The organism is Kitasatospora sp. NPDC001225, assembly GCF_053597855.1.
Map to the genome: position 1 here is coordinate 1 of NZ_JBSFJC010000052.1, position 57,671 is coordinate 57,671.

Consider the following 57,671-nt stretch of genomic DNA (forward strand, 5'->3'; position numbering starts at 1 on the left):
GTGCCGGCGTCCGTTCCGACGGACGCCGGCACCGTCGTGTGCGCGGGTCCGTACGCGGGTCCGCGGGTGGGTCCGTACGCGGCTTCGCAGGTGGGTCCGTGCGTGGCGAGCGCCAGCGGGAGGGGACGGAACCCCCGTCCCACCAGCGCGTATTGACCGGGCCGCCGATCGCTCCGAATAATCGGCGGGACCGGGCACGGCGGTACGCCGCGCCGCGGTACACCGCATCGGGGGAGCGACCGTGATCGAACAGCCTCAGCACACCGGACTCGCCGCACTCGCGGAGGAGTTCTTCGACGCCGAGAACACCCACAACCCGTTCGACGCGACCCTCAGCGGGGTCGAGGGCTACGCCCACCTGGTGCCCGACCCGTCCCGCGTGGCCGCGCACCGCCACCGCGAGGCCCTGCTGGGCTTCACCGCCCGGCTGGCCGCGGTCCCGCTGGACTCGCTGGCCGGCGAGGACCGGATCACCCACCGGGTGCTCGCCCGGCTGCTCGCCAACGGCATCGGCCAGATCACCCACGGGCTGGCCGAGTTCAGCGTCTCGGCGACCATCGTCGCCCCGCAGAACGAGGCCTTCACCGCGCTCGCCATGACCTCGATCGACCAGGAGGGCGCCGACGCCTACCTGGAACGCCTCGCCGCGCTGCCCGACTACTTCGACGCCGTCCTGCGCCGCACCCTGGACGCCGCCGCCGAGGGCCGCCACCCGCTGCGCAGCGGGGTCGACGCCGCCGTCGCCCAGCTGGAGGCCCACCTGGCGACCGCCCCGGCCGAGGACAAGCTGCTGCGGCCGCTGGCCGGCCGCCCGGAGTCCGAGCGCGCCCTGGCGATCGTGCGCGACGCCGTCCGCCCCGCGGTGGCCCGCTTCCTGGCCGGGCTGGCCCAGCGGCTGGCACCGGGCGCCCGGCCGGACGACAAGCCCGGGGTCTGCCACGTGCCGGGCGGCGCCGAGGGCTACGCGGACGCCGTCGCCCGCTTCACCCGGCCCGGGCTCACCCCGGAGGAGGTGCACCGGATCGGTCTGGAGGCCGTCGCGGCGCTGCGCGAGGAGTTCGCCGAGCTGGGCGGCAAGGTGCTGGGCATCACCGACCCGGCCGCCGTGCTGACCGCGCTGCGCGAGGACCGCTCGCTGCGCTTCGGCAGCGCGGCCGAGATCGTCGCCCTGGCGGACGGCGCCCTGGACCGGGCCCGCCGCGCCGCCCCGGACTGGTTCCGCCCGTACCCGATCGCCGACTGCGTGACCAGGGAGATCGACCCGATCGAGGCGGAGACCGCGCCGCTGGCCTACTACCAGCCGCCGGGCCCGGGCGGACTGCCCGGCACCCACTGGATCAACACGCTGCGCCCGGAGACCCGGTTCAGCTACGAGTACGAGGCGATCGCCTTCCACGAGAGCGTTCCCGGCCACCACCTCCAGCTCGCCGTCGCGCAGACCCTGCACCACCTGCCGCGGTTCCGGCGGAACCCGAGCGGCCAGCTGACCGCCCACGTCGAGGGCTGGGGCCTGTACACCGAGCGGCTCGCGGACGAGATGGGGCTGTACGGCTCGGAGCTGTCCCGGTTCGGGATGCTCTCGCTGGACGCGATGCGGGCGGTCCGGCTGGTGGTGGACACCGGGATGCACCACTACGGCTGGTCCCGGGAGCGGGCGAAGGCCTACATGCGGGCCAACACCGCGACCCCCGAGGCCAACGTCCGCAACGAGATCGACCGCTACATCGCCTGGCCGGGCCAGGCCACCGCCTACCTGATCGGCCGCCGGGAGATCGTGCGGCACCGCGAGCGGGCCGAGGCGGCGCTCGGCGCCCGGTTCGACGTCCGGGAGTTCCACCACCGGCTGATCGGGCACGGCAGCCTGCCGCTGGGGGTGCTGGAGGAGCTGGTGACGGACTGGATCGCGGAGCAGTAGGCCGCAGGCCCTCCGGCCGGGCTCAACGGCCCAGCACCGCACCGCCGTTGAGCCCGATCACCTGACCGGTCAGGTACCCGGCGGCCGGCGAGGCCAGGTAGGCGACCGCCTCGGCCACGTCGGCCGGGGTGCCCGCCCGGCCGACCAGGGTGTCGGCCACCTTCCGCGCGTGGAACTCCTCGCTCCAGCCCGCCCCGAAGATCTCGGTGGACTCGACGTACCCGGGCGCGAGCACGTTCACCGTGATCCCGTCCGGCCCCAACTGCCGCGCCAGGCCGAAGGCCCAGCCGTGCAGCGCGGCCTTGGCCGCGGCGTACGAGCCCGCCGAGTGCGGGCCCGCGCCGCCGCGCTGGGCCGCGGCCGAACTGATCACCACCAGCCGGCCGCCGGGCCGCCGCAGCGCGTCCTGGAGCGCGGTGGTCAGCAGCACGGCGGTGAGCAGATTGCCGTCCAGGTCCCGCCGCCAGGCGGCGGCCAGCGCGGCCAGACCGTCATCGGCGGGCGGGGTGACGATCGCGCCCGCGTTGTTCACCAGCACGTCCACCGGCCCGAGCCCGGCGATCCGGGCCGCCGCCGCCTCGACCGCCGCCGGGTCGGTCAGATCGGCCGCCACCGGCACGACGCGCCCCGGTCCGGCGGTCCGCTCGATCTCCTCCCGGGCCTGCTCCAGCACCGCCGCCCGGCGGCCGAGGACCACCACCCGGTGCCCGTCCCGGACCAGCCGCGCCGCGATCGCCCGGCCGATCCCGGTCCCGCCGCCGGACACCACCGCGAGCCGCTCCACCGTCGTCACTCCGCCCCCCTCGGGCTTCGGCCCGTACGCGCCGGGCACTGCTCGGCAGACCCCCGGTCACCTGGCGGTACCGGGGGCCTGGTCGTCCACGTCATGATCAAACCGCCGAGTGCCTTCGCCCCCGGCCCCGGCCCCGGCGGACCGCTCCGGAGCCCGGCGCCGGCGGCGCGCTCGTCCGGACCGGTCAGACCACCGGCGGGACGACCGGCAGGTTGCGCTTGTGCTCGGTGCGGCGGTAGTGGCCGAGGACGGTGCGGAAGACCTCCTCGCTGACCGGCATGCCCTCCAGGAAGTCGTCCAGGGCGTCGTAGCTGACACCGAGGGCGTCCTCGTCGGGGCGGCCGGGGGCGAGGTCCTCCAGGTCGGCGGTCGGGACCTTCTTGACCAGCTCGGCGGGCGCGCCCAGCGCCTCGGCGACCGCCCGCACCTGGCGCTTGGTGAGGCCGGACAGCGGCATCACGTCGGCCGCGCCGTCCCCGAACTTGGTGAAGAAGCCGACCGCGGCCTCGGCCGCGTGGTCGGTGCCGACGACCAGCCCGCCCTTGGCGCCCGCCGCCGCGTACTGGACCACCATCCGCTGGCGGGCCTTGACGTTGCCGCCGACGAAGTCCTCGTGGCCGTGGTCGCCGTAGGTCAGGCCGGCCGCCTTCAGGGCGGCGAGCGCGCCGTCGGTGGCGGGCTTGACGTCGACGGTCAGCACCTCGTCGGCGCGGATGAAGCCGAGCGCGAGCTGGGCGTCCGCCTCGTCCGCCTGGACGCCGTACGGCAGCCGCATGGCGGTGAAGGTCACCTGGTGCCCCTCGGCCCGCAGCCGCTCGACGGCGAGCTGGCACAGGCGCCCGGCGGTGGTGGAGTCGACGCCGCCGCTGATGCCGAGCACCAGGCTGCGCGCGCCGGTGGCCCGCACCTGGCCGACCAGGAACTCCACCCGCCGCTCGGCCTCCTTCGCGGGGTCCGGCACGGGGACGACCCCGAGGGCACGGGCGATCTCCCGCTGGACGTCGGCGGGCAGGGGCTCGGTCATTCCGACTCCTCGGGACGGTGGGTACGTGACGCGATCACGAGGATACGACCACCCACGACGCGGCCGTCACGGGCGGGGGGCCTCCCCCGGTTCCGCCTGCGCGTCCGTGTCCGCCGGTGCCGCCTGCGCACCCGCCTCCGCCGGTGCCCCCGACCCGTCCGCGTCCGCTCCTTCGGGCCCGTCCGGCTTCCGCAGCGAGACCGGCCGCTCCGGCCCCGGCGCCGGGTGCGACAGGATGTCGAGCACCACCCGGCCGTCCACCGTCTCCTGGGCGACCAGCAGCGCCGCCAGCTCGTCCAGGTGGTGCCGGTGGTCGGTGAGCAGGGCGACGGCCCGCCGCTCGGCGCCGCGCAGCAGGCGGGCCACCGCCTCGTCCACGGCGCGCTGGGTCTGCTCGGAGTACGGGCGGCGCAGCAGGTCCTCGGGGTTGTCGCCGAGGTAGTGCGGGGTGCCGCTGGAGTAGCCGACCGGGCCGAGTTCCGGGGAGAGGCCGAACTCGCGGACCATCCGGGTGGCGACCGAGGTGGCGTTGGCGAGGTCGTTCGCGGCGCCGGTGGAGCCCTCGCCGAAGACCACCAGCTCCGCCGCCCGGCCGCCGAGCTGGACGGTGATCAGGTCGACCAGGTAGGCCTCGCTGTACAAGTGCCGTTCGGCCTCGGGCAGCTGCTCGGTGGCACCGAGGGCGACGCCGGCCGGGAGGATCGTCACCTTGGCGACCGGGTCGGCGTGCTCGCACAGCGCGGCGACCAGCGCGTGTCCGGACTCGTGCACGGCGACGGCGTGCCGCTCGTCGGGCAGCAGCGCGTTGGAGGACTCCCGGCGGCCGAGCAGCACCCGGTCGCGGGCGGTGTCGAGGTCGTCGGCGGTGAGGGTGGCCCGGTCGGCGCGCACGGCGTTGATGGCGGCCTCGTTGACCAGGTTGGCGAGGTCGGCGCCGGAGAAGCCGGGGGTGCCGCGGGCGAGCCGCCCGAGGTCGACGTCCGGGGCCAGGGTCTTGCCGCGGGCGTGCACGGCGAGGATGGCGGCCCGCTCGGCCTGGTTGGGCAGCGGGACGGTGACCTGCCGGTCGAAGCGGCCGGGGCGCAGCAGGGCCGGGTCGAGGGCGTCCGGGCGGTTGGTGGCGGCGATGACGACGATGCCGGTGCTCTGGTCGAAGCCGTCCATCTCGGCGAGCAGCTGGTTCAGGGTCTGCTCGCGCTCGTCGTTGCCGCCGAGCCGGGTGCCGCCCGCCCGGCGGCCGCCGACGGCGTCGATCTCGTCGATGAAGATGATCGACGGCGCGCGCTTGCGGGCCTCGTCGAAGAGGTCGCGGACCCGGGAGGCGCCGACGCCGACGAACATTTCCACGAAGCCGGAGCCGGTCACCGAGAGGAAGGGCACCGAGGCCTCGCCGGCGACCGCCCGGGCGAGCAGGGTCTTGCCGGTGCCGGGCGGCCCGACCATGATCACCCCGCGCGGCCCCTTGGCCCCGGCGGCGGCGTACCGCTCCGGGCTGCGCAGGAAGTCGACCACCTCGCTGACCTCCTGCTTCACCCCCTCGTACCCCGCCACGTCGGCGAACCCGGTGTCCGGCCGCTCCGCCTCGATGATCTTGGCCCGGGACCGTCCGATGGCGCTCAGACCGCCGCCCAGCGAACGGGCGGCCATCCGGCCGGACCAGAGGAAGAGCCCGCCGAAGATCAGCAGCGGCAGGAACAGCAGCAGGGAGGACCAGATCGAGCCGCCGCCGCTGCTCCGGCTGCCGGTGACGGTCACGTGGTGGTCGGATAGCGCGCTGCTGAGCTGGGAGGTGTCCAGGGCGGTCGGGATCTGGCTGCTGAAGCGGGTGCCGTCCTTGAGCGTGCCGCTCACCGCGCCGGTGTCGCTGACGTCCACGGTCTGCACCTGGCCGGCGTCGACCCGGTTCACGAAGTCGGTGTAGCCGTAGCGGGTGCCGGGCTTGCCGGGGTTGGAGAAGAGCACCAGCAGGAGCAGCGTCACCAGTACGGCGACGGGCAGCAGCCAGCGGCGCCACGAGGGCGGCGGGGGCTTGGCCGGGCCGCCGGGGCCGGGGCGCTGGTTCCGGCCCGGGCCCGGGCCCTGGCCCCGTGGTTGGCCCCAGCCCTGCCTCGGGCCGGGGTCGGGGCCGGAGCCCGGCGGGGTCGTGGGGTGACGGGCGACGCGCAGCCGGATTCGTGCGATCATCCACGCTCACCGCCTCTCGGGGGGCCGGACAGCCTCCGCCCCTCCATGGTCGGACTCTCCGCGCCCGGACGGGAGCCTGAAGGGGGTGGCAGCGGTCCACTCGGGGGAGAACGACCCGCTCGGCGCCACGTGCCCGCAGCGCCGGATCGGGCTCGGGAGGCGGGAACGGGCGTCGGGCACGGCGTCGGACTCGGGAGGCGGACTCGGGCAGGCCGAAGGCCGGTCCGGTACGTGGGGTCGCGCCGTCGCGAACGGTTTGCGGAGGCCTACCGGGCGCTTCCACCGCACCCGGCGAAGCCCGTCGTCCGGCCGCTCCTTCGGCTGCCCCTCCGGGCGCTCCTCCGGGCGCGCTCAAGGGTCCTCGGGCCGTACGGAGTTGGCGATCGAGCCGCCCGCCAGGACGATTCGCGACCTAGAGTAGCCGCATGGTCAACGAGGAACTGCCAGCGCCGCACAAGACGCCCGAGGCCGCCGTGGAACCCCGGGCCGGGGACAGCGACCGGGAGGCGGTGGCCGAGCAGTTGCGGGTCGCCGCCGGCGACGGCCGCATCGACCTCGGGGAACTGGAGGAGCGGCTCGACCGCACCTACGCCGCGCGGACGTACGGCGAACTCGACATCCTGGTGGCCGACCTCGGCGGCCGGCCGGAGGCCCGGGAGGCGTCCGCGGCGGAGGAGGTCCTCACGCTCCGGCCCCGGATGAACAACATGGTGCAGAGCGGCCGCTGGTCCGTGCCCCGTCGGATCGTCGCGGAAACCAAGATCTCGCTGCTCACGGTCGACTTCACCGAGGCCGTGTGCCCCCACCGGGAGATCACGGTCGAGGCCTCGACCGGCATGGGCCACATCCGGCTGGTCGTCCCGCGCGGCTGGGGCGTACGGATCGACCCGTCGAGCACCAACACCGGAAACATCGTCAACAAGGCGGCCGAGCAGGCGGAGCCGGGCGCCCCGGTGCTGACCGTGATCGGCCACCCCCGGTCGGGGCCGATCAGGATCAAGCAGCGCCGCCGGGGCTGACGGGCCGCAGTCCGGGCCCGCGGCAGTCCTCCGTGCGGGCACGCCCGATGCGGGCTCGGCGAGGGCTCAGTGCGGGCTCGGCGCGGCCTCCGCCGGGGCGGGTCAGGAGAAGTCGAGCGCGTCCGTCCGGGTCCGCTTGAGCTCGAAGAACTTCGGGTACCCGGCCAGCAGCCGCACACCGTCGAAGACCCGTACGGCGTCCTCGCCGCGCGGGATGGCGCTCAGCACCGGGCCGAAGAAGGCGACGCCGTCCACGTGGATGGTCGGCGTCCCGACCTCCTCGCCGACCGGGTCCATGCCCTCGTGGTGGCTCTTGCGCAGGGCCTCGTCGTACTCCGTGCTGTTCGCCGCCTCGGCCAGCTCCTCCGGCAGGCCCGCCGCCGCCAACGCCTCCCGGATGACGGCGTCGTCGGCGGCCCGGTCCTGGTCGTGCAGCCGGGTGCCGAGCTCGGTGTACAGCTCGCGCAGCACCTGCGGGCCGTGCTGCTCGGCGGCGGCGATGCAGACCCGCACGGGGCCCCAGCCGGTGGTCATCAGGCGCTGGTAGCGCTCGGGCAGGTCGGTGCGGCCCTCGTTGAGGACGGACAGGCTCATCACCCGGAAGTTCAGGTCGAGTTCGCGCTGCTTCTCGACTTCCAGGATCCACCGGGAGGTTATCCAGGCGAAGGGGCAGACGGGGTCGAAGTAGAAGTCGACCTTGACGGTGTCGTTCCTGACGGTGTCGTCGCCGGCCCGGTGGCCGTTGCCGGGGTACCGGTCGGGAAGCCGGGCGGCGAGCTGGTCGAGGTGGTGCTGGGCGGGCGCGGTGTTCGTCACGTCGTTGGTCACGCTGAGAAGACTAGTGACAGAGTGGCCCACTCTCCAGGGCCAATCGATGGCCGTTCCAGTGGGCCACTTTCACTCCCGGCCGTCCGTCCCTGCACGCCCTGCGCGCCCGGCACGGCCCGCACGCCCTGCACGCCCCGCACGCCCCGCCGACCGCTCAGCCGCAGGTCGTCCCGTCCGCCGGCACCGTCCCGTCCAGCAGGTAGGCGTCCACGGTCTGCTTCAGGCACGGGTTGCCGGTGTTGTAGCCGCCGTGCCCCTCGCCCTGCAGCGTGACGGTGACGCCGACGCCCGCGCCGAGCTGCTGCGCCATCGTACGGGCGCCCTCCACCGGGGTGGCCGGATCGCCGGTGGTGCCGACCACCAGGATCGGGGCGGCCCCCGGCGCGGACACCTCCGGGTGGGCGGCCTTGCCGGGGACGGGCCAACCGGTGCAGGCGGTCAGTCCCCAGGCGGTGTAGGACCCGAACACCGGGGAGGCGGCCTGGAACTGCGGCAGCTGCTGCTGCACGTCCTGGTCCGAGTAGCGCTGCCGGGCGTCCACGCAACTGATCGCCCGGTTCGCGGCGTTCAGGTTGCTGTAGTGCCCCTGCGCGTCGCGCCCGTTCAGCGCGTCGGAGAGCTGGAGCAGCGTGTCGCCGGTCCCCTGGTCCATCGCCTGGGTGAGCCCGGCGGCCAGCACGGGCCAGGTCTCCTGGCTGTACAGGGCGCCCGCGATGCCGGTGATCGCCAGGCTCTCGGTGAGCTGCCGCCCCTGGGTGGTCGGCAGCGGCGACTGCGCCAGCTTCTGCACCAGGGCGGTGACCTTCGCGGTGCCCTCGTCGCCGCCCGCGCCGGTCGGGCAGGCGGCCCCGACCTGGGCGGCGCAGGCCTTCATGAAGTCGTCGAGGGCGAGTTGGAAGCCCTGGGCCTGGCCGAGCGCGGCCTGCTGCGGGTCCTTGGTGGGGTCGACCACCGAGTCCAGCACCATCCGGCCGACCTGCTGCGGGAACAAGTGCGCGTAGACGCCGCCGAGCTGGGTGCCGTAGCTGATGCCGAAGTAGGAGAGCTTCGGGTCGCCCAGCACCTGCCGCATCAGGTCCATGTCGCGCGCGGCGCTCTCGGTGTCCACGTACGGCAGCACCGCGCCGGAGTTGTGCTCGCAGGCGGCGACGAAGCGGGCGTTGCCGTCGTCCAGGGCCTTCACCGCGTCGGGGGTGTCGGGGGTGCTGTCGGCGGCGGTGGCGGCGTCCATCGCCCGGTCGTCCAGGCACGTCACCCCGTCGCTGGCGCCGACCCCGCGCGGGTCGAAACTCACCAGGTCGTAGCGGGAGTTGAGGGAGGAGTAGGTCGCGGCCAGGGCCGGCAGGGTGGCCACGCCGGAGGCACCGGGGCCGCCGAAGTTGAACAGCAGCGAGCCGATCCGGTGCTGCTCGTCCTTGGCCCGGCTGCGGATCAGCGCGAGACCGATCGTCGTGCCGTCCGGTTTGCCGTGGTCCAGCGGGGTCTTGAGGGTGGCGCACTGCCAGTCGGCGGCGGGCGCGGTGCCGTCGCCCTGGGCGCCGGTGGGGGCGGGGCAGGCGTGCCAGTCCAGCTGTTGGGCGGCCAGTCCGGTGGCGGCCGCGGTGGCGGTGCCGGTCGCTGCCGCCGTCCCGGTGGTCGGGGAGGTCGGGGAGGTCGGCGCGGGCTCGGCGGCGGAGGAGCCGTCGCCCTGGCAGCCGATGGCCGCGGTGAGCAGCAGGACGGTCAGGCCGAGCGCTCCGGCGCCGCGGACGACGGTGTGCATGGGGCGGGTCCACCTCTCGGTCGGCCGGGCACCCCGGCGCGCGGTCTCGGGCCTGCCGGACACCCCGGCGCACGGCGGGAGGGCTCACGGCGGGACGGCCTACGCCTGGCGGGCCTGCGTGCGCGCGGCACTCGGTTCGCCGACGCACCACAGACCCTAGGGGCCGGGGACCGCCGATGCCCTGCGGAGACCCCCGGACGGGGGGCGTGCGCCGAACCGACTGCCACCGGCCGAACGGGTGCCGGGCCGGTGGGCCGACGGGCTCCGGCTGACGGGCCGACGGGCTCGGACTGACGGGCTCGGCCCGGCTGCGGGGCCTCTCCGCGGCGGCGGGGCACGTCGCTCTCCGCCCCCGGGCCCTGTCGCCGCCCTGTCTCGACCCTGCCGATCGGCAGGGTCGAGACAGGAACGGCGCAGCAGGAACCTCCCGATCGGCACATGTGCGACGGACCGGCGGCACGCAAGGATGACGGCCATCGGAGCCCCGCCGATGGGGCCCGGGAAGGAGCCTCCCGTGACCGCCCTGACTCTGTCGTCCCTGTCCCCGCTGTTCCCGTTCCTGCCCTTCCTCTTCCGCTTCCTCTTCCTCTTCCTGCTGTTTCGCCGGCGCACCGCCTCAGTACAACGCCATGCCCGGGGTTCCCCGCACCGCGTACGCCGGCAGGCGCAGCCCACCGAAGGCGTCCCGGGGCAGGCTCAGTCCGAAGCGCCGCTCGACGGCGCCGAGGGTGCGGCGGCGGGCGGCCCCGTCGGGCTCCCGACCGGGGTCGCAGGAGGTCACGCCGTCGGCCTCCAGGACTCCGGCGGCGACGAGGTCCGGCACCAGCAGGTCCGGCTCCTGGCCCCAGCGCCAGCGCTCCTCGCCGAGGCCGAAGCCGCACAGCACGGCACCGTCCCGGGCGTAGTCCAGCAGGGCCGGCCGCCGCTCCGGCATCGGGCGGAAGTGCACCACCTCGGCTCCATCGCGCGCTATCTCGGTGAGCAGCTCACCGCCGGTGGAGTCGCCGTACTCGATCGCGAACGACCAGCCGGCGCACGCGCCGACCCGGATCACGCCGTCGCCGTCGTCGCCGGGGCGGTAGACGTCGATGTCCAGGTCCCGGATCTCGGTGTCACTGATCGGCTCGGTCGCGGTGGCCGGGTCGGCACCCATCCGGTGGGCGAGCTCCGCGGGCGTGATCCCCCGGGCGAAGACGACGCCGCCGACCTCACCGTCCGTGCCGGGCCCACCCATTGACGACCGGCTGGCGCCCGGTCGGCCGGTACTCGGCCGACCGATCTCCAGGAGCCACTGGATACCGTCGCCGTCCTGCCCCACTCCCCCGTGCGTGCCGTCGGTCATGCCGCCCTCCCCTCGCGCGCGGCCTGCGGTGACCGGGCGCGCCCGTGGGCACCCTAACCGACCCGGCCGACACCCGGCCGCCGGTCGCCGGATCGCCGCCCGAACCAGCCGCGCCCGGATCGCCAACCACCCCTGATCAATCGGAAGGAGACCGATCCGAAGCCGAACTCACCTGGCACCCTTCGCCGTTCACCCGGAAGAGGCGGCACACGCCCCGCCCCCGCCACTCACCGGGACGCGGCCGGTACCTTCTTGCCCACCGCCTCGAACAGCAGCTTCGCGGCCACCGTCGCCCCGTCGGTGCGGATACCGCCGGCCACTGCCTCCGCCCGTACCCGGGTCTCGGACGCCAGGGCCGTGGCGAGCGCGGCGGAGAGCGAGTCGACGGTCGGCGTGCGGTCGAGATGGGCCGCGCCGATGCCCAACTCGGCCACCCGGCCGGCCCAGTACGGCTGGTCGGCGATCCGGGGCACGACCACCTGGGGCGCGCCCGCCATGGCCGCGGTCGTCGTGGTGCCCGCACCACCGTGGTGGACGACGGCGGCCACCCGGCGGAACAGGGCCTGCTGGTTCACCTCGCCGACGACGTGGCAGTCCTCGTGCTCGTCGACCGCGGCGAGCCCGGCCCAGCCGTGGGCCAGGAGCACCCGGCGTCCGTGCGCGCGGCCCGCTTCGACGGCCACCCTCGCGATGTCCTCCGGGGCGTGCGCGGCCATGCTGCCGAAGCCGACGTACACGGGCGGTTCACCGGCGGCCAGGAACGCCTCCAGGTCGGCCGGGAGCGGCCGGTCGTCGGGCAGGATCCACGCGCCGGTCTGCACCACGTCGAGTTCCGTCCTGCCCTCCGACGGGCACAGCGTCGGGTCCGCCGCCAGCCACGGCCGTCCGGTGAGGACGTGGTCGCGGACGTTCTCCACCGGCGGCAGGCCGATCGCCGCCCGGTGGCTGTTGAGCGCGTCCCCGTACAGCGCGTTCACCCGCTGGGCGTCCTGCTCCCAGAGCTTCCGGTAGTCGGTCTCGTCGTCCGGGGACGGCGTGCCCGGCCGCCGGCCGGGCCGGGAGTGCCGCGAGGGCAGTCCGAGGATGTGGAAGCAGGCCAACACGTAGGGCAGGCCGAGCTTCTCGGCGACGTCCCGCGCACCGGCCGGCATCAGGCCGGTCGCCAGCACCACGTCACAGCCCTCGGCCGCGGCGGTCAGCGTCTCGAACCGCACGGCGACCAGCTCACGGGCGAGCCGGAACGCGTCCTCCGCCGTCGGCGGCTTCGGGCCGGCCACCACCGACCGCACCGACGGACCGAACGGCACCAGCGGCACCCCCGCCCGCCCCAGCACCGCCGCGAACTCCTCGTCCGGCGGCGCGCACACCCGCACCTCCACACCGAACCCCCGCAGCACCACCGCCAGCCCCGCCAGCGGCTCGACATCCCCGCGCGACCCCCAGGTCGTCATCAACACGCGCATTTCACGACTCCCGTTTCCGCAGGTCATGGCCTTACGGCCGGGATTCTGCGCCATGCCGGGGGCCTTGCCGCAAGCCCGGGGGCACGGTATAGCTTGAAAGTGGCAAGGGGATTCACTCTCCTCGCCTTTTTCTTTGGCCGCCCGGTCCCACCCACTCCCCCGAACCGGCCACACCGGAGCAATCCCCACCCGAAACCCGCCGCCTACCACGCGCCGCTCACTCCGAACCACCACCACCGAGCAGCCCGCTGCGAGCCACCGCCCCCTACCGCGTGGCCGCATACCCCCCGTGGTGTCAACTCCGGAACACCCACCGCAGTCACCGTCACGAAGCGCCCACTCCGGGCCCCCGCCATCGGCCGCTTCCCCAGACCTCACACGCCCGGGCCGTCCGCACAGGGGCCACCCGCCCGGTCAGCCCATCCCAACACGCCTGTTCCAGACGGCCCCATACTCGACCCGCCCACCCAGGACCCCGCCCCCGGGACCCCGGAACTCACCCCAGCCACACACACCCAGCTCTTCCCCACCGGCGTGCCGAGGCGCCCACAGCAGACCTCCTGACCAGGGCAGCCCACCCCAACACGCCTGTCCTGGACGAGCCTGCGTTCCTGGCGGCTCCTCAGCCGGGCCGCCCAGCCCCGGGCCCCGTCCCGGAGACGCCGGACCCCCGGCCGGTCGGTCGTCGCGCAAAACGGCGGCCCCGCGTACGACCCGCCGCCGCCACCGTGCCCACCGGCAGCACCAGGTCCACCCCGCCCGGCCCAGCCACAGAACCACCCACGCCCCAGCGCAGACCTCACTCGCCGCCAGCGACGAACCGACTGTCCGACCCACGACCAACCGCTCGGCCCCAGGGCCAGCCACCACGGTCAGGTCACCCACCAACCCGGCCAGCCTGGCCACCGAGCCGGCGGAAACACCACCGCACCCCCACTCCCACCCGCCCGGCGGCGGGACAGCCGATCCATGGCCAGCAGCCCCGACTGGCGTCACCCCCGCCAACGACGCATCGGCACCGCATCCAGGACCGCCACCACCTCGCCCACCGGCAGCGCAACGTCCGCCCCGACCAGCGCGACCACAGAACCACCCACGCCCCAGCGCGAACCTCACTCGCCGCCAGCGACAGCACCGAACCGACTGCCCCCAACCGCCCGGCTCAGGGCCGACCGCAAACAGTGCAGACCCGGCCCCCGAGCCGGCGGAATCACCACCCAACCCGCCCCGCGGCAGCGCAGCCGGGCCACGACCAGCAGCCCCGACCGGCGTCACACCCACCAACGACGCATCAGCACGGCGTGCTGAACCACCACCGCCGTCACCATGCCCACCCACAGCGCGAGGTCCACCCTGGTCGGTCGGCCAACCGACGCGGAAACGGCGGCCCGGCGTACAGATCCGCCACCACCACGCCTACTGGAAGCGCGCGGTCTCCCCCGCCCGGCCCAGCCACAGAACCGCCCACGCCCCAGCGCGAACCTCACTCGCCGCCCGCGACAGGCACCGAATCGGCTGCCCGACCCACGACCAACCGCCCGGCCCACAGCTGGCCGCCACGGGCAGGTCACCCACCAACCCGGCCGCCCGGCCGCCCGGGCGGTGGAAGCACTCCCACCCGCCCTGCGGCGCGCACGCGGCCGGACCGGCGTCACCCCCGCCGGCGAGGCATCAGCACGGCGTACAGGACCGCCGCCACCACCATGCCGACCGGCAGCGCGACGTCCGCCCCGGCCAGGGCGGCCAGTGGGCCGGTGTAGAGGGTGTCCACGCCGAGGGCTGCGGCTGTGACGCCGCCCGTGAGGGCGATGGCGCCGGCGGGGTTGACGCCGGCGCGGTACCAGAAGGGGCTGCCGGGGCGTTCGTCGCCGAGGGCGCGGCCGTCGTAGCGGTTGCGGCGGAGCAGGATGTCGGTGGCGTAGACGGCGGTGCTGGGGCCGAGGAGGACGACGGTCAGCTGGAGCACGTTGCTGACGGTGTCGAGGAAGTTGGAGACCAGGAGGGCGTACAGCGTGAGCGAGACGGCGACCGCGCCGTCGAGCAGCACGCTGCGGGTGCGGCGGATGCGGATGCCGACGGCTTGGAGGGCGAGGCCCGCGCTGTAGGCGGTGAGGGCGTTGACCGCGATGGTGCCGACCACCAGGGAGAGCAGGAAGACCGGGTTGAACCAGCCGGGCAGGATCTGCCGGAGGGCGGCCTGCGGGTCGGTCATGTCGACGGCGGTGGCGCCGAGCACGCCGAGGCCGCCGACCACCACGCTGGGCAGGAAGCCGCCGAGGGCGGTCCAGCCGAGGACGGCGCGCGGGGCGGTGGTCGCGGGCAGGTAGCGGGAGAAGTCCGCGCTGGTGGTGTAGGAGAGCGGGCCGGAGGCGATCAGGGTGACGCCGGCCAGGACGGGCGCCCAGAGTCGGCCGCCGGTGAGGGGTTCGGGCTGGGTCCAGCCGGGGTCGGCGTGGGTGACGATCGCGTAGCCGACCACGGCGAAGGCGGCGGTGAGGGCGAGGGTGATCGGCAGGTAGAGCCGGACGATCAGGGCGTGCCCGTAGACGCTGATGGTGAGGGTGAGTACGACGATCACGATCACGATGGCGATCTTGATCGGGGTGGTCGGGGTGATCCCCGCCTCCTCGGCGAGCGAGAAGGCGGCGACGGCGGCCGCGGCGAGGTTCAGCGCGAAGTAGCAGACGGAGATCATCCAGCCGGTGACCGCGTTGTTCACCCGGTTGCCCCGGATGCCGTACATGGCGCGGGTGATCACCTCGCTGGGCGCGCCGGCGGCCGGTCCGGAGACCGCGAGCAGGCCGGTGCCCAGCCAGAACAGGTTACCGAGGACGACCACGGCGAAGGCCTGCCAGAGGCCGAGGCCGCTCAGGACCAGGGCGCCGCCGACCACCAGGTTGAGGTAGTTGACGCTGGCGGCCGCCCAGACGGGGAACAGTTCGCGGGCGCGACCGCGTCGCTCGGTCTCGGGGATGTGGTCGATGCCGTGGACCTCGACCCGGCCGCCCGGTTCCCGCTGGGGCGGGGCGGCGGGGTGCGCCGGGTGGTCCGGGTGGTCCGGCGAGGTGTGGGGGTGGTCCGGGAGCGTGGACGTCATGCGGGGGCCCTCCGTGGGGGTGTCGTGCCCACCTGCTTGCTTATTGGTCGCACACTCAATAGCATCCGCCCCATGACGTCAAGCGTTCAGCGCAAAAGGGTTCGCAAGTCCCCCGAGGACCGCCGGGCGGAGATCGTCGGCGCCGCTGCCGAGGTCGCCCTCACCGAGGGCCTGGAGTGCATCACCCTGCGCCGGATCGCCGACCAACTGGACGTCCGCCCCGGCCTGATCAGCCACTACTTCCCCGCCGTGGAGGACCTCGTCGCCGAGGCCTTCGGCAGCGCCGCCACCGCCGAACTGGAGGCGCTGCTGCCCGCCGACCCGCGGGACGGGTCCCCGTTGCGGCACCTGGCCCGCTTCTTCGCCCGCACCACCGGCCCGTCCTACGACGACGTGAGCCGGCTCTGGCTCAACGCCCGCCACCTCAGCCGCTACCGCCCCGTCCTGCGCGACCGCGTGCTCGACCAGGAGGCGGACTGGCGCGGCCGGCTCGGCGACGTCATCGCCGCCGGGGTCGAGCAGGGCGAATTCCGTACCACCGACCCGGTGTTGACGGCCGTCCACATCCTCGTCGTGATCGACGGCCTGGCCGTCCACGCCAACACCGGCCTGCGCAAGGACCCGTACGCCGCCACCCGGCTCGCCGCCGCCACCGCCGAACGCGAACTGGGCCTGACCGACGGCGCACTGGCCTCTGCGGACCCTGCGGACGCACCGGAGACCCCCGCCCCCGAACAGCCCTGACCACCGCCCCAGCCCCCGACCCCCTCAGCTCCCTCAACCCCCTCAAGCCCCGCCGACACCACGCCCCCACCCCGAAGCACCACTGGAGTCGAAGTGCGCACCTCCCTGGTCCTCCTCTCCGCCCGTCTGCTCGACCCCGCCTCCGGCGGCTTCCTCCCGCAGACCGCCCTCGCCGTCGTGGACGGCCGGATCGCCGCCCTCGGCGACGACCGCACCGTCCGCGAACTCACCGACCCCGCGACCACGGTGATCGACCTCAAGGGCGCCGTGGTCACCCCTGGCCTGGTGGACGGCCACCTGCACCCGGTCACCGGCGCCGAGCTCACCCAGGGCCTGGACCTCTCCGGCTGCACCGACCTGGCCGGCGTCCGCGCCGCCCTCGCCACCGAGGCCGGACGCCTCGCCCCCGGCGCCTGGCTGCACGCCTGGGGCCTGGACCCGAACGTCTTCGGTGACCGCCCGGTGGAGTCCGCCGCCCTCGAGCCCGTCCTGGACGGCGTTCCGGCGCTGCTCCAGCTCTTCGACGCCCACTCCATGCTCGCCAGCCCGCGCGCCCTGGAGCTGGCCGGCGTGGACGGCCCGCGCCGCTTCGACCAGGCCGCCGAGGTGGTCTGCGACGCCGACGGCCGCCCCACCGGCCTGCTGCTGGAGGACGCCGCCTGCGAGCTGGTCGAGCGCGCCGCCCCGCAGCCCACCCGCGCCGAGCGCCGCGCCCGCCTGGCCGCCGCGCTGCGCGCCATGGCCGCCGCCGGCCTCACCGGCGGCCACGCGATGGACGCCAACGGCGACAGCCTCGACCTCTACACCGAGCTGGACGAGGCCGGCGAGTTGCCGCTGCGGCTGCGCGTCGCCCCCTGGTGCCAGCCCGGTGTGGACGCGGACGGCCTGCGGGCGCTGATCGGGCAGCAGGGCCGGGGCGGTCGGCTCTGGCGGGTGGACGGCGTGAAGCTGTTCATGGACGGCACGATCGACAACGGCACGGCCTGGCTGGAGCGCCCGGACTGCCACGGCGAGTCCACCCACGCCTTCTGGCCGGATCCGGCGCACTACACCCGCGTCGTCCGGGAGCTGCACCAGGCCGGGGTGCCGACCGCCACCCACGCGATCGGCGACGCCGCCGTACGGCACGCCCTGGACTCGATCGGGCCGGCGGCGGACGGGGGGACGACGCACGGGGGGTCCCCCGTCCGCCACCGGATCGAGCACATCGAGACCGTTCCGGACGCGGTGGTCCGGCGCTTCGCCGAGCTGGGCGTGGTCGCCTCCATGCAGCCCACCCACTGCTGCGACTTCACCCGGGCCGACCACACCGACAACTGGTCCCGCCGCCTCGGCGAGGAGCGGGCCGACCGCGCGTGGCGCTGCCGGGACCTCTGGGACGCGGGCGCCACGGTCGTCCTCGGTTCGGACTGGCCGATCGCCCCCTACCCGCCGCTGGGCGTCATGGCGGGCGCCCGCCACCGCCGTCCCACCCGCGACCTGAGCCAGGCCCCGCACAACCCCGGCCAGGCGCTCACCGCCCTGGAGGCCCTGCTGGCGATGACCGCCAACGCCGCCCACGCGGCCGGCGAGGAGCAGCTGGCGGGCCGGATCACCGTCGGCCACCGCGCGGACCTCACCGTGTTCGCCGCCGACCCGCTCACCACCCCGGCCACCGAACTGGCGGACCTCCCCGTCCTGTTGACCGTCCTGGACGGCCGACCGACCCACCGCTCCGCCACGCTCTGAACCCGCACCCGGCACCGGCCCCGGCACACCCCCGCGCACGGGTGTGCCGGGGCCGCCCGGGGGTTATCCCCCTGGTCGATCCGGCGGCACTCCTCAGCGCGCCGAAGCCCCCCGGTGATCGACTATTCATTGACCGGCACGTTCGCCGGCGAACCACTCGAACCACCGCGGCCGTTCCGACAGGTTGACGGTTCGACGAATTTGAGGAGCCCCCGAAGTGACCGTACGCAGCGAGATGCACGGCAAGCCCATCGGTCGACGCGCCCTGCTGGCCGCCACGGCGGCCGTCGCGACCACCGCCCTGCTCGCCCCAGCGGCACACGCGGACCAGCCCGGCACCGACAAGGTGACGAACAGTCAGATATCCACCGTGGTCCGCGAACTGAACGGTCTCGCCCACCCGTTGCGGTCCACCGAGCCCGGGGGCCGGACCACCGACCTGCGTCCGCTGGGCGCGATGATCGGCGACGCCAAGGTGGTGGGGCTCGGCGAGGCCACGCACGGCGCCCACGAGTTCTTCACCATGAAGCAGCGGGTCCTGCGCTACCTGGTCGAGGAGAAGGGCTTCACCGCCTTCGCCCTGGAGACGAGTTGGTCCTCCGGTCTGCGGATCGACGACTACGTCCAGGGCCGCACCGGCGGCGACGCCCGACAGCTGGTCAAGGAGACGATGGGCAGGTCCCCGTGGGAGCGCCAGGAGTTCGCCGACCTGATCGACTGGATGCGCGACCACAACCGCGAACACCCGCAGCACCCGGTCCACTTCGTCGGCGACGACCTGGACTTCCCCGCCATCGGCGACCAGCTCTTCGACCGGGTGACCTCCTACGTCCGCGAGGCCGCCCCCGCGTCGCTGCCGCGCCTGGAGCAGCTGTACGCCGGGCTGCGCCCGTTCGACGACGCCATCGGCTACATCACCACGCGCCCGCTCGCCGAGCGGCGGCAGAACGCCGCCGTGGCGCAGCAGACCCTGGAGCTGGTCACCGCGGCCAGGGGCGAGGGCGGCGAGGCGTACGACTGGGCGGTGCAGAACGCCCGGAGCATCGCCCAGACCTTCACCTTCACCGCCATGAACCTCGAGGACAACAGCGAGGTGGCCGCGATGCAGAACCTCCGCGACCGCGCCATGACCGACAACACCCTCTGGTGGCAGCGCCGCACCGGCGGGAAGGTGCTGCTGTCCGCGCACAACGGCCACGTCGGCTACCAGAGCAGCGACCCCGAGCTCTACCCCAAGACCCAGGGCTCGTACCTGCGCGACGCCCTCGGCGCGGACTACCTCGCCGTCGGCTTCACCTTCGACCGCGGCTCCTTCCTCACCAAGGACGACCCGTTCGCCGCCGCCTGGAAGCCGGTCACCGTTCCGCCGGCCACCGCGGACATGAACGAGTACCCCCTCGACCGGGTCCGCTACCGCGACTACTACGTCGACCTGCGCTCCGCCCCGCCGGCCACCCGGTCCTGGCTGAACACCGCCCGCCCGACCTACGACGCCGGGACGGAGTTCCGCAGCGACCCGCTGCCGCGCCTCGCGATCGGCACCGCCTACGACGCCCTGGTCCACCTCCACGAGACCAGCGCGGCCCGCACCCTCTGAGCATCGTCGCCGGAGCGCCTCTCCGTCGGCACGGGCCGCACAAGGCGCGGCCGCACGGTCGACGGGGAGGCGCCCGCCGACCGCACCACCGACGGGGAGGCCCTCGCCGGCCGCGGGACGCCCGTCAGCCCGTGAACCGCCCGTCCCGCGCCACCACCCGGCCCGCGCGGACCACCAGTTCACGCGCCGGCAGGTCGATCACCACCTGCGGCAGGCACTCGCCCGTCACCAGCATGAAGTCGGCGGGCGAGCCCGGCTCCAGGGTCACGGCCGGCAGGTCCAGCAGTTCGGCGCCGCCGTCGGCCGCCAGGGCGAAGCAGTCGGCGAGCTGCTCGTCGGTGCGGGCGTCGGTGGTCCAGCCGAGCAGGTGGGCGCGGTGCAGCGGGTCGGCGTTGCCGTACGGGCTCCACGAGTCGCGCACGCCGTCCGAGCCGAGCCCGACCCGCACCCCGTGCGCCCGCAGCTCGCGGAACGGCAGCACCTGGTGGGCCGAGGGCGCCACGGTGGTGAGGCCGACGCCGGACTCGGCCAGTTCGGCGGCGAGGTCGGCGAGCGAGGCGCCCGCCAGCTCCGGGACGCAGAAGGCGTGGCTGACGACCACCCGCCCGGCCAGTCCGGCCGCCCTGGTCCGCGCGGCGATCTCGCGCAGCGGGCCGAGGCCGCGCTCGCCCCGGTCGTGCAGGTGGATGTCGAGGCGCAGTCCGTGCTGCTCGGCCAGGCCGAACAGCAGCTCCAGCTGGGCGGGCCCCTCGCCGTCCGGGCCCTCGGCCGGGACGGCGTCGAAGCCGGCCGGGTCGATCCCGCCGATGGCGTCGACCAGCCCGCTGGCCGCCGCCTCCGCGAGCAGCGCGCCCGCGCCGGGCGTCCGCCGGACCCCGTGCTGCGGGAAGGCCACCAGCTGGACGTCCAGCGCGCCGGCCAGCCGCTCGCGCGCCTCGGCGAGCCCGGTCACCCCGGCCAGCCCGTACGCGGGCGCCACGTCCACGTGGGCCCGCACGGCGCGGGTGCCGCGTGTCACGGCGTGGCTCAGCAGCCGGTGGGCACGCTCGGCGAGCGGGGTGCGCTGGTGCCGGTGGAGGTCGACGTCGCCCTGCACGTACTCGGGCAGCGAGCCGGCCGGGCGCCGGCTGTACCAGGGCTCACCCCAGGCCGTCTTGTCCGGGTGGATGTGCGCGTCCACCAGGGTGGGCAGCGCGATCCGGCCGCCGCCCTCGACCACCTCCGGCACCGCCCCGGCCGGCACCCGCTCGGCCAGCAGGCCGTCCACGACGATCAGGTCGACGGCCCGGTCGGCACCGTACGGGCGGACGTCCCGGAAGACGGTGACGGAAGGCGTGGTCATGGGCTGCTCTCTCTCGCTCTGGTTCCGCGGCTCGCTCTGGATCCCCGGCTCGCTCTGGATCCCCGGGTGGTCCTGCCCCCTGGACGGAATGTGCCCGACAGGCAAAACGTCCTACCTTTCATTCAACAGTCTGTTTATCATCTCCGGGTCCCCGTCCCTCGTCCGGAGTAGCTCACGCATGTCCACACCACCGCCCGCCGCCACGCCCGGACGGCACCCGCTGCACGCCCTGCGGGCCACCGTCTTCGCCATCGGCGCCCTGCTCCTGCTGGTCGGGGTGGGAGTACTGCTCGACCAGCCACTGCTGATCCCGCCCCTGGCCGCCAGCGCCGCACTGGTGCACGGCGCGCCCGGGCTGCCGATCTCGCAGCCGCGCAACCTGGTCGGCGGGCACCTGATGTCGGCCCTGATCGGCTTCGCCACCCTCGCCGTCACCGGCAGCACCACCTGGGGCGCGGCCGTCGCCGCCGGGCTCTCGCTCGGCGCGATGATGCTCACCCACCTCTCGCACTCCCCGGCCGCGGCCACCGCCGTGATCGTGGTCCTGCAGGCGCCGCACCCCGTGCCCTTCCTCCCGCTGCTCGTCCTGGCCACCGGGCTGCTGGTCGTGATCGGCCTGCTGCCCGGCCGGATCGGCGGGCACCCGGTCCGCTACCCCGTGTCCTGGTGACGGCCGCGCCGTACTGACCGGCTCTCCACTCTCCCGCCGAACGCCGACGGCCGGGTCATCCGATCGGATGACCCGGCCGTCATCCGTTCCACCCGGCACGGACACCCGCTCCACCCGCGCCACAGCGAGCGCTCCCGGCACGACGCACCCCGAGCATCGGCGCGCCGCCCACCCACTCCCCCTCCGTCGTACGTCACCGCTCTTGCACGGAACTGCTCCTGCACAGATGCGGGTCGACACCCGCCCGCCGCTCCCGCCACAGCGTCCGGAACGCCGGCGGGGTCAGCGGGCGGGTTGCCGCCCTGGGCCCTGGTCCGATGATCGATCCCCCGCAACACCCAAGTCAATCCGCCGATTTACTGGGACCCCTCCAAGCGATACCTTGGGTCTCCGTGACCATTGACGACCTCCGCGTCTTCGCCGCGGTCTGCCGGGCCGGCTCGCTCAGCGCCGTCGCCCGCGAGCTGAACTGCACCCAGTCCGCCGTCAGCCAGCACGTGAAGCGGCTCGAACGGGAGGTCGGCCTCGCCCTGATCGAGCGCCACCCGCGCGGGGTCGTCCCCACCGCGGCGGGCAGCCTGCTGCGCACGGCGGTCGCCACCGGCCTCGGCGGCATCGACCACGCGCTGCACCGGATCGCCGAACTCTCGCGCGGCGAGGGCGGATCCGTCCGGATCACCACCGGGGCCACCAGCATCCGGCACTTCATGTCCGCGGCCGTGGTGGACTTCCGGCGGCGCTTCCCCCGGGTCAGCCTGGAGTTCCAGACCGAGGTCTCCAGCCGCAGCTGCCTGGAGTCGCTCAACGCCGGCCGGGTCGACCTCGCCTGGATCACCCTCGGCGCCCCGGCCCGGGGCATCGACCAGCAACCGGTGGTCGACCTGCCCTGGGTGCTCGCCGTCACGGCAGGCGACCCGCTCGCCGCCCGGGACCGGATCTCCCCCGCCGACCTCCAGGACGCCCGGCTGATCGGACTCCCGCAGAACTCCGTCTCCCGCTCCCAGGTCGAGTCCTGGCTGGGGAAGTCGGGCATCCGGCCGGTCTTCGACACCAGCGTCGCGGACTGGGACACCGCGATCCTGCTCGCCGAACTCGGCCTCGGCCACGCCGTCGTCCCGGCCCTCCCGCAGTGGCAGGGCCCCGGCCACCCCGGCCTGCGGCTGCTCCCGCTGCCCGACCTGCCCGCCCTCACCGCCGGGTGGGCCGTCCGGGACTGGGAGAACCTCGGCCCGCTCGCCCGCGCCTTCGCCGACACCGTCGCCGCCCACTGCGGCCGCGAAGCCCCGCCGGCCGTCGATCCGGAAACGGCCTGACCCTTTCGTGCCCCGCCCCCGCCCGTTACCCGGAGCTCGCCGTCCGCAGCGGAGCGAAGTCCTCCAACAGGCCGCGCACCCGGCCCCCGCCCGCACGGCGAGCGCCACCTCGAAACTCAACTGCCTTGGCAGCTCCCGCCGGCGGAGCAGACCGTGCCACCGCCCTGCGCCCCGACCGTCACCGACCGTCACCGACCGTAGAAGGCGTGACCGCGCCCGATCTCCTCGAAACCCCGGCGGCCGTACCACTCACGCGGCCAGTCCACCGCGTCCGCGAGCAGGAACAGCTGCGGGACACCGGCCTCGGCCGCCAGCGCCAGGCTGGTCGCCAGCAGGGTGTCGCCGTGCCCCGCGCCACGGTGCCGCGAACCGGTCACCAGGTCCTCCAACTGGCCGAGTCCGACGGCTGGTTCGAGGTAGAGGTCGCTCCAGGCCGCGACCTCGCCGACCGGCGTCCGAGCGGCCAGGAAGTGCACCCGCTCGGCACCACGCAGCCGGGCGGAACGGCGGTCGGTGAGCTGCCGGGCGAGCTCCTCGTCCTCGATCCACTCCCGCTGCTGGCGCAGCACCGCCTCCCGTACCTCGGCCAACTCGACGGGGAGCGCGGCTGGTTCGGGCCGCCGGCAGCCGAGCGTCGACCGGGCCAGGACCACCACGCTCTCCCGCTCCCACCCCGCCGCCGCCAGCACCGGGGCGGCCCGCTCGCCCGACTCCGGGTCCAGCACCGTGACGCGGTACCGGTGGCGGCGCCCCAACCACCGGGCGGCCAGCTCGGGCAGCGCCGCCGGGTCGGTTCCCGGGCCCTCGACGATCAGCTGGTTGTGCTCCTCCGATTGACCGAACGCCGCGTCCCGGACGGCGAACACCCCGGGGAACTCCGGCAGTTCGACGGTCTCCGCCGCCTGGCGGCGGGCGAAGGCGGCGCGGAAGGCGGTCACACGGGCGAGTAAATCCGACATCCCGCCATGATCAGCCCCCGGTCGCCCGCCGACAACAACTTTCCGGTACCGCCTCAGGATTCCGCACCGGAGGACGAGCTGCCACCGGAGGACGAGCGGTCCAGGAAGCGCCGGATCCCGTCCCGTACACCGTCCGTCGGCACGGTCGCCGCGAAGGCCGCCGCTTCCACCGCGAGCCCCTCGTCGATCGGCAGGTTGATGCCCCGGGTCACCGCCCGCAGGCAGGCGGCCACGGCGGTCGGCGCGTGCCGGATGATCCGCTCGGCCAGATCCCGTGCGGTGTCCAGCAGTTCGTCCGCCGGGACGACCGAGTTGACCAGGCCGATCTCGGCGGCGCGGGCGGCCGGGACAGGGTCACCGGTGAGGATCATCTCCAGGCCGCGCTTGCGGCCCACGTGCCGGGGCAGCCGCTGCGAGCCGCCGAAGGGCGGCGGGAAGCCGAGCGAGATCTCGGGCTTGGCGAAGGTCGCGTGCTCGGCCGCGACGGCCAGCGGGGCGGCCTCGGTGATCTCGCAACCACCGCCGAAGGCAAGGCCGTTGACGGCCACGATGACCGGCTTGGGGAACTCCTCGATCCGCCGGGTGAGGGTGTGCCCGCGCCGGACGAACTCGCGCAGCGCCCGCTCCGGCCCGCCCGCGATGCTGGCCGCCAGCGACGGGATGTCGGCACCCGCACTGAACGCCCGCCCGCCGGCCCCGGTGAGGATCACGGCGCGGACGGTGTCGTCGGCGTCGATCCGGTCGAGCTCGGCGAGCAGCGCGTCGATCGTCGGGTAGTCGAGGGCGTTGAGCTTCTTCTCCCGGTCGATGGTGAGGGTGACGACGTGCCGGTCCCGCTCGCTGCGGATGGTCATGGGCGCGTGCTCCGTTCCTGGCCTCGCTGCTGGATGTGACGAGGCTAGGAACACCGGCCCAGGACAATCCACTTATTGTCCTGGATACACTCCGGTACGCACCCGTCCACGCCTGTGCACGCCCGTGCCCGGACCGTCCACTCCCCGGAAGGGCAGGTGACCCGTGCGACCGCCCTCCTACAAGGCCATCGTCGACGAGTACGCGACCGCCATCCGCTCCGGCGCGCTCCCGGCCGGCACCCGGCTGCCGACCCACCGCACCCTCGCCCGCGAGCGGCGGATCGCCCTCGCCACCGCCACCCGGGTGTACGCCGAACTCGCCGCCGCCGGGCTGGTGGTGGGCGAGCAGGGCCGCGGCACCTTCGTCCGGCTGCGCTCCGGCTACGACGGCCTCGAACCCTCCCGCGCGCTCCCGGTGCCCCGGGTGGCCGACCTCTCCTTCAACCAGCCGCTCTCCCCCGGGCAGGGCGACCAGCTGCGGCAGGCCCTGCGCGCGCTCGCCTCCTCGGGCGACGCCGAGGCCCTGCTGCGCCAGCACCCGCCGGGCGGCCACCGGCACGACCGGGCCGCGGTGGCCACCCACCTGCTGGACCGCGGGATCGACACCGCGCCCGAGAACGTCCTGCTCACCAGCGGGGCGCAACAGGCCCTGGACTGCGTCCTGCGCACGCTCACCCGCCCCGGGGACGTCCTCGCCGTGGACGCGCTCGGCTACCCGGGCATCAAACTGCTCGCCGCCGCCCACGGACTGGACCTGGCGCCCGTCCCGGTCACCACCGACGGCCCGGACCTCGACGCACTCGACCGGCTCTGCCGCACCCGGCCGGTACGGGCGGTGTACACCCAGCCGACCGTCCACAACCCGCTCGGCTGGGTGCTCGCCCCGGCACAGCGCGAGCGCCTCGTCCGGCTCGCCGCCGACCACGGCTTCACCCTCATCGAGGACGGCACCTACGCCTTCCTGGAGGCCGCCCCGCCCCAGCCCCTGCACGCCCTCGCCCCCGAGCGCACCTGCTACCTGGCAGGCCTCTCCAAGAGCGTGGCACCGGGCCTGCGGTTCGGCTTCGCCGTCCTGCCCGACCACCTGCTCCGGGCCGCCACCACCAGCCTGCGCGCGGCGGCCTGGGGCGCCCCCGGCCTGATCACCGCCCTCGCCACCGGCTGGCTCACCGACGGCACGGTCGCCCGGCTGGAACAGGAACGCCGCACCGACGCCGCCGCCCGCCAGTCCATCGCCCGCACGGCCCTGACCGGCCTGACCACCACCGCCCACCCCACCTCCTACATCCTCTGGCTCACCCTCGAACCCCACCAGCGCCCCGACCACGCAGCCGCCGCCTTGGCCGCCGAAGGCATCCTGATCTCCACCGCCGACGCCTTCGCCACCACCCCCCACCACCCCAACGCCCTCCGCCTCGCCCTCGCCACACCCCCACTCCCCACCCTCCCCACCGTCCTCACCCACCTCCGCACCACCCTCGAAGCCATCGCCCCCTGACCCCCCACCACCAAAAGCCGACGGCCCCGACGTCCCACTCCACCTGCCAACCCGCCACGAACTCGAACCCACCCAGACCGGCGCCAGAAGTCGACGGGTCCGACTTCCTACTCCGCCATGCCGCCACAGCTGCACAGACCGGAAACACGGCATTCGATGGCAAGGGCACACTCACCGGCCACACCAGCACTCGGCCCAGGCGACTTCCGACGCCAGCACCGACACCGGGCCGAGGCGCTAACGCCCCAACGGCCACCCGTCAGAAGTCGGCCAGGCCGACTTCCTACTCCGCCACAACGGGCCGTCGTCCGACCATGGCGAGCGCCAGAACAGCAGACCACGACAAAGCAGCCGCCGGAACGCTGCACCACACCCCTTGCCGACGCCAGAAGTCGACCAAGCCGACTTCCCACGCCACGACCCGCCACCGCCCCCCACGCCCACGCCCACGCCAAATGCCATTGGGCCTGAACCCGCCCAGGGCCCGCGCCAAAAGTCGACGGGTCCGATTTCCCACGCCACCTACCGGCCCGCCACAAACCCGAACCCGCCCAGGGCGGCACCAGAAGTCGACGGGCCCGACTTCCTGCTCCACCAACACCGGCCATGCCGCCACAGCTGCTCAGACCGGAAGTACGGCATTCGGTGGCCGGGGCACACTCGCCGGTCACACCGGCACTCGGCCCGGGCGACTTCCGACGCCGGCACCGGGCCGAGGCGGTGATGTGCCGATGGCCACCCGCCAGAAATCGGCCCGGTCGACTTTCCACACCGCTAACCGCCCCCGGCCGCGCCCCGGGGAGGGAGCGAACGCGAAGGCCGAGGCCGAGGGCAAGGGCAAGGGCAAGGCCGAAGGTGAGGACAGAAGCGGAGCAAGATGCGCGGACCGTCAGCACCAGAAGTCGGCCGGGCCGACTTTCCACGCCACCCCCCACCCCGGCCGCAGCCCAGGGACAGGGGCGAGCACCGGAGCCGGGCAAGCAACAGCCAGGCGTAGCGGGGTGCGCGGACTGCCGACACCAGAAGTCGACCGGGCCGACTTCCTACTCCGCCGCAACGGGCCGTCGTCCGACCATGGCAAGCACCGAAGCAGCAGACCACGACGAAGCGCCCGTCAGAACGGCGCACCACGCCCCTTGCCGACGCCAGAAGTCGGCCGGGCCGACTTCCCACGCCACCAACCGCCCCCGGCCGCGCCCCAGGGACAGGGGCGAGCACCGGGGCCGGGCAAGCAACAGCCAGGGGCAGCGGGGTGCGCGGACTACCGACACCAGAAGTCGGCCAGGCCGACTTCCTACGCCTACTCCCCCTCCGCCGCTGCGCGGGCGAAGCGGGTGCTCCAGTCCGTGAGCAGGGTCCGGAGGGCGTCCGGGGCGAGTACCTGGAATTCGGCGCCCAGGGAGCCGAGGGCCATGGCGGGCCAGTCGAGCGAGTCGGCGGTCATCCGTAGGCGGCAGCGGTGCGGGGTGACGGGTTCCACGGTGCCCCAGCGGCCGACGCGGGCGCGGACGAACTCCGCCGGTGCCTCGATCAGGGCCTCCACCTGGTGCGGTCGGGGCATCCTGTTGAGGCCCGCGCGGACGAATTCCGCCGCGTCGGCCGCCGGGAGGGTCCGAGGGGCGAAGCGGGCGCCGCTGCCGGTCGGGGCGGTGAGGCGGTCGAGGCGGAAGCTGCGCCAGTCGGCCCGGTCGAGGTCGTACGCGACGAGGTACCAGCGGCGGTTCAGGCAGACCAGCCGGTGCGGTTCGACGTGCCGGTCGGTACCGCGCCCGTCGGCGGCCGTGTACGAGAACCGCACCCGCTCGCCGTCCCGGCAGGCGAGTGCCACCACCGTCAGGACGTCCGGGTCGACGCCCGTGCCCGTCCTCGTCCCCCAGTCCACCGGGACGGTGACCGCGCGCAGCGCCTCGACCCGGCGGCGCAGCCGGGCCGGCATCACCTGGACCACCTTCGCCAGCACCCTCGCCGAGGCCTCGGCGACGCCCTCGACCGGGCTCTCGGCCGCCGCCTGGAGGCCGACCGCGAGGGCGACCGCCTCCTCGTCGTCGATCACCAGCGGCGGCAGCGCCGCGCCCGCCGCCAGCTGGTAGCCGCCGTCGACGCCGCGCTGCGCCTCGACGGGGTAGCCGAGTTCGCGCAGCCGGTCGATGTCGCGGCGCAGGGTGCGGACGGAGACGCCGAGCCGGTCGGCCAGTTCGTCGCCCGGCCAGTACCGGTGGGTCTGGAGCAGGGAGAGCAGTCGCAGCGTCCGCGTGCTGGTGTTCGCCATACGTCGATTCTCCCTGGGATTCAGGACAGGAAGTGACCGCAATGGTCCGTAGCGTTGTTCTTGTCCGAGGGAGCAGGAACCCGTAGCAGGAACCCAGCGAAAGGCCATGACGATGACCACGACCACCACCCCCGCCGCCGCCACCCCCGCCGCCACGCAGAACCTCACCGGCGAGCGCGCCGACCTCCTTGCGGCCCTGGAGAAGCAGCGGCACTTCCTGCGCTTCACCACCCGCGACCTCACCGACGAGCAGGTCGGCCTGCGGACCTGTGCGAGCGAACTGTGCCTGGGCGGCCTGATCAAGCACGTGACCAGCGTCGAGCGGCTCTGGGCGGAGTTCATCGTGCAGGGCCCGTCCGCGATGCCCGACTTCACCGCCTGGACCGAGGAGGACTTCGCCCGCCGCGCGGACGAGTTCCGCATGCTGCCGGGCGAGACGCTGGCCGGTGTCCTCGCGGCGTACGCCGAGGTGGCCGTGCGCACCGACGAGCTGGTGGCCACCCTCCCCGAGCTGGACGCCACCCAGCCGCTGCCGAAGGCCCCGTGGTTCGAGGCGGACGCCGAGTGGTCGGCCCGCCGGGTGCTGCTGCACATCGCCAACGAGACGGCCCAGCACGCCGGTCACGCCGACATCATCCGCGAGTCCCTGGACGGCGCGAAGAGCATGGGCTGAGCCCGGCCTGCGGGACAGCGGCGGGGCCCGTCGACGACAGCCGACGGGCCCCGCGCCCCCTGCACCGCGCTCCCGGACCGCCCCGCCCCGGAACCGCCCTCAGTCCTGCCCGACGAAGGTGAACCCGGCCCCGTCGACGATGCGGCGGACCAGGGCCTCGTCCAGCGGCTGCGCGGAGGCCACGGTGACCCGGCCGCTCGGCGCGTCGGCACTGACGTCGGTGACGCCCGGCAGGACGGCGAGCCCGGCGCTGACTGTCTTCTCGCAGTGGCCGCAGCTCATGCCGTCGACGGTGAAAACAGCGGTGGTGGACATGACGGCGCCTCCGATGGCAGCTCGCTCGGGACAGGGCCGACCCGGACGGATCGACCCGCCCTACGACACCCGAATCCGACGGCGCCGCCCAGGGACACGCCGCCGGGGTGACACCATCGAGCGGTTCCGGGAACCACCCGGGCCTCCCGTCCGACAGGGGCCGGCACCGTGGCGCACGCCACCGCCCGAACCGCGAAGGCGTCCCGTACCGCGAAGGCGCCCTGAACCGCCGCCGCGCCCCGCCCCGTTCCTCCAGGTACCACCCTTTCGCACGACCGGGCGACGGCCCGGTCGCCGATCGGCCGCCCCGGCCCGCCGATCCCGTCCTGGAGCACTTCCGCCATGTCCACCCTGGCCCCGATCCACGCCCGACCGGACACCACCGCCCTCCTGATGGCCCACGCCGCCCTGCGCGGCGTGTACGGCCATCTGGCCGCGGCGGGAGCGGGCCGGTGAGGGCGCCCGCGCGGCTGCGCCGCTGGAAGCCCCGGCACGCTCTGCCCGCCCTCGCGCTGGTCGCGGCGCTGACCGCCGGGCTGCTCTGGTGGCAGCCGTGGAGTGGCGGGGACGGTGACCGGCTGGCGTTCACCACCGCGCCGGGCGGCTCCGCCCGCTTCGGCACCGGCGAGCACCTGTACCGCTACAAGGTGCGGGTGGAGGACGGGATCGCGGAGAGCCCGGCGCAGTTCGCCGCCGAGGTCGACGCGGTCCTCGGCGACGTCCGGCACGGCTGGGCGGCCGGCGGCACGGCCTCGTTCCAGCGGATGCCCGCCGACCCGGTGGACTTCACCGTCTACCTGGCCACCCCGAAGTCCACCGACCGGATCTGCGGCCAGTACGGGCTGGACACCGGCGGCTGGGTGAACTGCGGCGTCACCCACCAGGTGGTCGTCAACCTCACCCGCTGGACCGAGTTGTCCGAGTTCTACCAGGGCAGGCCCGAGCAGTACCACGCGCTGGCCGTCAACCACGAGGTCGGTCACATCCTCGGCAACGGCCACGTCGACTGCCCCGGCCCGGGCGCCCCGGCGCCGGTGATGATGCAGCAGATCAAGGGGCTGCACGGCTGCGTCCCCAACGGCTGGCCGTACTCGGACACCGGCACCCTGCTCACCGGCCCGCCCGTCCAGGCCCCCACCAACGCCCCGTAGCCGGCCCGCACGCCGCCGCACACCGCCGCACACCGCCGAGCGGCACAACCCGGCACCGACGGCCTCACGACACCGCACGGAGCGAACCACCCACCCCCCTCCCGACCCACCCGCCCGAAACACGGATAATCCTGGTCGGACCGGACGCACCCGCACCGCGCGCCCGGTCCCGGTCGTGTTCCCAGTCGGTGCCGGTGGAGGAGAAGCGTTGAACGGTGTGCCCGGCGGGGAGTACCTGGACTGGCCGGTCCTGCTGGAGGCCGCCGAGGCGGCCGCCCGGGCGACCACGGGCCGGGGCCGGGTCGCCGACTACATCCCGGCCCTCGCCACCGCCGACCCGGAGGCCTTCGGCATGGCCGTCGCCACCGTCGAGGGGGAGCTGCACGGTGTCGGGGACTGGCAGCGGCCGTTCTCCGTCCAGAGCGTCTCGAAGCTGTTCTCGCTCGCCCTCGCGGTGGCCTACGGCGGTGACACCCTCTGGCAGGGCGTCGGCCGCGAGCCGTCCGGCAACCCGTTCAACTCCCTGGTGCAGCTGGAGACCGAGCACGGCATCCCGCGCAACCCGTTCATCAACGCGGGCGCCCTGGTGGTCACCGACCGGCTCCACACCATGACCGGCGACGCCTCGGGCGCGGTACGGGAGTTCCTGCGCCGCGAGTCCGGCAACCCGCTGCTGGACACCGACCCGGTGGTCGCCGCCTCGGAGGCCGAGCACGGCCACCGCAACGCCGCGCTGGCCCACTTCATCGCCAGCCACGGCAACCTGGAGAACCCGGTCGAGACCGTCCTGGAGCACTACTACGCCCACTGCGCCGTCGCGACCAGCTGCCGCGACCTGGTGCTGGCCGGCTCCTTCCTCGCCCGGTACGGCGTGCGCGCCGACGGCACCCGGCTGATGTCCCGCAGCGAGACCAAGCGGATCAACGCCGTCCTGCTCACCTGCGGCACCTACGACGCCGCCGGCGAGTTCGCGTTCCGCGTGGGCCTGCCCGGCAAGAGCGGCGTCGGCGGCGGCATCCTCGCGATACTCCCCGGCCGCGCCGCCGTCTGCGCCTGGGGCCCGCGCCTGGACCAGGCCGGCAACTCCGTCGCCGCGGTCGCCGCCCTGGACACCCTGACCACCCTCTCCGGCTGCTCGGTCTTCTGACCCGCGGACAGCGGAACGCGGGCCCCGGCCGTCCGCACAGCGACCGGGACCCGCGGGTCCGTGACGAGCGCCCTCCGCTCCGAGGACGCCCTCCCCCGAGGCTCCGGGGGGACTACTCCACCGTCACGCTCTTCGCGAGGTTGCGCGGCTTGTCCACGTCCCGCCCCAGGGCGACGGCGGCGTGGTAGGCGAGCAGCTGGAGCGGGATGTTGAGCAGCAGCGGGTCCAGCTCGGGCTCGCTCTTGGGCACCAGGATGCAGTGGTCCGCGAGCTTCTCCTCCGGCCGCCGGTGGCCGACGGCGATGACCCGCCCGGAGCGGGCCTTGATCTCGCCCAGCGTGGTGAGGTTCTTGTCCAGCAGCTCGTCGTCCGGAACCAGTGCCACGGTGGGCAGTTCGGGGCTGATCAGCGCCAGCGGGCCGTGCTTGAGCTCGCTCGCCGGGTAGGCCTCGGCGTGCACGTAGGAGATCTCCTTGAGCTTCTGCGCGCCCTCGCGGGCCACCGGGTAGCCGCGCACCCGGCCGATGAACATCATGCCCGCGGAGTCGGCGTACTCGGCGGCGAGTCCGGCGATGGCCTCGCTCTGCTCCAGCACCTCGCGGATCTGGTCGGGCAGCGCCTTGAGCGCCGAAACGATCCGGCGCCCGTCGGCGGGCGACAGGTCGTGGATGCGCCCGAAGTGCAGGGCGAGCAGCGCGAAGGCGACCACGGTGGAGGTGAACGCCTTGGTGGAGGCCACCGAGACCTCCGGACCGGCGTGCAGGTAGATACCGCCGTCACACTCTCGGGCGATAGCACTGCCCACCGTGTTGACGACGCCGAGCACCCGGCCGCCCTTGCGCTTGACCTCCTGGACGGCGGCCAGCGTGTCGTAGGTCTCGCCGGACTGGCTGACCGCGACGTACAGGGTGTCCGCCTCGATCACCGGGTTCCGGTAGCGGAACTCGGAGGCCGGCTCGCTGTGCGCGGGGATCCGGGCCAGCTCCTCGATCAGCTGCGCGCCCATCTCGCCCGCGTAGTAGGCCGATCCGCAGCCGAGGATCTTCACCCGGCGGATCTCGCGCAGCTCCCGGGCGTCCAGGTTGAGGCCGCCGAGGTGCGCGGTGGCGAAGCGCTCGTCGAGCCGGCCGCTCAGGGTGCGCTCGACCGAGCCGGGCTGCTCGTGGATCTCCTTGAGCAGGAAGTGCTCGAAGCCGCCTGTGTCGTAGGAGTCGACCTCCCAGTCCACGGTGGACGGCTGGCGGTGCGTGGTGCGGGCGTCCTCGGTGAAGGTGCGGAAGCCGTCGGCCCGGACGGTGGCCAGCTCGCCGTCCTCCAGGTGGACGACCTGGCGGGTGTAGCGGACCAGCGCGGAGACGTCCGAGGCGGCGAACATCTCCTTCTCGCCGATGCCCAGCACGATCGGGCTGCCGTTGCGGGCGACGACGATCCGGTCCGGCCGCTCGGCGTCGAGCACCGCGATGCCGTAGGTGCCGACCACCCGGCCGAGCGCGGCCCGCACCGCGTCCTCCAGCTCGACGCCCTCGGCCACGTTCGCGGCGATCAGGTGGGCGAGCACCTCAGTGTCGGTCTCGGAGCGGAACACCGCGCCGTCGGCGGCGAGCTTGGCGCGCAGCTCGTCGGCGTTCTCGATGATGCCGTTGTGGACGACGGCGATCCGCTCGGCGTTGTCCAGGTGCGGGTGCGCGTTGGCGTCACTGGGGACGCCGTGGGTGGCCCAGCGGGTGTGGCCGATGCCGGTGGTGCCCTTGAACCGGGCCGGTACGGCCGCGGCCAGGTCGGCGACCCGGCCCGTCACCTTGCGGAGCTTGATCCCGCCGCTGCGCCCGGTGACGGCGACACCGGCCGAGTCGTAGCCGCGGTACTCCAGCCGCGCCAGCCCCTCCAGCAGGAAGGGGGTCGCGTCCTTGGGGCCGATGTAGGCCACGATTCCGCACATGCGTGGTCTCCTCTTCGAAGTCTTCGGAAGGTCGGGAACGAGGGCGGTCAGCCCGCTGAGGGCCGTGAGGGCAGTCAGCCCGCTGAGGGCAGCGAGCGCGATGAGGGCGACGGGCGCTCGGCCGCCTCAGCCGTAGACGATCCGCCGCAACTGGCGGGCCGAGAGCTCCGGCGCCGAGACCCGGCGCTGCGGCAGCTCCTCGGTGAGCCGGGCGAAGATCCGCTCGTTGGTCAGACCGCGTGCCTGGAGCTCGGTGTGGCGGCGGCGCACGTACTCCTCGGTGCTCTCGGAGAAGTACGCCAGCACCTCCGCCACGACCCGCGCCGCCTCCCGGGGCCCGAGCGGGCTGGTCCGGGTGAGGTGGGCGAGGAGGTCTTCGTGGGGGTGGGGTGAGCTCGGCACGAGTGTGGAGCCTAGGTCGGGCCGGCCGCCGAAGCCAAAGTTTCTGCCCGAAATCGGGCAGACATTACGACTTTCAGACCACATCCACGACTCCTTCACATTCGGCCGTCGAACGGCCACCCGTTCGCCCCCGTTCTCGAAAGCCCCTTGAAGCGGCGCCAACTCCGCACGTAGCGTGACCCCCTGAACACGAAGCGGAAGACCGGAGGCTTGCTGATGTGCGGGATCACCGGATGGGTCGCGTTCGAGCGCGACCTCACCGCCGAACGGGGGGTCATCGACGCGATGACGGCCACCCAGGCCCGCCGCGGCCCGGACGCCGGCGGCGTCCACCTGGAGCCGCACGCCGCGCTCGGCCACCGCCGGCTCGCGGTGATCGACATCGCGGGCGGCGTCCAACCGATGACGGTCGAGCACGACGGCCGGACGCTGGCCGTGCTCACCTACAGCGGCGAGGTCTACAACCACCGCGAACTGCGCGCGGAACTGGAGGCGGCCGGGCACCGCTTCCGCACCCGCAGCGACACCGAGGTCGTGCTGCGCGCCTACCTGGAGTGGGGCGAGCACCTGGCCGAGCGGCTCAACGGCATGTTCGCCTTCGCGGTCTGGGACATCCGGCGCGAGGAGCTGCTGCTGGTCCGCGACCGGATGGGCGTCAAACCCCTGTACTACCACCGCACCCCGGACGGCGTGGTCTTCGGCTCCGAGGTCAAGGCCCTGTTCGCCCACCCCGCCGTCCGCCCGGTGGTGGACCTGGACGGGCTGCGCGAACTGCTCGGCTACGCCCGCACCCCGGGGCTCACCCCGTACCGGGACATCCACGAGGTCCGGCCCGGGCACGTCGTGCGGGTGCGCCGCGAGGGCCTCTCGGTCCGCCGCTACTGGGCGCTGGAGGCGCGCGAGCACCGCGACAGCCTGGAGGCCACGGTCGCCACCGTCCGGGCCCTGCTGGACGACATCGTGCACCGCCAGCTGGAGGCGGACGTCCCGCTCTGCTCGCTGCTCTCCGGCGGCCTGGACTCCAGCGCCGTCACCGCCCTGGCCGCCCGGACCCTGGGAGCGGCCGGGGCCGGCCCGGTGCGCTCCTTCTCCGTCGGCTTCGCCGGGCAGAGCGAGACCTTCAACGCCAACGACGTCCGGCAGACCCAGGACGGCCCGTTCGCCCGACTGCTCGCCGACCACGTCGGCGCCAACCACAGCGTCGTCGAGCTGGACGCGGCCGACCTGACGGACCCGGCCCGGCGCTCCGTCGTGCTGCGCGCCCGCGACCTGCCCAACGGCGTCGGCGACATGGACACCTCGCTGCTGCTGCTCTTCCGGGGCGTGCGCCGCCACTCCACCGTCGCACTGTCCGGCGAGTCCGCGGACGAGCTCTTCGGCGGCTACCGCTGGTTCCACGACCCGGCCACCATCGCCGTCGACGACTTCCCCTGGGCGCTCGGCCTCACCGGCATCGCCGGCGGCGGAGCCACCCCGCGCGAGCACCTCCTGGACGCCGAACTGCTCCGCAAGCTCGACCTGGACGGCTACCGCAGGGCCCGTTACCGCGAGGCGGTCGCCGAGGTCCCGCACCTGCCGGAGGCGGATCCGCTCGAACGGCGGATGCGCGAGATCTCGTACCTCAACCTGACCCGCTTCGTCTGCATCCTGCTCGACCGCAAGGACCGGATGAGCATGGCCAACGGCCTGGAGGTGCGGGTGCCGTTCTGCGACCACCGGCTGGTCCAGTACGTCTTCAACGCCCCGTGGGCGATGAAGTCCTTCGACGGGCGGGAGAAGAGCCTGCTGCGCGCCGCCGTCCGGGACGTGCTGCCGGCCGCGGTCGCCGAGCGAGCGAAGAGCCCGTACCCGGTCACCACCGACCCGCACTACCCGGCGAAGCTGCGCGCCGAACTGGCCCGGCTGGCCGTCGAGCGCACCTCCCCGGCCCTGGACCTGCTCGACCGGCGGCGCCTCGCCGACGCGCTCGCCCCGGACACCGACCCGCAGTCCGTCCGGCTGGCCGTCGACCTCGCGCTGGACTTCGACGCCTGGCTGACGGAGTACCGGGTGACGCTGGAGCTCTGACCGCCGGGGCCTGAACGCGTGTGGGGCGCGGGTGCCGCCACCCGAACGGCGCACCCGGCGACGCCCGCGCCCCCGTACTCCGTCCGGGTGATTGTGCGGAACCATCCCGCCGGGCCCGGAGGTCCCACGGTGCGATAGCGTCGCCGACACCTCCCGAATGGCGGGCGAAATCGCGGCTTACCGCTCACGTGCCGTCAGGATGGGAGCGAAACGTTCACCTCGATCCGCCGGGGGATCCCGTCATGCAGCCGCGAGTCTTCGCGATTCTCACCGCCCTGCTCCTGGGCGTCCTGGGCCTGGGGTCGGTGGCCGTCACCGACTGGTCGCCCGCGGCGGCCACCGCGTCCCTGACCGCCGTCGCCCCCGGGGCCCCCGCCGCCGGCGCCCGGCCGGCCGCGGCCGGCCCCGCGAGCGCCACCCCGACCGGCGACCCCGCCGTGTGGACCCGCTCCACGCTGCGCAACAAGGTGATGGCCGAGATGGACGCCACCGACCCCGGTGTCGCCCTGGCCGACCTCGACAAGATCACCAAGGAGAAGCCGTACACCGTGCGCTTCTGCCACCCGATCGCGCACGAGCTCGGCCACGCGGCGGTCAAGCGCTTCAACGCCGACTTCCAGAAGGTCATCTCCTTCCCGCACGAGACCTGCGCGGCCGGCTACCTGCACGGCGCGGTCGAGGAGATGCTCAACGCCTCCACCCAGCCCGAGACGGACCTGCTCAAGCTCTGCGCGCCCAAGAACACCGGGCCCTGCATCCACGGCGTCGGCCACGGCACCATGTTCGTCGCCAAGCAGGACGTCGCCAAGGCGCGCGACCTGTGCAACAAGTTCCCCTCCGACCAGAACCGGATCCGCTGCTCCGAGGGCCTGTTCATGCAGCTCTTCGGCCCGGACGAGGAGGACGAGCAGGCCAAGGCCAACCTGCCCGCCGACAAGCTCGCCCAGGACCCGCTCTACCCGTGCAAGGACCAGCCGTCGCTGTTCCAGTCCGCCTGCTTCTTCTACGCCCCGACCTTCTTCCTCTCCTCGCACGACTACCCGAACCACCCCGAGGTCTACGCCGAGGCCCTCAAGTGGTGCCTCAACGGCAAGGCCAGCGGCGGGGCGGTGGACTGCAGCCGCGGCGTCGGCTCGCGCACCATGAAGTACAACCTGGACCGCGAGGACTGGGCGTCCGAGCAGTGCGCCACCGCCGCCGACGGCTGGCAGCGCAAGGCCTGCGCCGAGGGCCTGGTCAGCTACTACACGGTCAACTACACCGACGGGGGCGCGGCCGGACGGCTCTGCGCCAAGATCACCAACAAGGAGATGCAGGGCTACTGCCGCTCGGCGAGCGGCCTGTCCAGCTCGCTGGACTGATGCCCCCGGTCCCCCGGACCGACGCCCCCGGGTCTCAGCAAGCAGGCTCGCACCGCACGGTGCGGGCCTGCTTGCGTAGGATCACCCGATCATCGCCTGACCCGGGTGCGCCAAGGACGCCGCGCCTCGCCCAGCCCGTCCCCCGGCCTCCCTGGAGCACGCCATGACCACCGAGGACTCCCCCAGCACCGACGTCACCGGCACCGACGTCACCGACGCCGATTTCCGCCGTGCCGCCCACGCCACCGCCGACCTCGTCTCCGACTACCTCGCCGACCTGCCCGGACGCCCGGTCTGGCAGCCCATGGACGAGACCGCCCGCCAGGCCCTGCTCGACGCCCCGCTGCCCGCCGAGGGCCGCCCGCTCGACGAGCTGATCGGCGCCATCGGACGGGACGTCCTGCCGTACCCGATGGGCAACGGCAACCCGCGCTTCTTCGGCTGGGTCAACTCCGCCCCCGCCCCCGCCGGGGTGCTCGCCACCCTCGCCGCCTCCGCGATGAACCCCAGCTCGGCCGGCGGCGACCACGCCGACGTCCACCTGGAGCGCGCCGTGGTCCGCTGGATAGCCGAACTGGTCGGCTTCCCGCACCCGGCCGGCGGCGGCCTGCTCACCTCCGGCACCTCGATGGCGACCATCGTCTGCCTCGCCGCCGCCCGCGACCGCGCCGCCCGGCGGGCCGGCCGGGACGTCCGCGAGGAGGGCCTGGCGGGCCTGCCGCCGCTGGTCGGCTACGTCACCGGCGAGACCCACTCCTGCGTCCGCAAGGCCGCCGAGCTGCTCGGCCTCGGCAGCCGGCAGCTGCGCACCGTGGCCACCGGCCCCGACGGCCGGCTGGACACCGCCGACCTGCGAGCGGCCGTCGAGCGCGACCGCGCGGCCGGCCTGCTGCCCTTCCTGGTGGTCGCCTCGGCCGGCACCGTCGGCGCCGGCGCGGTGGACGGGTTCGGCCCGATCGCCGACCTCTGCGAGGAGCAGGGCCTCTGGATGCACGTGGACGGCGCGTACGGCGCCTTCGGCCGGCTCGACCCGGCCATCGCCCACCGCTACGCCGGGCTGGAGCGCGCCGACTCGCTCGCCCTCGACCCGCACAAGTGGCTCGGCGTCCCGGTCGACTGCGGCTGCGCGCTGGTCCGCGACACCGAGGAGCTGCGCGGCACCTTCAGCCTCGTCCCGTCCTACCTGCGCGACGAGTCGGCCGGCGCCCTCGGCTGGTTCTCCGAGTACGGCACCGAGCAGACCCGCCCCTTCCGGGCCCTCAAGGTCTGGGCCACCATCGCCCACAAGGGCCGGGCCGGGCTCGCCCGGGACATCGCCCGGTGCACCGCACTGGCCCGCCGGCTCGGCGAACTCGTCGAAGCGGACGGGGAGTTGGAGCTGCTCGCCGAGGTGCAGACCTCGATCGTGGCGTTCCGCCACCGCGCCCCCGGCCGGGACGGGGCCGCCCGCGACGCCCTCAACCGCGACCTCCCCGCCGCCGTCCAGCGGCGCGGCCGGGTCTTCGTCACCGGCGCCCGCCTGGACGGCGCCGAGCTGCTCCGCGCCTGCCTCCTCAACGCCGCCACGACGGAGGCCGACCTCCACCTCCTGCTCGCCGAGGTCAAGGCCGCGGCCCGCGACCTGCTCGGCTAGACCACCGGCGGCCCGGCCTCCCGACTCGGCCCCGCGCGTTCCTCCCGTAACACCCCGGCGCGGACCGTAACCGGCCGGTCACGACGGATGCCCGACCGGGAAACACCGGTCGGGCACGGTGGTGGCATGGAGCATTCGAAGCCCTCTCCCCTCCGTGCCCCCGCCGGCCCCGGTGCCCGCCGCACCCACCGCTGGCGCCGTGACACCGTCGAACTCGCCGCCGTCTTCCTCTCCGTCACGGCGGCCGACCTCATCGCCAAGATCGTCGTCCACGGCCCGGACGGCCCGGTCGTCGTGGCCGCCTCCGCGCTCGCCCTGCTCGCCACCGCCCTGCTCCACAGCTGGTGGTCACCGCACGCCCCGCCCCCGGTCGCGCTCTGGCGGGTGCGCACCACGGCCCTCGCCCACACCGGCACGGCGCTCGCCGACCACCGGATCACCCTGCTCTCCGTGCACCCCCACCCCGCCGCCGACGAGCTCTACCTCCGCACCGAGCACCCGGTGACCCCGGCCGTCCTGACGACGCTGCTGACCGCCACCGGCCACACCCTCCAGGACGCGCCGACCCGCATCGCCTGAGCCGTCGCCTCAGGCCGGGCCCGGGTCGTTGGGGTGCGGTTCGAGCGGGGTCACCACGACGGTCATCCACGGCCGCAGCGGGAGGCTGCCGAGCACCTCCGCGCGCAGCCGGGCCTCGTCGGCCGCCAGCCAGACGCCGATGCTGCGCCGTTCGCCGACCGGGCGCCACAGCCTGGCCAGGTGGCCGGTGGCGGCCAGCTCGCGGGCGCGGACGGCCTCGGCGGCGCGCCGCCGGTCGACCTCCTCCTCGGCGGTGCCCTCGGGGACGCTGGTGGTGATCTCGACCAGGAACTCCTGCACGGTCCTGCTCCCTTCTCGCCCCCCGCCCCGCCCCCTCATCGTCGGCCCGGCACCCGACCGCCGCCACGACCGGCCCGCGCCCGGTGGGCCGGCCGGGCGAATCCGGAGCCGGCCTCCGGCGGCCCCGCACCCGGCGCGGGCCCGGGATCCGGCTCCGCCGGCGGCGGCCCGAGGAGGGCGGCCACCGCCGGCGGCGGATTCCCGGGAGGCGTCAGCCCTTGTCGGCCGGCTGCACGACGCAGACGGCCTCGCCGAGCATCGGCCCGAAGCCGCCGAGCAGGGCGCCGAGCACCTGGTGGCAGGTGGCGGCCTCCTCGGGCGTCTTGGGGCCGTTGCTGTCGGCGGCGGCCGACTGGGCGAGGGCGAGCGGCAGGGCGAGCAGCAGGGCGCAACAGGCGGTGGCCAGTGCGGAGTTCTTCACGGACATCGGAAAGCCCCTTCGGAGGAGACGGGATCGGCGGAAAAGCCGAGCCATCCCTATCCGAAGGGGCTCCCCCGCTCACGGATCCTGAGCCATCCGTGAGCGTGTCCACATCATCCGATCAGCGGCCCAGGGGCTCCCCGGGGCCCGTCCGTTCCACCTCCCGGATCGCGGCGGCCAGCTCGGCCACCCCGTGCTCCCGCAGCACCCCGTAGTGGTCGCCCGCCAGGTCGACCACGGTGGGCGGAGCCGCGGAGTAGCCGGTGCTGCCCTCGATGAACGAGTAGTCGTCACCCGCGGCCTTGAAGACGGTCACCGGCGCCTCCAACCGCCGCTCGGCGAGCTCGCGGAAGCTGTACTCGAACTCGTAGGTCTCGCCGACGATCCCGGTGATCCGCCGGATCAGCTCCTCGTCCAGCTCCGGCAGCATCCGGTGCACGGAGGCGACGAAGGTCGCCTCGTCCACCGTCTCGGCCAGGCAGCGCTCCAGGTCGGGGCCGCTGATCCGGCCGGCGAACACCCCGAACAGGATGGTCAGGTACGCCGGGTTGGCGTACGAGGCGTCACGGCCCCACGACCGGGCGTCGTCCCGGCGCACCTTCGGGTTGCCGGGGCAGATCAGCAGCAGCCGCTCCACCCGCTGCCCGGCGCGCTCCAGCTGCCAGGCCGCCTCGAAGGCGACCCGGGCGCCGAAGGAGAAGCCCCACAGCGTGTACGGCCCCCGCGGCTGCACCCGGCGCAGCTCGGCGACGTCGGCGGCGGCCATCTCCCGGATGGTCGGGTACGGCGTCTCGCCCGGGTTGACGCCGTGCGCCTGGACGCCGTAGAAGGCCCGGCCCGCGCTCGCCTCCCGGCCGAGCGGCCGCAGGTTCATCGGGTAGCCGCCCAGTCCGGGCCAGCAGAACACGGCCCGGTCGGCCGCCCCCGGGTGCAGCGGCACCAGCCGGGAGGCCGCGCTCCCGCCGGTGCCCCCGCCCGCGCGCTCGCCGCCCTCGCCGCAGGCCCGTTCGACGCGCGCGGCCAGGTCGCCCAGCCGGGGGCACTCGAACAGCACCTGGAGCGGCAGCGCGACGCCGAACTCGCGGTTGATCCGGTGGACCAGGGCGACGGCGATCAGCGAGTTCCCGCCGACGGCGAAGAACTCGTCCGTCACCGACACCTCCTGGTACCCCAGCGCCCGCCCCCAGGCCTCGGCCAGCCACCGCTCGTACCCGGTGGCGGGTGCGACGTACGCGCCGCGCACGTCGGCCGTGCGGACGGCCTCGGAGGCGGCCAGCGCCTTGAGGTCCACCTTGCCGTTGGCGGTGAGCGGCAGGGCGTCCATCACCAGCACCCGGTTGGGCAGCATGTAGTCGGGCAGCAGGGTGGCCAGTTGGTCCTTGATCAGCTCGGCCGGTCCCTTCATGTGGACGGTGTCCTCGTGCATGCCCTCGCTGCGGATCTGCTCCTCGCTCACCTTGCCGCCGAGGAAGAAGTAGGACGGTCCCGGGGTGATGCCGCGGCCGGCCAGGATCTCGTCGATGCGGCGCGAAGCGGGCAGCGGGTGGCCGGACTTGGAGCTGTAGCCGGAGGACATGAAGCCCAGCCCCAGGCCGTTGCGCTGGAGGCGGTGCAGCTCCGTGCCGAGCACGATGTACCGCAGCCACTCCTCCTCGGCGCGGGCGACGGCCGTGATGCCGAACGAGGCCCGGGCGTAGACCGCCTGGTTGATCGCGATCACGTGCCGGGACTCCACCACCTCCTCCGAGACGTGCGTCAACTCGCCGTCGGCGTACCGGTAGAGGCCGCCCGGCAGGCCGTCCACCCGGCCCTGGTGGGCCTGGACGTACAGCTCGGTGCCCTCGTCCCGCGCCGGGCCGCCGGCCCGGACGACCGCGAAGGCGCCCAGGTAGTGGTCCTCCCCGGCGACGTCCAGCCGGCCCTTGGCCGCCGGGTCGAGGCCGATCGGGCGCACGTCCAGCCCGTACTCGGGCAGCGCCTCCGCCAGGACGCCCAGCATGTGGCCGGTCTCGAACTCCAGCACCTCCCGGATGTTGTTCTTGTAGACCGGCTCGATGGCGCCGTGCTTCCCGGAGAAGTGCAGCGTCAGGTAGGCCCCGCCATCCGGGCCCGGCCGCGCCCCGGCGGGGCCGATCCGGACCAGGACGTGCTCGACCGGGTGGTAGTAGTACAGCCCGGCCGCGAGCCCGTCCAGGCCGCCGGTCTCCAGGTACAGCTGGGTCGCGTACAGCGCGCCGGGCGAGGCGTAGGCGTACTTGGGCAGCAGCCGCTCCTCGCTGTGGAACTGGCCGAACCACCGCAGGACGCGGCCGAGTTCGGGCAGGCTCAGCAGTTCCAGGTCGCGGCCGAAGGTGCCGGCCGGGCGCGGGGCGAGCAGCGCGGTGAGGTCGTCCCGGGTGACCGCGCCGCCGTCGTAGAAGCGGTAGCTCTTGCGGGCGAAGGCCTCCCGGCGCTGGGCGTCGGTCTCCTTCCGGCCGGGCAGCCCGATCCGCTCGCGGCCCGCCAGCCGGGCCCGGTCGCGCAGGCCCGGGTCGGACAGCTGGGCCTTGACCTGGAGCTTGCTGGCCTTGGACTGGTGGTGGCCGCCGTGGCTGCCCTGGTCCATCAGGGCGGCCTCGCGCGGGTTGAGCTCGACGCAGGCGACCAGGTTCGGGTGCCCGGTGCGGTCGTCCCCGGTGACGACCGCGGCCGAGCGGCGCACCCAGGTGTGCTCCTCGATCGCGCGGGCGATCTCGTCCAGCTCGACCCGGTACCCGCGCAGCTTGACCTGGTTGTCCACCCGGCCGGCGAACTGGAGGGTGCCGTCCGGGTTCCACCGCACGAGGTCGCCGGTGCGGTACAGCCGCTCGCCGGGGGCGAACGGGGAGCGGACGAACCGCTCCGCGGTCAGCTCCGGCCGGTTCAGGTAGCCGCGGGCCAGCTGGACGCCGCCGATGTACAGCTCGCCGACGCCGTCGGCGGCGACCGGCCGCAGCTGCTCGTCGAGGACGTGGCACTGGGTGTCGGCCACCGGTCGGCCGATCGGCACCGAGCCGGCGCCGTCGGCCGGATCGGCCGGGTCGACCAGGTGCCAGGTGGCGTTGATGGTGCACTCGGTCGGGCCGTACAGGTTGACCAGCGCGGCCTGCGGGAGGGCGCGACCCAGGTCGCGGGCGAGCCGCCGGGAGAGCGCCTCGCCGCCGGAGAACACCCGGGTCAGGCCGGTGCAGTCGGCGAAGCCCTCGGTGTCCAGCAGCGCCCGGAGCAGGGTGGGCACGCACTGGAGCGCGGTCACCCCGTGCCGCCGGACGGCGGTGACCAGCGCCTCCGGGTCCCGGTAGAGGCCGGGCGTGCCGGCCGCCACCCGGGCGCCGACGGCCGGGGCGAGGATCTCCCACTGCGCGGCGTCGAAGCTCATCGGGGTCTTCTGCAGCACGGTGGTCCCGGGGTCGAGGTGCCCGGCGGAGTGCATCCAGCGCAGCTGGGAGACCACCGAGCGGTGCTCGATCATGACGCCCTTGGGGCGGCCGGTGCTGCCCGAGGTGTAGATCACATAGGCCAGCGACTCCGGCTCGGCGGCCGCCTCGGGCGCTTCCTCGTATGCCTCCTCCGCCGCCGCCTCCGGCAGCGGAGCGGCGTCCTCGCAGGCCTCGAAGGTGACGACCGCGGTCCCGGCCGGGACCAGCGCGGCCAGCCGCTCGCGCAGGTGCGCCTGGGTCAGCACGATCCGGGTGCCGCTGTCCTCGACCATGTAGCGGATCCGGTCCTCGGGGTACTCGGGCGACAGCGGCAGGTAGCCGGCCCCGGCGTACAGCACGCCCCAGGCCCCGGCGACCAGCTCGACGGACGGCTCGACGTACAGGCCGACGCAGCCGTCCGGGACGGCGCCCAGGCGGCGCAGCCGCGCGGCCAGCCGGCGGGCGGTCCCGGCCAGCTCCTGGAAGGTGAGGCCGCCCTCGCCGAGGACGGCCGGCGCGCCGGGCCGGGTCTGCGCCTGCCGGTCGAGCAGCTCGGTGAGCGCGGTGCCGACCGGGGCCCGGCGGGCGTGCGGGACGGCGGGGGTGCCGGTGGTGGCGGCGGTCTCGGTGGTGCCGGTGGTGCCGGTGGTGGGGACGGACGGGGTGTCGCGCATGGAAACGGCCTTCGGTGCGTGGACGTACGGGTGTGGCCGTACGGGGCGTGGCCTCCTGCTCACCAGGAGCACCCGGGAACGCCCTCCACCGTCGGCCGCCCGCTGTCCCACCCGCCTGAGGCACCGGTCGCGACCTGCGCCGATGCCGTCCCGGCCACCCGTGCCGCCGTCCCGGGCGGGGGCCCGCCCTGTCCCACCCCGCCCGGCCGCGCACCCGGGCATTCGCCCGTTCACGATCACGTAACCGAACGGAAGCGCACCGTCGGTAGCGTCGGCGGCATGAAGGCATCACGCACTCGCCCCGAACGGCTCTGGCACCGGCCCTTCCGCAGGTCCGACCGCAGGTGCGCGGCGCCCGAGGGCCAGGCCACCCGGCCGCCCGCGCTCACCGGCGGCCCGTACCGGACCGTGCGGCCGCACCCGCCCGCCGTCCGCGCCGCCGGTCCGGCGCCGGAGGCCCCGTCCCGACTGTCCCTGCCGGATGGGACCGGGCTGCTGCTGCGCCCGGCCGGGCCGGCCGACCGGGCGGCGGCGCTGGCGATGCACGGGCGCTGCTCCCCCGCCGCGCTGCGGCTGCGCTACCACGGCCCGGTCCGCGACGCCGGCCGCTACCTGGACCACCTGCTGGACCCGCGGCACGGCCGCAGCTACGCGGTGGCCGCCCCGGACGGGCGGATCCTCGCGCTCGGGCACCTGATGTGGGACGACGGTGAGGCCGAGCTGGCCGTCCTGGTCGAGGACGGCTGGCAGCGGCACGGGCTGGGCGCGGCGCTGCTGCGGCGGCTGTCGGCGACGGCCCGGGCGGCCGGCGTCCGCACGGTGTACGCGGTGACCCAGGGCGGCAACACCGGGCTGATCGCCGCGATGCGACGGCTGGACGCGCCGCTGGACTTCCGGGCCGAGGACGGCACCCTGGTGATCACCGCCACGCTGGCCGCCGGGGATCCGGCCGGCTGCGCCCACCATCCGGGACGCTGATCATTTCTTCACCAGATCCTTACCCGGGCAGGTCGGGAACCCGACGGTGGTCGTCGAGCGTCGTCAAAGCAGTAGGGGTTCGGAGCCGAACCCTTGGGGCTGCTCCGTACACCGCTCTCCCCGACAGGCCGTCAGCAGCACCCGCGAGCGCGTCGCAGCAGGCGGCACGGGGTCCGGATCGTCCGGTCGGGCGACGGAGTCGGTAGGCTGACCCCCGTCCCCGCCGCCCGACGGCCCGTTATTCGGCCACGGGTGGTGCCGCAGCAAGGAGGAACCACTGAGCATGGCAGGCACCGAATCGGAGCCCACAGGCGCACGCGACGCCTCGCTGCCGGCCCGCGCCAAGATCGCGGTCACCGCCGGCCGGGTCGCCGCCGCCGTGTCGCGCAAGGCCGGGCGCGGGAGCGGCTCGGTGATCGGCGGCAAGGTCGCCCTCAAGCTCGACCCCGACCTGCTCGCCACCCTCGCCGAGAACCTCGACGTCGTCCTGGTCAGCGCGACCAACGGCAAGACCACCACCACCCGCCTGATCGCCGAGGCGCTGCGCGCCGCCGGTCCGGTGGTCTCCAACGCCCTGGGCGCCAACATGCCCGCCGGCATCACCTCCGCCCTGGCCGGCGGCAACGACGCCCGCTTCGGCGTGATCGAGGTCGACGAGAAGTACCTGGCGATGGTCGCCCGCGACACCCGCCCCAAGGCGATCGCCCTGCTCAACCTCTCCCGCGACCAGCTCGACCGCGCCGCCGAGACCCGGATGATGGCCGAGAAGTGGCGCGAGGGCCTCCAGAACACCGAGGCCGTGGTCATCGCCAACGCCGACGACCCGCTGGTGACCTGGGCCGCCTCCTCCTGCAAGAAGGTGGTCTGGGTGGCCGCCGGACAGGCCTGGAAGGAGGACGCCTGGTCCTGCCCCGCCTGCGGCGGTGTGATGCAGCGCCCCGGCGACGACTGGTTCTGCCAGGACTGCGGCTTCCGCCGGCCCAACCCGCACTGGGCGCTCCAGGGCACCCACGTGATCGACCCGCAGCGCGGCGCCTGGCCGATCCAGCTCCAGCTGCCGGGCCGGGCCAACCTGGCCAACGCCACCAGCTCGGCCGCCGTCGCCGCCGTGTTCGGCGTCGCCCCGCAGGTCGCCCTGGAGCGGATGCGCTCGGTGGCCGCCGTGGCCGGCCGCTACGACGTGGTCCAGTACCAGGGCCGGGACATCCGCCTGCTGCTGGCCAAGAACCCGGCCGGCTGGCTGGAGACCTTCTCGCTGATCGACGGCCCGCCCGCCCCGGTGATCCTCTCCGTCAACGCCCTCGACGCCGACGGCACCGACACCTCCTGGCTGTGGGACGTCGACTACGAGCGCCTCGCCGGGCACCCGGTCTTCGTGATGGGCCAGCGCAAGCTGGACCTGGCCGTTCGCCTGGAGGTCGCCGGACTCCAGTTCCACGTGGTCGACACGCTGGAGCAGGCCGTCCGGATGGCCCCGCCCGGCCGGATCGAGGCCATCGCCAACTACACCGCCTTCCAGCAGCTGCGGAAGGTCGTGGCCGGCTGATGCCGCGCCCGCACACCAGTCTTTACGTGACGGAAGGCCTTCGAGGATGAGTGAGAGCAGCCTGCGCGTGGTCTGGGTCTACCCGGACCTGCTCAGCACCTACGGCGACCGGGGCAACGCCCTGGTCGTGGAGCGCCGGGCCCGCCAGCGCCACCTCAACGTGACCCGGATCGACGTCCGCTCCGACCAGGCGATCCCCACCAGCGGCGACATCTACCTGATCGGCGGCGGCGAGGACCGCCCGCAGCGCCTGGCCGCCGAGCGGCTGCGCGCCGACAGCGGCCTGGTGCGGGCCGCCGAGAACGGCGCGATCATCTTCGGTGTCTGCGCCGGCTTCCAGATCATGGGCCACGAGTTCATCAACGACCTCGGCGAGCGCGAGCCGGGCCTGGGCCTGCTCGACGTCTGGACCACCCGCGGCGAGGGCGCCCGCTGCGTCGGCGACGTGCTCGCCGACGTCGACCCCCGGCTCGGCCTGCCGCAGCTGACCGGCTTCGAGAACCACCAGGGCGTCACCCATCTCGGCCAGGGCGTGCAGCCCTTCGCCACCGTCAGCGTCGGCCGGGGCAACGGCACCGGTGACGGCACCGAGGGCGCCTGGCGGGACACCGTGTTCGGCACCTACCTGCACGGCCCGGTGCTGGCCCGCAACCCCGCCGTGGCCGACATGCTGCTCAAGCTGGCGCTGGACGTCGCCGCGCTGCCGCCGGCCGACACCACCTGGTACGACGCGCTGCGCGCCGAGCGCATCGCGGCCGCGACGCGTCCCCAGTAGTACATCCGTACGCCCCGGCCGGGTGCCCGCCATGCGGTCACCCGGTCCGCGGGCGGCCCCGGACGTACCACAATGGGGCTGCCTACTGCACACCCTCCTCGGCAGCAGGCTGCAATTCCGCGCGGGGGCGCCGACGGCGCCGCTCCCGCGTCGGCTCCTGCCCGGCCGGACCAGGGGCCGTATGCTCGACTTCGCGGCCGTTTTCGGGCGTTCTGTCCGGATCGGCCGGTCCTTCACCCCGCGGCCACCTCCCCGCCACCACGGCGAGGGAGCGCCCCGTTACGGTGACGGCTCGTCGTCCCAGCCTGTAGTCCGGCCGTTCCTCGGTTCTGCTCGGGAGTTGCAAAGCTAATGCGTATCGGAGTGCTGACCAGCGGCGGTGACTGCCCCGGCCTGAACGCGGTGATCCGCTCCGTGGTCCACCGGGGGGTGGTCGACCACGGCGACGAGATCATCGGGTTCGAGGACGGGTGGCGCGGTTTCCTTGAGGGCCACCACCGCCCCCTGACCCTGGACTCGGTGAGCGGCATCCTGGCCCAGGGCGGCACCATCCTCGGTTCCTCCCGGGTCCAGCCGAGCCACCTGCGGGACGGCGTCGAACGGGCCAAGAAGTACTGCGCCGACCTCGGCCTGGACGCGGTCATCCCGATCGGCGGCGAGGGCACCCTGAAGGCCGCCAAGCTGATGAGCGACGCGGGCCTGCCGATCGTCGGCGTGCCCAAGACCATCGACAACGACATCGCCGCCACCGACGTGACCTTCGGCTTCGACACCGCCGTCTCGGTCGCCACCGAGGCGCTGGACCGGCTGAAGACCACCGCCGAGTCCCACCAGCGCGTCATGGTCGTCGAGGTCATGGGCCGGCACACCGGCTGGATCGCGCTGAACGCGGGCATGGCCGCCGGCGCGCACGCCATCGTCGTCCCGGAGCGCCCGTTCCACATCGACAAGCTCACCGAGGTCGTCCGCGAGCGCTTCGACCGCCAGAAGAAGTTCGCCATCGTGGTCTGCGCCGAGGGCGCCAAGCCCGAGCCCGGCACCATGCACTGGGAGGAGGGCACCAAGGACATCTACGGCCACGAGCGGTTCACCGGCATCGCCACCCAGCTCTCCCGCGAGCTGGAGCACCGCCTCGGCAAGGAGGCCCGCCCGGTGATCCTCGGCCACACCCAGCGCGGCGGCACCCCGACCGCCTACGACCGGGTGCTCGCCACCCGCTTCGGCTGGCACGCCGTCGAGGCCGTCCACAAGGGCGCCTTCGGGCACATCACCGCGCTGCAGGGCACCAACATCAACCTGGTGCCGCTGGCCGAGGCGGTCGCCGAGCTGAAGACCGTGCCGCAGGACCGCTACCTGGAGGCCGAGACGGTCCTCTGACCGCCCCCGCCCCCCGGAGGCCCCCGGCCCGCCCCGCGCGGCCCGGGGGCCTCCGTACGTCCCGGGGGCGCTTGCCGCACCCGGCGGGCGTCCGGCGGCCCCCGCCGCTAGCGTGTCCGGCATGGAGATCCTCGCCTACGGAGTGCAGGCCGACGAGCGGCCGCTGCTGGAGCAGGCCTTCGCCGGCCGCCACGGGCTGCGCTGCCTCGACGTGTTCCTCAACCGCGACACCGCCCCGCTGGCCGCCGGCTACCCGGCCGTCAGCAGCAGCGTCAACGCCGTCCTGGACGCCGAGACCCTCGCCGTCCTCGCCGCCGGCGGCACCGAGCTGATCGCCCAGCGCTCCACCGGCTTCAACAACATCGACCTCGACGCGGCCGCCGAACTCGGCCTCACCGTCGCCCGGGTCTCCCACTACAGCCCGTACTCCGTGGCCGAACACGCCTGGACCCTCGCGCTGGCCGTCAACCGCCGCCTCACCCGCGCCGCGAGCCGCTCCCGCGAGTTCGACTTCCGCCTCGACGGGCTCCTCGGCCGCGACATCCACGGCATGACCGTCGGCGTCATCGGCACCGGCAAGATCGGCGAGTGCTTCGCCCGCATCGCCGCCGGCTTCGGCACCGAACTCCTCGGCTGGGACATCGCGCGGAACCCGGCCTGCCTCGACCTCGGCATGCACTACACCGAACTGCCCGAACTCCTCTCCCGCGCCGACCTGGTGAGCCTCCACGTCCCCCTCCTCCCGGCCACCCAGCACCTCATCGACGGCGCCGCCCTCGCCCGCATGAAGGACGACGCCATCCTCATCAACTCCAGCCGCGGCGGCCTCGTCGACAGCGCCGCCCTGGTCGAGACCCTGCGCGCCGGCCGCCTCTCCGGCGTCGGCCTCGACGTCTACGAGGAGGAGACCGGCGTCTTCTTCACCGACCGCTCCATCGAGGGCATCACCGACGACACCCTCGCCCGCCTCGTCACCTTCCCCCAGGTCCTCGTCACCAGCCACCAGGCCTACTTCACCCGCACCGCCGTCGGCCAGATCATCGACGCCACCGCCCGCAACATCGACGACCACGCCGCCGGCCGCCGCAACGAGAACACCCTGGTCCCCAGGAACTGACACCGCGGATGGTGACCCGGATCACGGGAACCGGTCCTCCCGCCCGGACAAGGCATGACGTGAACCATCCACACTCCCGCCTCCGGGCCGGGAACCCCGAAGCGTTCCGCGACCTCTTCCGGGACCACGCCTCCCTGGTGTACCGCCACGCCGTGCGCGTGACCGGGAACTGGGCACTCGCCGAGGACGTGGTCTCGCTGACCTTCCTCGAGGCCTGGCGCCTGCGCGGGAAACTCCGCGACGAGGGCGACAGCCCACGCCCCTGGCTCATGGGCATCGCCGTCAACGTGCTGCGCAACACGACGCGCGCCGCCCGCCGCCACAGCGCGGCCCTGGCCCGCATGCCCGCGACCGACCCGGTCCCCGACTTCGCCGACGAACTCGTCGGCCGCATCGCCGACTCCGAGCAACTCGCCGCCGCCCACAAGGCCTTGGGGCGCCTGCGGCGCTCGGAACGCGAGGTCTTCGCGCTCTGCGTCTGGTCCGGGCTCGGCTACGCGGAGGCGGCGGCCACCCTCGGCATACCCGTCGGCACCGTACGCTCGCGCCTCTCCCGCGCCCGCACCCGACTGCGCGGACTCGCGGCCGAGGAACTGCGCGCCGCGCAGAAGAACACGGAACCGCTCCCGATCCCCGGACAAGTACAGGGCAGCCGCAGCACCGCGGCCCGGCCGCACAAGGAGACGCACCGATGATCCGCAACTCGCGGCGGCACACCGAACCGCTCGACCACGCGGAACTGGCCCGTCTACTGCCGGCGCCGGCCGATCCCCGCCTGGCGGCCGACCGCCAGGACCTGCTCGAGGAGCACTTGATGAGCGAGATCCACCGGCCCGACCAGGCCGCCCCCGCGGCCGCCCCGGTACGGCGCCCGCTGCGCCGCACCGTCCTCTTCGCGGCGCCGGTCGCCGCGGCCGCGGCCCTCGCCGTGGTCGTCTCCCTGAACACCCCGGCCGACACCGTCGGCTCCCCACGGCTGGTCAGGGCACCCGTCGTGCGGATCGAGGAGGGGAGCACCGTCCAGCTCGCCTCGACGGTCCACGCGATCGCCGCCGCCGCGACGGCGCGCACCACGCCCCAGCCCGGACCGGGCCAGTTCGTCTACGTCAAGAGCCAGGTCTCCTTCATGGCCACCCGTCACAACGTGGACACCGGGGAGTCCGCCACCTGGGTCCAGCCGCTCCACGACCGCGAGGTGTGGAAGTCCCCCGACGGCACCAAGGGCTGGTTGGACGAGCCGGGCTACCAGTCGAAGGGCGGCATCACGCTGGACACCAAGGAGCCCCGCGAGCAGCTGACCTACCAGTGGCTCGCGGCCCAGCCCGCCGACCCCGACGCGCTGCTGAAGTCCGTCTACTCGACGGTGAGCGGCGACCGGGACCACGACCAGCAGGCGTTCAACGAGATCGGCTCCATCATCCGCGAGCAGCTCGTCCCCTCCGCCCTCGCCGCCGCGCTCTACGAGGCCGCCGGCAAGATCCCGGGCGTGGTGGTGGTCGAGCACGCGCAGGACGTCTCCGGCCGCGACGGGATCGCGTTGGCGCGGCTCGACCCCCAGACCGGCGAGCGATCGGAGTGGATCTTCGATCGGGAGAGCCACCAGTACCTCGGCAGCCGTGGCGTGCAGGTCCGGGAGGAGTACGGCATCAAGCCCGGCACCGTCGTGGAGCGCACGACCATCGTCACCCGGGCCGTCGTCGACGCGAAGAACCAGCGCCCCGGCGCCGGGCAGGCCACGGCCTGACGGTCCCACGCCCGATGGGGGCCGCCGGCCGCCGCAACGGGAACACCCCGGCACCGGCGGCCCCTCAACGATCGGGCCCACCTCGTCGGTCATCGGCGGAGCCGCCCCCGCCGAGCAGGGCGGCGGCCACCTGGTCGAAGTACGGTGTCACCTCGGGCAGGGTCGCGGCGGCGAGCACCTCGCTGCGCACCACGGTCCGCACCACGCTGATGCCCAGCAGCCAGGCGCTGAACAGCTCAGCCCGCAGATCCGCGTCCGGCCCCTCGACCAGGGCGCGCAGGCCCGCGATGTAGGTGTCGCACACCTGGTCGTGCAGCTGACCGCGGATCGTCTCGTCGCCGGCCGACCGCAGCATGGCGATGAACGGGTGGTCGCCCACCGACTCCGGCCGTTCCTCGCGGAGGATCATCTCCAGCAGCCGGTAAGGGAGTTGGCCGGGCGGGCCGGCCAGCACGGCCCCGGCCTCCTGCGCGTCCTCGGCCGACGCCTCCTCGAACAGCTTCCGCTTCGAACCGAAGTACCGGAACACCAACGAGGCGTCCACGCCCACATCCTGGGCGATGCCGCGGACGTTCGCCCCGGCGTAGCCCTCGCGGCCGAAGTGGACCCGGGCGGCCGCCAGCAGGGCGGCTCTGGTGGCCTCCCGGTCGCGCTTGTGGCGCGGCGGCCGGCCGCTCGACGGTGCGGTCACGGCATTCTCCCGGTGGATCGACAGGTGCTGCGGCATCAAGTCATCAGCTGTTGACATGGTATCCCGGCGCGATTAGCTTCGACCGAGTCATCAATCGATGACTTGGCGGCGCGCGTATCCGCACGCCTTCCCACAGGTCGGCTCCCGCCGCACCGGCGTTCCCCGCCGCGAGTTCTCCCGTGTTCACCGTTCCGTGGAGGTCCCAGCGTGAAAACGATTGTTGTCTCGGGTGGTACGGACGGCATCGGCAAGGCCGTTGCCCTGACGTACCTGGGGCGCGGCGACGAGGTTGTCGTCCTCGGCCGCAACGCCGAGAAGGGCGCCGAGGTGCTCGCGGAGGCCGAGCGGATCGGCGCCGGGAACCGCGCACACTTCATCGCCGCCGACCTCAGCCTGGTCAGCGAGACCCGCAGGGCCATCGGTGAGATCCGGGACCGGTTCGCCGGGATCGACGGACTGGTCCTGTGCGCCCAGCACTTCCGCTCGTCGCGCCTGGTCACGACCGAGGGCTTCGAACACACCTTCGCGCTGTACTACCTCAGCCGCTTCGTCCTCAGCCACGAACTGGCCGACGTGCTGGCCGCCGCACCGTCACCCGTCGTGGTCAACGTCTGCGGCCCGGGCGTCGACTTCGGCGAGATCCGCTGGGACGACCTGGGCCGTGAGCGCGACTACAGCGGCATCGACGCCCTGATGCAGGGCAGCCGCCTCAACGACCTGCTCGGCGTCGGGTTCGCCCAGCAGTGGCCGGCCGGGCCGGTGCGGTACGTGCTGCTGAACCCGGGCAGCGTCCGCACCAGCTTCTCGGGCGAGTACGACCCGGTCATGGCCGAGCAGATCGAAGCCGCGCGGCGGAACGCCAGGCCGGTGGAGGAGGGGATCGTGCCGGTCCTGGCGGCGCTCGACGCGCCGCCCGCCGAGACCCTCTCCGCCTCCATGACGGGCGAGCCACTGGAGATCACCGGCCCCGCCTTCGACCCCGAGGCGGCGCGGCGCCTCCACGAGCTGACCACCGCGCTGCTCGCCGACGCGGCCTCCTGAACCGGGACCGGGAGGACCCCGGCCGCGACGCCCGCCTCCCGGCGGCCCCTCAGGGCCGGCCGAGCGCCTGGCGGTACCAGGGGGCGGCCTCGGGGAGGCGGGCCAGGGGGCCGGGGCCGGGCGGGCAGGCGGCGAGGTGCCAGATCCGGTCGCTGCGGTACCAGTGGTCGCGGGCGATCAGGCCGAACTGCCGCTCGGAGACCCGGCCGGGCGCGGCGGCCAGCAGTCGGCGGCACTCCTCCCAGGGGGTGTCCGGGCCGTCCGGGGCGGGCAGCAGGCCGAGGGCGGCCAGGGCCGTGAGCAGGTCGCCGCCGCGGACCGGGGCGGGGTGCGAGGCGTGGTGGACGCCCGTCGGGGCGGCCTGCCCGTCCAGGGCGAGCGCGGTGATCAGCCGGGCCAGGTCGGCGCGGTCGACCATCGAGAGCCGGGTGCGGCCGCCCTCCCAGCGGACCGGCACCCGGCGGACCAGCTCGGCCAGCGCGGGCACCACCCAGCGGTCCCCGGTGCCGGTCACCAGTCCGGGGCGCAGCACGCACCCGCCGGCCGCCAGCGCGTGGCGCTCGCCGAGCAGCCGGGTGCGGCTGGCCTCGGACACCGGGGCGGGCGGCACCTCGTCCACCTCGATGCCCTGGTGCGGGCCCTCGCCGTAGACCGCGGCCGTGGAGAGGTGGACGATCCGCCGCACCCCGGCGCGGGTGGCGGCCGCCATCAGGGCGGCGGTGCCCCGGTCGTTGACCGCCTCGCACTCCTCGGCTCCGCCGTCGACCCGGGAGGCGAGGTGCACCAGTGCCCCGGCGCCCGTACAGAGCTCCGTGAGCGCCGCCGGGTCGGCCAGGTCGCCCGGGACCCAGACGGGGCCCGGTACGGCCTCCTGGGGCGGTGTGCGGGCCAGGGCGCGTACCCGGACGCCGCGCGCGGCGAGGGCCGCGAGCACGCCGGAGCCGATGAAGCCGGTCGCCCCGGTCAGCGCGACCGTGGTGGGCGCCGCGGGGCCGTGTTCCGTCGCCATCTCCGAGCCTCCCTGTCGAATCCCCGAGCCCTCGGACTCCGAGCCCCGAGCCTCCCCGCCGACCGGCCGGTCAGTCTAGCCAGGAGGCGCTCCGGTGGGGAGACACCCGTACGGAGGGGGTGGGGGGATGGCCCGGGGTAAGGCCCACCTAGGCTGTATGTCAAGCAAAACGGGCGAACCGGACCCGCGTTTTGGACCACGAGGACGGAAAGCAGGACCCGCCGATGGGCGACGGAATGTCAGGAATGCACCACCACGGCGGGATGACCCAACTAGGCCCGTTCAGCTTGTCCAACGTCTGGACCTGGTCCCCCGACTGGGTGTTCCTGCTCGGCGGACTGGTCCTCCTGGGGCTGTACGCGGCGGGCGTGGTGCGGCTGTACCGGCGCGGCGACCGCTGGCCGATCGGCCGGGCGGTCGGCTGGGCGGCGGGTGTCGCCACCATGCTGCTGGTCACCTGCACCGGGCTGAACGACTACGGCATGGTGCTGTTCAGCGCGCACATGATCCAGCACATGGTGCTCTCCATGCTGACGCCGATCCTGCTGCTGCTGGGCGCCCCGATCACGCTGGCGCTGCGCGCCCTGCGCCCGGCCGGCAAGGGCCGTCCGCGCGGGCCGCGCGAGCTGCTGGTGGCGCTGCTGCACAGCCGGTACATGCGGATCGTCTCGCACGCGGCGTTCACCATCCCGATGTTCATCGCGAGCCTGTACGGGGTCTACTTCACCCCGCTGTTCGACTTCCTGATGCAGTACCGCCTCGGGCACATCTTCATGATGGTGCACTTCCTGCTCACCGGTCTGGCCTTCTTCTGGCCGATCATGGGCGTGGACCCGGGCCCGCACCGCCCGGGCCACGTGATGCGGATCATCGAGCTGTTCATGGGGATGCCGTTCCACGCCTTCTTCGGCGTGGCGGTGATGATGGCGGGCCACCCGCTGGTCACCACCTTCACCGTGGAGGGCGCACCACCGGGGACGAACCTCCTGGAGGACCAGAAGCTGGCCGGCGGCATCACCTGGGCGTTCGGCGAGATCCCGACCGCGATCGTGCTGATCGCGCTGGTCTACCAGTGGATGGGCTCCGAACAGCGGCAGGCCCGCCGCCGCGACCGCTCCGAGGAGCGCACCGGCGACGCCGAGCTGGAGGCGTACAACGCCTACCTGGCCTCGCTGCACAAGCGCGACCGGCGCCCCGGCTCGGCTCCGGCCGCCCCGGCCGCCCCGGTCGCCCCGGTGGCGGGCGCCACCCCGGCGGCCGAGGCCGGCTGAGGCCGGCTGAGGCCACCCCACCACTCACCGCGGAACGACCGTTCCCGGGAACCCCCGTTCCGCCTCCGGAACGGGGGTTCCGCCGTTCCGGGACCGCCCCGGAACGGTCGTTCCGCCGCAGGCGTTCGAACGTATATGCACGTCCTGCTGTTCGTCGCCGTCCTGCTCTGCGGGTCCGTCCCGCTCTGGCTGCTCGGCTTCCTCGGCCTGGCGCTGTACCACCGCCGCCGGCCTGTGCCGGCCGGCTCCGACTACCTGGTGGTCCTGGGCGCCGCGCTGGAGGGCTGCGAGCCCGGGCCCCCGCTGGCGGCCCGGCTGGACGCCGCGCTGGAACGTTTCGCCGCCGAGGAGGCCGCCGGGTACGCCCCGCTGGTCGTGGTGACCGGCGGGAAGGGCCCGCACGAGGACTGCACCGAGGCCGCCGCGATGGCCCGCTACCTGGTCGCCCGGGGCGTCCCGGCCGAGCGGATCCGGCGCGAGGAGCGGGCCGTGAACACCGCCGAGAACCTGCGTTTCAGCGCCGCCCTGATGGCCGCCGAACGCCCCGGCTACCGCTGCACGGTGGTCACCAACGGCTTCCACACCGTCCGCTCCGCCCTCGCCGCCCGCCGGGCCGGCGCCCCCGCCGCCGTGCTCGGCGCGGACGGCCCGCTGGCGCACGGCCCGTACCTCCTGCTGCGCGAGGCCGTCGGCACCGCCCTCGCCCTGTGGCGCCCGCACGGGGCCGCCCTGCTCCTGGTGGTGGCGGCGGCCGGGGCCGGGGCGCTGCTCGGACTGTCCTGAGGACGGTCCCGGGGCACAGCGGTCCCGGGGCAGAGCGGTCCCGGGGCAGAGCGGTCCCGGGCGGTCCCGGTGCCGGGCTCTGGATCATGTCGCACCCCTCCGCCAGGATGGAGGCGGAGCCGAGTGCGGAGGGGGCACGAGCGTGTCCAAGTGGAGCACGTTGCAGCGGGCCTGCGTCCTGGTGGCCCTGGCGGCCGCCCTGGTCGCGGCGGTGGTGGGCGGGCTGGCCGCCTGGCAGTGGGTGTTCGACGACCCGGGGTGGCTGTCCTGGCACGGGTGGGTGTTCGGGGCCGCCCTGCTGACGGGCGCGGCGGCCTCGGGACCGTTCCTGCGGTACGAGGTCTCCCCCGGCGCGGTCGTGGGCATCGGCCTGTTCCTGCTCGTGCCGCCGCTGGTCGGCGTCCTGATGGCGGCGTCCGCCACGGACGACATCCGGAGCTGGATGCGCACCGACAAGGCGGTGACGGCCACCCTGAGCGGCTGCCACGTCTCCGGTTCGGAGACCTTGGAGAGCGACCGCGGCCCGATCGGCTCGATCGACGTCTACAGCTGCACCTACCGCTGGACGGCGGCCGGGCAGGACTGGGAGCAGGTCCGCCGCTCCCGCGACGGCGACCACCCGGACGGCCATCGGGAGCAGGTGTGGGCGGACGGTTCGACCGGCGAGGTGGCCGAGCACCGGCCGGTCAGGATCGGCATGGGCATCCTGGTCGCGCTCGCCTGTCTGGTCGGCACCGTGCTGGTGTGGGGCGGCCAGGCGCTCCTGCTGCACGAGACCGGCCTGCTCGGCCGCCGGCGGCCGGCCGACGCCTGAGCACGGAGGAGGCCCCCCGGGGGGG

General features: G+C 74.3%; 46 protein-coding genes. 26 read left to right on the forward strand and 20 right to left on the reverse strand.

All coding sequences use genetic code 11. The annotated features are described in order from the left end of the window. Window positions 1-241: 241 nt before the first annotated feature. Window positions 242-1,915: a DUF885 domain-containing protein gene (locus ACWDCZ_RS19395; protein ID WP_449816491.1), complete on the forward strand. Its 1,674-nt coding sequence runs from the start codon at window positions 242-244 to the stop codon at window positions 1,913-1,915. A 22-nt stretch (window positions 1,916-1,937) separates the two neighbouring features. On the opposite strand, the gene ACWDCZ_RS19400 is transcribed toward ACWDCZ_RS19395, so the two are convergent. The 3 genes from ACWDCZ_RS19400 to ftsH all read right to left on the reverse strand — a co-directional run bounded on the left by ACWDCZ_RS19400 (window position 1,938) and on the right by ftsH (window position 5,916). Next, a complete protein-coding gene (locus ACWDCZ_RS19400; RefSeq protein WP_380738500.1) occupies window positions 1,938-2,708 on the reverse strand; it encodes an SDR family NAD(P)-dependent oxidoreductase in 771 nt (256 codons plus the stop codon). A 184-nt stretch (window positions 2,709-2,892) separates the two neighbouring features. Further along, entirely contained in the window at window positions 2,893-3,732 is an 840-nt protein-coding gene (gene nadE, locus ACWDCZ_RS19405; protein ID WP_049651600.1) for an ammonia-dependent NAD(+) synthetase, read from the reverse strand. A gap of 66 nt (window positions 3,733-3,798) precedes the next feature. Next, complete coding sequence (gene ftsH, locus ACWDCZ_RS19410) at window positions 3,799-5,916, reverse strand: ATP-dependent zinc metalloprotease FtsH (protein ID WP_449816492.1); 2,118 nt, start codon at window positions 5,914-5,916, stop codon at window positions 3,799-3,801. Between the two features lie 425 nt (window positions 5,917-6,341). On the opposite strand from ftsH, the gene ACWDCZ_RS19415 reads away from it, so the two are divergent. Then, window positions 6,342-6,935, forward strand: a complete 594-nt coding sequence (locus ACWDCZ_RS19415) for a DUF1707 SHOCT-like domain-containing protein (RefSeq protein ID WP_449816493.1) — start codon at window positions 6,342-6,344, stop codon at window positions 6,933-6,935. A gap of 102 nt (window positions 6,936-7,037) precedes the next feature. Here the strand turns inward: ACWDCZ_RS19415 and ACWDCZ_RS19420 are convergent, their stop codons facing one another. The 5 genes from ACWDCZ_RS19420 to ACWDCZ_RS19440 all read right to left on the reverse strand — a co-directional run bounded on the left by ACWDCZ_RS19420 (window position 7,038) and on the right by ACWDCZ_RS19440 (window position 15,427). Continuing rightward, window positions 7,038-7,763, reverse strand: a complete 726-nt coding sequence (locus ACWDCZ_RS19420) for a mycothiol-dependent nitroreductase Rv2466c family protein (protein ID WP_449816494.1) — start codon at window positions 7,761-7,763, stop codon at window positions 7,038-7,040. Between the two features lie 154 nt (window positions 7,764-7,917). Then, window positions 7,918-9,525, reverse strand: a complete 1,608-nt coding sequence (locus ACWDCZ_RS19425; protein WP_449811674.1) for an alpha/beta hydrolase — start codon at window positions 9,523-9,525, stop codon at window positions 7,918-7,920. Between the two features lie 616 nt (window positions 9,526-10,141). After that, complete coding sequence (locus ACWDCZ_RS19430) at window positions 10,142-10,867, reverse strand: DUF6461 domain-containing protein (RefSeq protein WP_449816495.1); 726 nt, start codon at window positions 10,865-10,867, stop codon at window positions 10,142-10,144. Window positions 10,868-11,094: 227 nt separating this feature from the next. After that, window positions 11,095-12,330 (reverse strand): glycosyltransferase, encoded by a 1,236-nt coding sequence (locus tag ACWDCZ_RS19435; protein ID WP_449816496.1) that lies wholly within the window; start codon window positions 12,328-12,330, stop codon window positions 11,095-11,097. Window positions 12,331-13,981: 1,651 nt separating this feature from the next. Further along, window positions 13,982-15,427 (reverse strand): purine-cytosine permease family protein, encoded by a 1,446-nt coding sequence (locus ACWDCZ_RS19440; RefSeq protein WP_449816497.1) that lies wholly within the window; start codon window positions 15,425-15,427, stop codon window positions 13,982-13,984. Between the two features lie 72 nt (window positions 15,428-15,499). Between ACWDCZ_RS19440 and ACWDCZ_RS19445 the strand changes: the two genes are divergently transcribed. From ACWDCZ_RS19445 to ACWDCZ_RS19455, 3 genes are all read left to right on the forward strand, one after another. Next, window positions 15,500-16,171 carry a TetR/AcrR family transcriptional regulator gene (locus tag ACWDCZ_RS19445; RefSeq protein ID WP_387974579.1) on the forward strand — a complete coding sequence of 224 codons (672 nt, stop codon included), beginning with the start codon at window positions 15,500-15,502 and terminating at the stop codon, window positions 16,169-16,171. 93 nt (window positions 16,172-16,264) lie between these two features. After that, the gene (locus ACWDCZ_RS19450; protein WP_449816498.1) at window positions 16,265-17,899 is read left to right on the forward strand and encodes an amidohydrolase; all 1,635 of its coding nucleotides are present in this window, start codon (window positions 16,265-16,267) and stop codon (window positions 17,897-17,899) included. A gap of 217 nt (window positions 17,900-18,116) precedes the next feature. Beyond that, window positions 18,117-19,496, forward strand: a complete 1,380-nt coding sequence (locus tag ACWDCZ_RS19455) for an erythromycin esterase family protein (protein ID WP_449816499.1) — start codon at window positions 18,117-18,119, stop codon at window positions 19,494-19,496. A 124-nt stretch (window positions 19,497-19,620) separates the two neighbouring features. Here the strand turns inward: ACWDCZ_RS19455 and ACWDCZ_RS19460 are convergent, their stop codons facing one another. Next, complete coding sequence (locus ACWDCZ_RS19460) at window positions 19,621-20,838, reverse strand: amidohydrolase (RefSeq protein ID WP_449816500.1); 1,218 nt, start codon at window positions 20,836-20,838, stop codon at window positions 19,621-19,623. Window positions 20,839-21,016: 178 nt separating this feature from the next. On the opposite strand from ACWDCZ_RS19460, the gene ACWDCZ_RS19465 reads away from it, so the two are divergent. Further along, entirely contained in the window at window positions 21,017-21,508 is a 492-nt protein-coding gene (locus ACWDCZ_RS19465) for an HPP family protein (RefSeq protein ID WP_375875281.1), read from the forward strand. A 392-nt stretch (window positions 21,509-21,900) separates the two neighbouring features. Then, window positions 21,901-22,821 (forward strand): LysR family transcriptional regulator, encoded by a 921-nt coding sequence (locus tag ACWDCZ_RS19470; RefSeq protein ID WP_074004558.1) that lies wholly within the window; start codon window positions 21,901-21,903, stop codon window positions 22,819-22,821. A gap of 188 nt (window positions 22,822-23,009) precedes the next feature. On the opposite strand, the gene ACWDCZ_RS19475 is transcribed toward ACWDCZ_RS19470, so the two are convergent. Next, entirely contained in the window at window positions 23,010-23,780 is a 771-nt protein-coding gene (locus ACWDCZ_RS19475) for a GNAT family N-acetyltransferase (RefSeq protein WP_449816501.1), read from the reverse strand. A gap of 53 nt (window positions 23,781-23,833) precedes the next feature. Beyond that, window positions 23,834-24,634, reverse strand: a complete 801-nt coding sequence (locus ACWDCZ_RS19480) for a crotonase/enoyl-CoA hydratase family protein (RefSeq protein WP_049651648.1) — start codon at window positions 24,632-24,634, stop codon at window positions 23,834-23,836. A 163-nt stretch (window positions 24,635-24,797) separates the two neighbouring features. Here ACWDCZ_RS19480 and ACWDCZ_RS19485 point away from each other — a divergent pair, with 163 nt between their 5' ends. Then, on the forward strand, window positions 24,798-26,132 hold the full coding sequence (locus ACWDCZ_RS19485; protein WP_449816502.1) for an aminotransferase-like domain-containing protein: 1,335 nt from the start codon (window positions 24,798-24,800) through the stop codon (window positions 26,130-26,132). A gap of 1,300 nt (window positions 26,133-27,432) precedes the next feature. On the opposite strand, the gene ACWDCZ_RS19490 is transcribed toward ACWDCZ_RS19485, so the two are convergent. Then, window positions 27,433-28,401 carry a helix-turn-helix transcriptional regulator gene (locus ACWDCZ_RS19490; RefSeq protein ID WP_049651650.1) on the reverse strand — a complete coding sequence of 323 codons (969 nt, stop codon included), beginning with the start codon at window positions 28,399-28,401 and terminating at the stop codon, window positions 27,433-27,435. Between the two features lie 112 nt (window positions 28,402-28,513). On the opposite strand from ACWDCZ_RS19490, the gene ACWDCZ_RS19495 reads away from it, so the two are divergent. Then, a complete protein-coding gene (locus ACWDCZ_RS19495) occupies window positions 28,514-29,074 on the forward strand; it encodes a DinB family protein (protein WP_449816516.1) in 561 nt (186 codons plus the stop codon). Between the two features lie 99 nt (window positions 29,075-29,173). On the opposite strand, the gene ACWDCZ_RS19500 is transcribed toward ACWDCZ_RS19495, so the two are convergent. Then, window positions 29,174-29,389 (reverse strand): heavy-metal-associated domain-containing protein, encoded by a 216-nt coding sequence (locus tag ACWDCZ_RS19500; protein ID WP_449816503.1) that lies wholly within the window; start codon window positions 29,387-29,389, stop codon window positions 29,174-29,176. A gap of 452 nt (window positions 29,390-29,841) precedes the next feature. On the opposite strand from ACWDCZ_RS19500, the gene ACWDCZ_RS19505 reads away from it, so the two are divergent. Both ACWDCZ_RS19505 and ACWDCZ_RS19510 read left to right on the forward strand, forming a co-directional pair. Beyond that, on the forward strand, window positions 29,842-30,540 hold the full coding sequence (locus ACWDCZ_RS19505; protein ID WP_107418866.1) for a DUF3152 domain-containing protein: 699 nt from the start codon (window positions 29,842-29,844) through the stop codon (window positions 30,538-30,540). A 208-nt stretch (window positions 30,541-30,748) separates the two neighbouring features. Then, window positions 30,749-31,687 (forward strand): glutaminase, encoded by a 939-nt coding sequence (locus tag ACWDCZ_RS19510; RefSeq protein ID WP_369808293.1) that lies wholly within the window; start codon window positions 30,749-30,751, stop codon window positions 31,685-31,687. Between the two features lie 112 nt (window positions 31,688-31,799). Here the strand turns inward: ACWDCZ_RS19510 and glmS are convergent, their stop codons facing one another. Beyond that, a complete protein-coding gene (gene glmS / locus ACWDCZ_RS19515) occupies window positions 31,800-33,626 on the reverse strand; it encodes a glutamine--fructose-6-phosphate transaminase (isomerizing) (protein WP_449816504.1) in 1,827 nt (608 codons plus the stop codon). Window positions 33,627-33,752: 126 nt separating this feature from the next. Continuing rightward, the gene (locus tag ACWDCZ_RS19520) at window positions 33,753-34,028 is read right to left on the reverse strand and encodes a hypothetical protein (RefSeq protein ID WP_049651654.1); all 276 of its coding nucleotides are present in this window, start codon (window positions 34,026-34,028) and stop codon (window positions 33,753-33,755) included. A gap of 216 nt (window positions 34,029-34,244) precedes the next feature. Between ACWDCZ_RS19520 and asnB the strand changes: the two genes are divergently transcribed. From asnB to ACWDCZ_RS19540, 4 genes are all read left to right on the forward strand, one after another. Beyond that, window positions 34,245-36,095 carry an asparagine synthase (glutamine-hydrolyzing) gene (gene asnB / locus ACWDCZ_RS19525; RefSeq protein WP_449816505.1) on the forward strand — a complete coding sequence of 617 codons (1,851 nt, stop codon included), beginning with the start codon at window positions 34,245-34,247 and terminating at the stop codon, window positions 36,093-36,095. 242 nt (window positions 36,096-36,337) lie between these two features. Continuing rightward, window positions 36,338-37,456 (forward strand): hypothetical protein, encoded by a 1,119-nt coding sequence (locus ACWDCZ_RS19530; protein WP_074004551.1) that lies wholly within the window; start codon window positions 36,338-36,340, stop codon window positions 37,454-37,456. A 163-nt stretch (window positions 37,457-37,619) separates the two neighbouring features. Further along, window positions 37,620-39,089 (forward strand): pyridoxal phosphate-dependent decarboxylase family protein, encoded by a 1,470-nt coding sequence (locus tag ACWDCZ_RS19535; protein ID WP_449816506.1) that lies wholly within the window; start codon window positions 37,620-37,622, stop codon window positions 39,087-39,089. 126 nt (window positions 39,090-39,215) lie between these two features. Then, a complete protein-coding gene (locus tag ACWDCZ_RS19540; RefSeq protein ID WP_449816507.1) occupies window positions 39,216-39,668 on the forward strand; it encodes a hypothetical protein in 453 nt (150 codons plus the stop codon). Between the two features lie 9 nt (window positions 39,669-39,677). Here ACWDCZ_RS19540 and ACWDCZ_RS19545 read toward each other — a convergent pair whose 3' ends face one another. From ACWDCZ_RS19545 to ACWDCZ_RS19555, 3 genes are all read right to left on the reverse strand, one after another. After that, entirely contained in the window at window positions 39,678-39,968 is a 291-nt protein-coding gene (locus tag ACWDCZ_RS19545) for a muconolactone Delta-isomerase family protein (RefSeq protein ID WP_388046288.1), read from the reverse strand. A 211-nt stretch (window positions 39,969-40,179) separates the two neighbouring features. After that, window positions 40,180-40,395: a hypothetical protein gene (locus ACWDCZ_RS19550; RefSeq protein ID WP_049658393.1), complete on the reverse strand. Its 216-nt coding sequence runs from the start codon at window positions 40,393-40,395 to the stop codon at window positions 40,180-40,182. Window positions 40,396-40,510: 115 nt separating this feature from the next. Then, a complete protein-coding gene (locus ACWDCZ_RS19555; protein WP_449816508.1) occupies window positions 40,511-44,500 on the reverse strand; it encodes a non-ribosomal peptide synthetase family protein in 3,990 nt (1,329 codons plus the stop codon). 279 nt (window positions 44,501-44,779) lie between these two features. Between ACWDCZ_RS19555 and ACWDCZ_RS19560 the strand changes: the two genes are divergently transcribed. The 7 genes from ACWDCZ_RS19560 (at window position 44,780) to ACWDCZ_RS19590 (ending at window position 52,037) form a co-directional block, all read left to right on the forward strand. Beyond that, complete coding sequence (locus tag ACWDCZ_RS19560; RefSeq protein ID WP_449816509.1) at window positions 44,780-45,478, forward strand: N-acetyltransferase family protein; 699 nt, start codon at window positions 44,780-44,782, stop codon at window positions 45,476-45,478. A gap of 283 nt (window positions 45,479-45,761) precedes the next feature. Further along, window positions 45,762-47,024, forward strand: a complete 1,263-nt coding sequence (locus ACWDCZ_RS19565) for a MurT ligase domain-containing protein (RefSeq protein ID WP_049656207.1) — start codon at window positions 45,762-45,764, stop codon at window positions 47,022-47,024. A 46-nt stretch (window positions 47,025-47,070) separates the two neighbouring features. Next, window positions 47,071-47,799 (forward strand): type 1 glutamine amidotransferase, encoded by a 729-nt coding sequence (locus ACWDCZ_RS19570; protein WP_074004546.1) that lies wholly within the window; start codon window positions 47,071-47,073, stop codon window positions 47,797-47,799. A 351-nt stretch (window positions 47,800-48,150) separates the two neighbouring features. Beyond that, complete coding sequence (locus tag ACWDCZ_RS19575; protein ID WP_074004545.1) at window positions 48,151-49,176, forward strand: 6-phosphofructokinase; 1,026 nt, start codon at window positions 48,151-48,153, stop codon at window positions 49,174-49,176. Between the two features lie 121 nt (window positions 49,177-49,297). Beyond that, window positions 49,298-50,293, forward strand: a complete 996-nt coding sequence (locus ACWDCZ_RS19580; protein ID WP_449816510.1) for a 2-hydroxyacid dehydrogenase — start codon at window positions 49,298-49,300, stop codon at window positions 50,291-50,293. Window positions 50,294-50,352: 59 nt separating this feature from the next. Next, a complete protein-coding gene (locus ACWDCZ_RS19585; RefSeq protein ID WP_449816511.1) occupies window positions 50,353-50,988 on the forward strand; it encodes an RNA polymerase sigma factor in 636 nt (211 codons plus the stop codon). After that, complete coding sequence (locus ACWDCZ_RS19590; RefSeq protein ID WP_117492255.1) at window positions 50,985-52,037, forward strand: CU044_5270 family protein; 1,053 nt, start codon at window positions 50,985-50,987, stop codon at window positions 52,035-52,037. Before ACWDCZ_RS19585 ends, ACWDCZ_RS19590 begins: the two co-directional genes overlap by 4 nt. Window positions 52,038-52,101: 64 nt before the next feature. Here ACWDCZ_RS19590 and ACWDCZ_RS19595 read toward each other — a convergent pair whose 3' ends face one another. Continuing rightward, on the reverse strand, window positions 52,102-52,728 hold the full coding sequence (locus ACWDCZ_RS19595; protein ID WP_449816512.1) for a TetR/AcrR family transcriptional regulator: 627 nt from the start codon (window positions 52,726-52,728) through the stop codon (window positions 52,102-52,104). Between the two features lie 207 nt (window positions 52,729-52,935). Here ACWDCZ_RS19595 and ACWDCZ_RS19600 point away from each other — a divergent pair, with 207 nt between their 5' ends. Then, complete coding sequence (locus ACWDCZ_RS19600) at window positions 52,936-53,769, forward strand: SDR family NAD(P)-dependent oxidoreductase (RefSeq protein WP_449816513.1); 834 nt, start codon at window positions 52,936-52,938, stop codon at window positions 53,767-53,769. Between the two features lie 49 nt (window positions 53,770-53,818). Here ACWDCZ_RS19600 and ACWDCZ_RS19605 read toward each other — a convergent pair whose 3' ends face one another. Next, window positions 53,819-54,778 (reverse strand): NAD-dependent epimerase/dehydratase family protein, encoded by a 960-nt coding sequence (locus ACWDCZ_RS19605; RefSeq protein WP_449816514.1) that lies wholly within the window; start codon window positions 54,776-54,778, stop codon window positions 53,819-53,821. Window positions 54,779-55,023: 245 nt separating this feature from the next. Between ACWDCZ_RS19605 and ACWDCZ_RS19610 the strand changes: the two genes are divergently transcribed. From ACWDCZ_RS19610 to ACWDCZ_RS19620, 3 genes are all read left to right on the forward strand, one after another. Further along, on the forward strand, window positions 55,024-56,049 hold the full coding sequence (locus tag ACWDCZ_RS19610) for a cytochrome c oxidase assembly protein (RefSeq protein ID WP_449816517.1): 1,026 nt from the start codon (window positions 55,024-55,026) through the stop codon (window positions 56,047-56,049). Between the two features lie 135 nt (window positions 56,050-56,184). Further along, window positions 56,185-56,832, forward strand: a complete 648-nt coding sequence (locus ACWDCZ_RS19615; RefSeq protein WP_117492263.1) for a YdcF family protein — start codon at window positions 56,185-56,187, stop codon at window positions 56,830-56,832. Between the two features lie 142 nt (window positions 56,833-56,974). Further along, window positions 56,975-57,646 (forward strand): hypothetical protein, encoded by a 672-nt coding sequence (locus ACWDCZ_RS19620; protein WP_449816515.1) that lies wholly within the window; start codon window positions 56,975-56,977, stop codon window positions 57,644-57,646. The last annotated feature ends 25 nt before the right edge of the window (window positions 57,647-57,671 follow it).

What these genes read in the sequence shown, in the direction of transcription:
- nadE (WP_049651600.1), bottom strand. Translation starts at nt 3,732, where the DNA reads ATGACCGAGCCCCTGCCCGCCGACGTCCAGCGGGAGATCGCCCGTGCC.
- ftsH (WP_449816492.1), bottom strand. Translation starts at nt 5,916, where the DNA reads ATGATCGCACGAATCCGGCTGCGCGTCGCCCGTCACCCCACGACCCCG.
- ACWDCZ_RS19415 (WP_449816493.1), top strand. Translation starts at nt 6,342, where the DNA reads ATGGTCAACGAGGAACTGCCAGCGCCGCACAAGACGCCCGAGGCCGCC.
- ACWDCZ_RS19425 (WP_449811674.1), bottom strand. Translation starts at nt 9,525, where the DNA reads ATGCACACCGTCGTCCGCGGCGCCGGAGCGCTCGGCCTGACCGTCCTG.
- ACWDCZ_RS19430 (WP_449816495.1), bottom strand. Translation starts at nt 10,867, where the DNA reads ATGACCGACGGCACGCACGGGGGAGTGGGGCAGGACGGCGACGGTATC.
- ACWDCZ_RS19435 (WP_449816496.1), bottom strand. Translation starts at nt 12,330, where the DNA reads ATGCGCGTGTTGATGACGACCTGGGGGTCGCGCGGGGATGTCGAGCCG.
- ACWDCZ_RS19440 (WP_449816497.1), bottom strand. Translation starts at nt 15,427, where the DNA reads ATGACGTCCACGCTCCCGGACCACCCCCACACCTCGCCGGACCACCCG.
- ACWDCZ_RS19445 (WP_387974579.1), top strand. Translation starts at nt 15,500, where the DNA reads ATGACGTCAAGCGTTCAGCGCAAAAGGGTTCGCAAGTCCCCCGAGGAC.
- ACWDCZ_RS19460 (WP_449816500.1), bottom strand. Translation starts at nt 20,838, where the DNA reads ATGACCACGCCTTCCGTCACCGTCTTCCGGGACGTCCGCCCGTACGGT.
- ACWDCZ_RS19465 (WP_375875281.1), top strand. Translation starts at nt 21,017, where the DNA reads ATGTCCACACCACCGCCCGCCGCCACGCCCGGACGGCACCCGCTGCAC.
- ACWDCZ_RS19475 (WP_449816501.1), bottom strand. Translation starts at nt 23,780, where the DNA reads ATGTCGGATTTACTCGCCCGTGTGACCGCCTTCCGCGCCGCCTTCGCC.
- ACWDCZ_RS19480 (WP_049651648.1), bottom strand. Translation starts at nt 24,634, where the DNA reads ATGACCATCCGCAGCGAGCGGGACCGGCACGTCGTCACCCTCACCATC.
- ACWDCZ_RS19490 (WP_049651650.1), bottom strand. Translation starts at nt 28,401, where the DNA reads ATGGCGAACACCAGCACGCGGACGCTGCGACTGCTCTCCCTGCTCCAG.
- ACWDCZ_RS19495 (WP_449816516.1), top strand. Translation starts at nt 28,514, where the DNA reads ATGACCACGACCACCACCCCCGCCGCCGCCACCCCCGCCGCCACGCAG.
- ACWDCZ_RS19500 (WP_449816503.1), bottom strand. Translation starts at nt 29,389, where the DNA reads ATGTCCACCACCGCTGTTTTCACCGTCGACGGCATGAGCTGCGGCCAC.
- glmS (WP_449816504.1), bottom strand. Translation starts at nt 33,626, where the DNA reads ATGTGCGGAATCGTGGCCTACATCGGCCCCAAGGACGCGACCCCCTTC.
- asnB (WP_449816505.1), top strand. Translation starts at nt 34,245, where the DNA reads ATGTGCGGGATCACCGGATGGGTCGCGTTCGAGCGCGACCTCACCGCC.
- ACWDCZ_RS19530 (WP_074004551.1), top strand. Translation starts at nt 36,338, where the DNA reads ATGCAGCCGCGAGTCTTCGCGATTCTCACCGCCCTGCTCCTGGGCGTC.
- ACWDCZ_RS19535 (WP_449816506.1), top strand. Translation starts at nt 37,620, where the DNA reads ATGACCACCGAGGACTCCCCCAGCACCGACGTCACCGGCACCGACGTC.
- ACWDCZ_RS19540 (WP_449816507.1), top strand. Translation starts at nt 39,216, where the DNA reads ATGGAGCATTCGAAGCCCTCTCCCCTCCGTGCCCCCGCCGGCCCCGGT.
- ACWDCZ_RS19550 (WP_049658393.1), bottom strand. Translation starts at nt 40,395, where the DNA reads ATGTCCGTGAAGAACTCCGCACTGGCCACCGCCTGTTGCGCCCTGCTG.
- ACWDCZ_RS19555 (WP_449816508.1), bottom strand. Translation starts at nt 44,500, where the DNA reads ATGCGCGACACCCCGTCCGTCCCCACCACCGGCACCACCGGCACCACC.
- ACWDCZ_RS19560 (WP_449816509.1), top strand. Translation starts at nt 44,780, where the DNA reads ATGAAGGCATCACGCACTCGCCCCGAACGGCTCTGGCACCGGCCCTTC.
- ACWDCZ_RS19565 (WP_049656207.1), top strand. Translation starts at nt 45,762, where the DNA reads ATGGCAGGCACCGAATCGGAGCCCACAGGCGCACGCGACGCCTCGCTG.
- ACWDCZ_RS19570 (WP_074004546.1), top strand. Translation starts at nt 47,071, where the DNA reads ATGAGTGAGAGCAGCCTGCGCGTGGTCTGGGTCTACCCGGACCTGCTC.
- ACWDCZ_RS19575 (WP_074004545.1), top strand. Translation starts at nt 48,151, where the DNA reads ATGCGTATCGGAGTGCTGACCAGCGGCGGTGACTGCCCCGGCCTGAAC.
- ACWDCZ_RS19580 (WP_449816510.1), top strand. Translation starts at nt 49,298, where the DNA reads ATGGAGATCCTCGCCTACGGAGTGCAGGCCGACGAGCGGCCGCTGCTG.
- ACWDCZ_RS19590 (WP_117492255.1), top strand. Translation starts at nt 50,985, where the DNA reads ATGATCCGCAACTCGCGGCGGCACACCGAACCGCTCGACCACGCGGAA.
- ACWDCZ_RS19605 (WP_449816514.1), bottom strand. Translation starts at nt 54,778, where the DNA reads ATGGCGACGGAACACGGCCCCGCGGCGCCCACCACGGTCGCGCTGACC.
- ACWDCZ_RS19610 (WP_449816517.1), top strand. Translation starts at nt 55,024, where the DNA reads ATGCACCACCACGGCGGGATGACCCAACTAGGCCCGTTCAGCTTGTCC.
- ACWDCZ_RS19615 (WP_117492263.1), top strand. Translation starts at nt 56,185, where the DNA reads ATGCACGTCCTGCTGTTCGTCGCCGTCCTGCTCTGCGGGTCCGTCCCG.